The organism is Xenorhabdus anantnagensis (assembly GCF_028598555.1).
GTDB classification, from domain to species: domain Bacteria; phylum Pseudomonadota; class Gammaproteobacteria; order Enterobacterales; family Enterobacteriaceae; genus Xenorhabdus; species Xenorhabdus anantnagensis.
The window spans coordinates 57,672-115,342 of the sequence record NZ_JAQRFN010000005.1 but is presented as its reverse complement, the minus strand read 5'-3'; the positions used below and the strand labels follow the sequence as shown (position 1 = coordinate 115,342).

General features: G+C 43.7%; 37 protein-coding genes and 1 pseudogene (2 of these 38 cut by a window edge). 17 read left to right on the top strand and 21 right to left on the bottom strand.

All coding sequences use genetic code 11. From position 1 onward, the window contains the following. The 5 genes from sucA to sdhC all read right to left on the bottom strand — a co-directional run. Positions 1–2,500: the 5' portion of a 2-oxoglutarate dehydrogenase E1 component gene (sucA, locus tag PSI14_RS05855; protein ID WP_273574947.1), read on the bottom strand. Its footprint begins 308 nt before the window's first position; 2,500 of the gene's 2,808 nt are visible here — the first part of the coding sequence; it begins with the start codon at positions 2,498–2,500; the stop codon falls past the left edge of the window. A gap of 345 nt (positions 2,501–2,845) precedes the next feature. Continuing rightward, complete coding sequence (locus tag PSI14_RS05850; RefSeq protein WP_273574945.1) at positions 2,846–3,562, bottom strand: succinate dehydrogenase iron-sulfur subunit; 717 nt, start codon at positions 3,560–3,562, stop codon at positions 2,846–2,848. A gap of 37 nt (positions 3,563–3,599) precedes the next feature. Then, positions 3,600–5,366, bottom strand: coding sequence for a succinate dehydrogenase flavoprotein subunit (gene sdhA, locus PSI14_RS05845; RefSeq protein ID WP_273574943.1), 1,767 nt, complete (start codon positions 5,364–5,366; stop codon positions 3,600–3,602). Continuing rightward, on the bottom strand, positions 5,367–5,714 hold the full coding sequence (gene sdhD, locus PSI14_RS05840) for a succinate dehydrogenase membrane anchor subunit (RefSeq protein ID WP_273574941.1): 348 nt from the start codon (positions 5,712–5,714) through the stop codon (positions 5,367–5,369). Further along, positions 5,708–6,097, bottom strand: coding sequence for a succinate dehydrogenase cytochrome b556 subunit (gene sdhC, locus PSI14_RS05835; protein ID WP_273574939.1), 390 nt, complete (start codon positions 6,095–6,097; stop codon positions 5,708–5,710). Before sdhC ends, sdhD begins: the two co-directional genes overlap by 7 nt. A gap of 621 nt (positions 6,098–6,718) precedes the next feature. Between sdhC and PSI14_RS05830 the strand changes: the two genes are divergently transcribed. Beyond that, positions 6,719–8,002 carry a citrate synthase gene (locus PSI14_RS05830; RefSeq protein ID WP_273574937.1) on the top strand — a complete coding sequence of 428 codons (1,284 nt, stop codon included), beginning with the start codon at positions 6,719–6,721 and terminating at the stop codon, positions 8,000–8,002. A 212-nt stretch (positions 8,003–8,214) separates the two neighbouring features. On the opposite strand, the gene PSI14_RS05825 is transcribed toward PSI14_RS05830, so the two are convergent. Continuing rightward, positions 8,215–9,027 carry an AraC family transcriptional regulator gene (locus tag PSI14_RS05825; protein WP_273574935.1) on the bottom strand — a complete coding sequence of 271 codons (813 nt, stop codon included), beginning with the start codon at positions 9,025–9,027 and terminating at the stop codon, positions 8,215–8,217. Between the two features lie 121 nt (positions 9,028–9,148). Between PSI14_RS05825 and PSI14_RS05820 the strand changes: the two genes are divergently transcribed. Beyond that, positions 9,149–10,288, top strand: coding sequence for an MFS transporter (locus PSI14_RS05820; RefSeq protein WP_273574933.1), 1,140 nt, complete (start codon positions 9,149–9,151; stop codon positions 10,286–10,288). 48 nt (positions 10,289–10,336) lie between these two features. Here the strand turns inward: PSI14_RS05820 and PSI14_RS05815 are convergent, their stop codons facing one another. Both PSI14_RS05815 and PSI14_RS05810 read right to left on the bottom strand, forming a co-directional pair. After that, positions 10,337–11,080 (bottom strand): type 2 GTP cyclohydrolase I, encoded by a 744-nt coding sequence (locus PSI14_RS05815; protein ID WP_273574931.1) that lies wholly within the window; start codon positions 11,078–11,080, stop codon positions 10,337–10,339. A 324-nt stretch (positions 11,081–11,404) separates the two neighbouring features. Next, positions 11,405–11,614, bottom strand: coding sequence for a YbfA family protein (locus tag PSI14_RS05810; RefSeq protein ID WP_273574929.1), 210 nt, complete (start codon positions 11,612–11,614; stop codon positions 11,405–11,407). A gap of 350 nt (positions 11,615–11,964) precedes the next feature. On the opposite strand from PSI14_RS05810, the gene kdpF reads away from it, so the two are divergent. The 5 genes from kdpF to kdpD are packed head-to-tail and all read left to right on the top strand — an operon-like array spanning position 11,965 to position 19,220. Continuing rightward, complete coding sequence (gene kdpF, locus PSI14_RS05805) at positions 11,965–12,054, top strand: K(+)-transporting ATPase subunit F (protein ID WP_092518039.1); 90 nt, start codon at positions 11,965–11,967, stop codon at positions 12,052–12,054. Further along, positions 12,055–13,752, top strand: a complete 1,698-nt coding sequence (kdpA, locus tag PSI14_RS05800; RefSeq protein ID WP_273574928.1) for a potassium-transporting ATPase subunit KdpA — start codon at positions 12,055–12,057, stop codon at positions 13,750–13,752. It begins immediately after the preceding gene. A 32-nt stretch (positions 13,753–13,784) separates the two neighbouring features. Next, positions 13,785–15,848, top strand: coding sequence for a potassium-transporting ATPase subunit KdpB (gene kdpB, locus PSI14_RS05795; protein ID WP_273574927.1), 2,064 nt, complete (start codon positions 13,785–13,787; stop codon positions 15,846–15,848). Between the two features lie 60 nt (positions 15,849–15,908). Continuing rightward, positions 15,909–16,502, top strand: coding sequence for a potassium-transporting ATPase subunit KdpC (gene kdpC, locus PSI14_RS05790; protein WP_273574926.1), 594 nt, complete (start codon positions 15,909–15,911; stop codon positions 16,500–16,502). Between the two features lie 3 nt (positions 16,503–16,505). Further along, complete coding sequence (gene kdpD / locus PSI14_RS05785; RefSeq protein ID WP_273574925.1) at positions 16,506–19,220, top strand: two-component system sensor histidine kinase KdpD; 2,715 nt, start codon at positions 16,506–16,508, stop codon at positions 19,218–19,220. 158 nt (positions 19,221–19,378) lie between these two features. Here the strand turns inward: kdpD and pulA are convergent, their stop codons facing one another. The 3 genes from pulA to seqA all read right to left on the bottom strand — a co-directional run bounded on the left by pulA (position 19,379) and on the right by seqA (position 24,946). Beyond that, entirely contained in the window at positions 19,379–22,210 is a 2,832-nt protein-coding gene (pulA, locus tag PSI14_RS05780) for a pullulanase-type alpha-1,6-glucosidase (RefSeq protein WP_273574924.1), read from the bottom strand. A 415-nt stretch (positions 22,211–22,625) separates the two neighbouring features. Beyond that, a complete protein-coding gene (gene pgm / locus PSI14_RS05775; RefSeq protein WP_273574923.1) occupies positions 22,626–24,266 on the bottom strand; it encodes a phosphoglucomutase (alpha-D-glucose-1,6-bisphosphate-dependent) in 1,641 nt (546 codons plus the stop codon). 146 nt (positions 24,267–24,412) lie between these two features. Continuing rightward, positions 24,413–24,946 (bottom strand): replication initiation negative regulator SeqA, encoded by a 534-nt coding sequence (gene seqA / locus PSI14_RS05770; protein ID WP_273574922.1) that lies wholly within the window; start codon positions 24,944–24,946, stop codon positions 24,413–24,415. A gap of 269 nt (positions 24,947–25,215) precedes the next feature. Between seqA and ybfF the strand changes: the two genes are divergently transcribed. Both ybfF and PSI14_RS05760 read left to right on the top strand, forming a co-directional pair. After that, positions 25,216–25,995, top strand: coding sequence for an esterase (gene ybfF / locus PSI14_RS05765; RefSeq protein WP_273574921.1), 780 nt, complete (start codon positions 25,216–25,218; stop codon positions 25,993–25,995). 270 nt (positions 25,996–26,265) lie between these two features. Further along, positions 26,266–27,000 carry a class I SAM-dependent DNA methyltransferase gene (locus PSI14_RS05760; RefSeq protein ID WP_273574920.1) on the top strand — a complete coding sequence of 245 codons (735 nt, stop codon included), beginning with the start codon at positions 26,266–26,268 and terminating at the stop codon, positions 26,998–27,000. Between the two features lie 46 nt (positions 27,001–27,046). Here PSI14_RS05760 and PSI14_RS05755 read toward each other — a convergent pair whose 3' ends face one another. Together PSI14_RS05755 and PSI14_RS05750 are read right to left on the bottom strand one after the other, a co-directional pair. Next, positions 27,047–27,358, bottom strand: a complete 312-nt coding sequence (locus PSI14_RS05755) for a hypothetical protein (protein WP_273574919.1) — start codon at positions 27,356–27,358, stop codon at positions 27,047–27,049. A gap of 97 nt (positions 27,359–27,455) precedes the next feature. Further along, positions 27,456–27,740, bottom strand: coding sequence for a hypothetical protein (locus PSI14_RS05750; protein WP_273574918.1), 285 nt, complete (start codon positions 27,738–27,740; stop codon positions 27,456–27,458). Between the two features lie 542 nt (positions 27,741–28,282). Between PSI14_RS05750 and PSI14_RS05745 the strand changes: the two genes are divergently transcribed. After that, entirely contained in the window at positions 28,283–29,437 is a 1,155-nt protein-coding gene (locus tag PSI14_RS05745; protein ID WP_273574917.1) for an alpha/beta fold hydrolase, read from the top strand. A gap of 297 nt (positions 29,438–29,734) precedes the next feature. Here PSI14_RS05745 and PSI14_RS05740 read toward each other — a convergent pair whose 3' ends face one another. From PSI14_RS05740 to rtxH, 5 genes are all read right to left on the bottom strand, one after another. Next, a complete protein-coding gene (locus PSI14_RS05740; protein ID WP_273574916.1) occupies positions 29,735–30,901 on the bottom strand; it encodes a hypothetical protein in 1,167 nt (388 codons plus the stop codon). 490 nt (positions 30,902–31,391) lie between these two features. Continuing rightward, complete coding sequence (locus PSI14_RS05735) at positions 31,392–32,198, bottom strand: inositol monophosphatase family protein (RefSeq protein ID WP_273574915.1); 807 nt, start codon at positions 32,196–32,198, stop codon at positions 31,392–31,394. Positions 32,199–32,320: 122 nt separating this feature from the next. Further along, positions 32,321–46,711: an MARTX multifunctional-autoprocessing repeats-in-toxin holotoxin RtxA gene (rtxA, locus tag PSI14_RS05730; RefSeq protein ID WP_273574914.1), complete on the bottom strand. Its 14,391-nt coding sequence runs from the start codon at positions 46,709–46,711 to the stop codon at positions 32,321–32,323. A 26-nt stretch (positions 46,712–46,737) separates the two neighbouring features. Next, positions 46,738–47,199: an RTX toxin-activating lysine-acyltransferase RtxC gene (gene rtxC, locus PSI14_RS05725; RefSeq protein ID WP_273574913.1), complete on the bottom strand. Its 462-nt coding sequence runs from the start codon at positions 47,197–47,199 to the stop codon at positions 46,738–46,740. 34 nt (positions 47,200–47,233) lie between these two features. Then, on the bottom strand, positions 47,234–47,611 hold the full coding sequence (gene rtxH / locus PSI14_RS05720; protein WP_273574912.1) for a protein RtxH: 378 nt from the start codon (positions 47,609–47,611) through the stop codon (positions 47,234–47,236). A gap of 542 nt (positions 47,612–48,153) precedes the next feature. Between rtxH and PSI14_RS05715 the strand changes: the two genes are divergently transcribed. The 4 genes from PSI14_RS05715 (at position 48,154) to PSI14_RS05700 (ending at position 54,963) form a co-directional block, all read left to right on the top strand. Next, complete coding sequence (locus PSI14_RS05715; RefSeq protein WP_273574911.1) at positions 48,154–50,286, top strand: peptidase domain-containing ABC transporter; 2,133 nt, start codon at positions 48,154–48,156, stop codon at positions 50,284–50,286. Beyond that, positions 50,279–51,634, top strand: a complete 1,356-nt coding sequence (locus PSI14_RS05710) for an HlyD family type I secretion periplasmic adaptor subunit (RefSeq protein ID WP_273574910.1) — start codon at positions 50,279–50,281, stop codon at positions 51,632–51,634. Before PSI14_RS05715 ends, PSI14_RS05710 begins: the two co-directional genes overlap by 8 nt. A 2-nt stretch (positions 51,635–51,636) precedes the next feature. Continuing rightward, entirely contained in the window at positions 51,637–53,817 is a 2,181-nt protein-coding gene (locus tag PSI14_RS05705; RefSeq protein WP_273574909.1) for a type I secretion system permease/ATPase, read from the top strand. 150 nt (positions 53,818–53,967) lie between these two features. Then, on the top strand, positions 53,968–54,963 hold the full coding sequence (locus PSI14_RS05700; RefSeq protein ID WP_273574908.1) for a GlxA family transcriptional regulator: 996 nt from the start codon (positions 53,968–53,970) through the stop codon (positions 54,961–54,963). Positions 54,964–55,009: 46 nt separating this feature from the next. On the opposite strand, the pseudogene PSI14_RS20135 reads toward PSI14_RS05700, so the two are convergent. Further along, a pseudogene (locus PSI14_RS20135) lies at positions 55,010–55,213 on the bottom strand (IS3 family transposase); the annotation flags it as partial. Between the two features lie 77 nt (positions 55,214–55,290). Next, entirely contained in the window at positions 55,291–55,401 is a 111-nt protein-coding gene (locus tag PSI14_RS05695; RefSeq protein ID WP_273574907.1) for a transposase, read from the bottom strand. A gap of 310 nt (positions 55,402–55,711) precedes the next feature. Between PSI14_RS05695 and ybfE the strand changes: the two genes are divergently transcribed. The 3 genes from ybfE to fur all read left to right on the top strand — a co-directional run bounded on the left by ybfE (position 55,712) and on the right by fur (position 57,343). Next, entirely contained in the window at positions 55,712–56,002 is a 291-nt protein-coding gene (gene ybfE / locus PSI14_RS05690) for a LexA regulated protein (RefSeq protein WP_273555510.1), read from the top strand. A gap of 175 nt (positions 56,003–56,177) precedes the next feature. Then, positions 56,178–56,711 carry a flavodoxin FldA gene (gene fldA / locus PSI14_RS05685; protein ID WP_273574906.1) on the top strand — a complete coding sequence of 178 codons (534 nt, stop codon included), beginning with the start codon at positions 56,178–56,180 and terminating at the stop codon, positions 56,709–56,711. Positions 56,712–56,893: 182 nt separating this feature from the next. Beyond that, positions 56,894–57,343 (top strand): ferric iron uptake transcriptional regulator, encoded by a 450-nt coding sequence (gene fur / locus PSI14_RS05680; protein WP_273574905.1) that lies wholly within the window; start codon positions 56,894–56,896, stop codon positions 57,341–57,343. 102 nt (positions 57,344–57,445) lie between these two features. Here fur and PSI14_RS05675 read toward each other — a convergent pair whose 3' ends face one another. After that, positions 57,446–57,671 carry the 3' end of a beta-N-acetylhexosaminidase gene (locus PSI14_RS05675; RefSeq protein WP_273574904.1) on the bottom strand. Its footprint extends 2,480 nt past the window's final position, so only the last 226 of its 2,706 coding nucleotides appear in the window; its start codon lies off the right edge, out of view; it ends in the stop codon at positions 57,446–57,448.

Sequence of the window (57,671 nt, the reverse complement as noted above, 5' to 3'; positions counted from 1 at the left end):
GCTGTTCCAGCAGATCGTAATAAACTTTACCGGAACAAAGTACAACGCGCTTAACACCTTTTGGATCCAAGGCGTCAATCTCACCAATCACAGGCTCGAATTTGCCGTTCGCCAATTCATCCAGATTAGATACTGCCAATGGATGACGCAGCAATGATTTAGGAGACATAACGATAAGCGGACGACGCATACCACGCAGAGCCTGACGACGCAGCATGTGATAAACCTGAGCCGGAGTCGATGGCACACAAACCTGCATGTTTTGTTCAGCACACAGTTGCAGATAACGTTCCAGACGTGCTGATGAGTGCTCAGGGCCTTGCCCTTCATAACCATGTGGCAACAACATAACCAAGCCACACATACGGCCCCATTTCTGTTCGCCAGAGCTGATGAATTGGTCAATCACAACCTGGGCCACGTTGGCGAAGTCACCAAATTGCGCTTCCCAAATCGTCAGGGAACGAGGCTCGGTTGTTGCATAACCGTATTCAAATGCCAGTACAGCTTCTTCTGAAAGTACAGAGTCCCATACTTTGAATACGCCTTGACCATTGTGAACATTTGCCAAAGGTACATAAACAGAAGCGTTGGTTTGATTATGAATAACCGCATGGCGATGGAAGAAAGTACCACGACCCGCATCTTCACCAGAGAGACGCACAGGAATACCTTCGTCAACCAGTGTCGCGTAAGCCAATGTTTCTGCACCACCCCAGTCAAACAATTTATTGCCATTAGCCATTTCTGCGCGGTCGCCGTAGATTTTCGCAACACGTGAGTGCATTTCTACTTCGGCAGGAATAGTACTGATGCGTTTGCCCAGATCTTGCAGACGTTTCATATCCACTTGATGCGGATACTCTTCATCCCATTCGTGATTCAGGTAAGGTTCCCATGTGAATGAATGCAGCCCCATTGGACGCCATTCATCAACAACACACTCACCGTGATCCAATGCGTCACGATACAGATTTACTATCTCAGTAACATCATTGGCGGCCAGCAAACCTTCTGCTATCAGTTTATCTGCATAGATTTTACGTGCAGTTGGTTGTTTCTTGATTTGCTGGTACATCAGAGGCTGAGTTGCACTTGGTTCATCAGCTTCGTTATGACCATGGCGACGGTAACAAACCAGATCGATCATGACATCACGTTTAAAGGTATTACGGAAGTCAAGTGCCAGACGAGTGACGAATGCAACAGCTTCCGGATCATCCGCGTTAACGTGGAAAATCGGTGCCTGAACCATTTTCACAATATCAGTACAATATTGTGTTGAACGAGAATCTTTCGGATTAGAAGTGGTGAAACCAATCTGGTTGTTAACTACGATACGAACAGTACCACCGACTTCATAACCGCGAGCCTGAGACATGTTCAGCGTTTCCTGAACAATCCCTTGCCCTATTACTGCCGCATCACCGTGGATGGTGACAGGCAGAACCATGTTACTGCGACCTTCATCAAGGCGATCACGGCGAGCACGTACAGAACCGATAACAACAGGGCTGACAATCTCAAGGTGAGACGGGTTAAAGGCCAGTGCCAAATGCACCAAACCACCTTCGGTCTCAAAATCAGAAGAAAAACCTTGATGGTATTTTACGTCACCTGTACCCAGATGCTCTTTATGTTTACCTGCAAATTCGTCGAACAGATCTACAGGTTTTTTACCCAAGAGATTGACCAGAACGTTGAGGCGGCCACGGTGAGCCATTCCTAACACAACTTCGCGGGTATCTTGTTTACCTGCGTGGCGGATCAGTTCTTTTAACATAAGGATAAGTGCGTCGCCGCCTTCGAGGGAGAAACGTTTCGCCCCCGGGAACTTAGCACCTAAATAGCGTTCCAAACCTTCCGCTGATGTTAATTCTTTCAGGAAACGACGCTTTTCTTCTGCATTAAATTGGGAACCAACTATCACAGACTCCAGACGTTGCTGAATCCAACGTTTTTCTTCTGTATTGGTGATATGCATATATTCCGCACCAATTGAACCGCAATAAATGCTTTTCAGTGCGTCATACAGATCCGCCAATTTCATTGTCTCTTTACCAATGGCAAAAGAGCCTACATTAAACGTTTCTTCAAAATCCGCTTTTGTTAAATTATGGAAAGCAGGATCGAGATCCGGTACAGGTTCCTGTTTCCATAATCCCAATGGATCAAGGTTTGCATCTTGGTGTCCGCGGAAGCGGAATGCATTGATGAGCTGCAAAACTTTGACTTGTTTTGCATCCATTGCTGGATCGCTGACTGAAGTGTGGTAACGCGTAGCATCTTTTGCCAGACGACGGAAGTAATCGCGTGTCTGTGAGTGAAGTTGTTCCCCGCTAAATCCTAATTCCGGTAATTGTTGGAAAATTTCTCTCCAACTTGCATCAACGGAATTAGGATCGGTTATATAGTCTTCATAGATTTGCTCTATGTAAGACTGGTTTGCACCAGCCAGGAAGCTTGAGTCCAGCCAGTCCTTCATTGCGCCGTTCTGCATTGTGATCCCTTAAGCTTTAAAAGCTTTAGTTTTCGCCGTGGTTAACAAATACCGCTTAATTAGCGGTGTTGATAAAAGGTTCATTTGGACGTGCTTATTGCATGTTCTTTTTTGGGTTTTCCTACCCTTCAAGGAACCTTTAAAAACTGGGATTCAGTTTTTAAAGGTTCCTTTATTTGGAAACATATCGCGTTTTTAGCAGTAGGCAATCTATCATTTTTCATTCTTTATGCCCTCCACCGATTTGATATTTATTTCAAAATTGTGGAGGGCGACATTATATGTACTATATATGTACTATTTACACACTATTTATGTGTTATTTATGTACGAAACTTTTCTTTACTATGCACTATGTTTCAATAACATAGACTTAATATGACCAATCGCTTTTGTCGGATTCAGCCCTTTAGGACATACACTGACGCAATTCATGATCCCATGGCAGCGGAAAACACTGAACGCATCATTCAGGTTATCCAATCGTGACGTTATTTCAGTATCACGGCTGTCAATCAGGAAACGGTATGCTGCCAAAAGACCGGCTGGACCAATAAATTTATCTGGATTCCACCAGAATGATGGACAGGACGTTGAACAACAGGCACATAAGATACATTCATACAATCCGTCCAGTTTTTCTCGCTGTTCCGGTGATTGCAGGTGCTCACGCGCGGGGGGATTTTTATTGTCATTAATCAGATAAGGACGAATTTTCTCATATTGCGCATAGAACTGCCCCATATCGACAACCAGATCACGAATCACTGGCAGGCCAGGCAATGGACGAATAACAATTTTCTTATTGCCACGACGCAACGCAGAAACTGGCATCACGCATGCTAATCCATTTTTACCATTCATATTCACGCCATCAGAGCCACAAACCCCCTCACGACAAGAACGACGGAATGACAAGGTTGGATCTTGCTCTTTTAGCTGGATGAGCGCATCCAGCAACATCATGTCGCGCCCTTCCTGTGCTTCCAGTGTGTAATCCTGCATACGGGGTGCGTCATCTACATCTGGATTATAACGATAAATCGAAAATTCAAGTTTCATAATCTATTTCTCCGCAACTGGAATATCAGCAACGCAATTAGTAAGAACGCACTTTCGGCGGGAAAGCTTCACGCAGCGTTGGCTGCATATTCACTTCACGGCGAGCCATACTCTCAGTTTGCGGTAAATACAGGCTATGGCATAGCCAATTAGCATCATCACGTTCTGGATAATCAAAGCGGCTGTGAGCACCACGACTTTCTGTACGGAAATTCGCAGAAACTGCTGTCGAATAGGCCGTTTCCATCAGATTATCCAACTCCAGGCATTCGATGCGCTGGGTATTGAATTCTGATGAAGTATCATCCAGACGAGCATTTTTCAGACGTTCGCGGATCACTTTCAGCTCTTCCAATCCTTTTGCCATCGCATCACCTTCACGGAATACCGAGAAATTATGCTGCATACAAGATTGCAGGGCTTTGCGGATTTCAACCGGATCTTCACCTGAACGGGTATTATTCCAACGGTTCAGACGTTGAAGTGCTGCATCGACATCAGATTCGCTGGCATCACGGCTAATACCCTGTTCCATCAGGCACTCTTTCAAATGCAGGCCTGCGGAACGACCAAATACCACTAAATCAAGCAGTGAGTTACCGCCCAGACGATTTGCGCCGTGAACAGATACACAAGCAATTTCACCCACAGCAAACAGGCCAGGAATCACTACATCTTCACCTTTTTCATTTAATGTCAATGCCTGACCGGTGATCTTAGTTGGAATTCCCCCCATCATATAATGACAAGTTGGAATAACAGGAATCGGTTCTTTCACAGGATCTGCGTGAGCGAAAGTACGGGATAATTCAAGAATACCCGGTAGGCGGGATTCCAATACATCTTTGCCCAGATGATCCAGTTTCAATTTGACGTGCGGACCCCATGGGCCTTCGCAGCCACGGCCTTCACGGATCTCAATCATCATAGAGCGTGCGACCACATCACGGCCAGCAAGGTCTTTGGCATTTGGTGCATAACGCTCCATGAAGCGCTCACCATCTTTATTCAACAGGTAACCACCTTCACCACGGCAACCTTCTGTGACCAGAACACCCGCTCCGGCAATACCGGTTGGGTGGAATTGCCACATTTCCATATCCTGAACAGGAACACCTGCACGCAATGCCATACCCACACCATCACCAGTATTGATATGCGCATTAGTTGTGGATTGGAAGATTCTGCCAGCACCACCGGTTGCCAGAATAGTCGCCTTAGCTTTGAAATAAACGACTTCACCGGTTTCAATGCAAATAGCAGTACAACCAACAGTTGCGCCATCCTGATTCTTAACCAGATCCAACGAATACCACTCAGAGAAGATAGTCGTGTGGTTTTTTAAATTCTGCTGATACAGAGTATGCAATAGAGCATGACCAGTTCGGTCAGCAGCGGCGGCAGTACGAGCGGCCTGCTCACCACCAAAATTTTTGGACTGCCCACCAAATGGACGTTGATAAATGCGGCCATTATCCAGACGGGAGAATGGCAAACCCATGTGCTCCAATTCTAAAATTGCTTCTGGGCCAGTCTTACACATATATTCGATGGCATCTTGGTCACCGATATAATCGGAGCCTTTCACCGTATCATACATGTGCCATTCCCAGTTATCTTCATGGGTATTACCCAGAGCAACAGTAATGCCACCCTGCGCTGAAACAGTATGGGAACGAGTCGGGAATACCTTGGAAATCAAGGCACAGGATAAACCCATTTGTGAAATTTGCAGTGCAGCACGCATACCTGCACCACCAGCACCAATAACAACAGCGTCAAACTCTCTTACTGGCAGTTTCATTTATGCACCCCACACAACAAATGTTCCGTAAATCAAATAAGTTAACAACGCTACAATAATCACCAGTTGCAGAACCAAACGCAGTGCAAACGGTTTGACATAATCTGTCAGTACCTGCCACATGCCAATCCATGCATGAATCAGGATAGAAAGCAGAGTCAACACAGTGAATACTTTAGTGAGGGATGAAGAGAAGAAACCACGCCAGACTTCATAGGTAATATCCGACGTTGTTGCGACAAAACCGACGAGGTAAAGGACGTACAAAACAATAATAATTGCGGATGCACGTAACAGCAGCCAGTCCTGAATACCCGTACGACCCAATGCGGATGCGTTGCTTACCATAATAATACCCCAGCCAGAATAGACAGAATAACCGCGATGACTATTGCCACTTTGGCAGATGCATTACCGGTAGCGAGATTTTCTTCCAAGAAACCAAAATCCATCAACACATGGCGTATGCCTCCACAGATATGGTAAGCCAGCGCCGTCAATATCCCCCACAGGATAAATTTGGCGAAGAAGCCAGTCATGATTTCAGATGATTGTAGAAAACCCTCCTGCGAAGACAGTGACATACCTAACAACCACAGCAGAATACCGACTGCGATAAAGGTGATGACGCCTGAGATACGGTGCAAGATCGATGCTATCGCGGAGACGGGTTGGTTAATCGTCCGCAGATCAAGGTTGACAGGTCTTTGTTTTTTCACAATTTTGCCCACAAAGCTTTTTTTTATTTTCCATCCTCCGGTCCTGGGCGGGAATCAGACAGCGCTAAGAGGATACAAAGACACAACATAATTAACTCAACAATCCTTACTGTTCATCAAAAGTTGTGATTTGGTTACGCTGGGTGCTCCTACATCAGGGTAATCCGGAGACCTCACGGAAGTATAAGTACTTCACATTGTTATTACAATTCCCACACAATATGATTGTTAACATTTAGCTTGAACAGTGAGAAAGATCACGCTTCAAACATTTATCATAAAAACTATTATGTTGTTTGACAAAGATTAAACATTTATCTTACATATATGCCGCTATATATTATTTGGCGTCATCGTATGATGAAGAATTAATCTTCATGAAAAATAAAAGTTATGTGGGAGTATCATATAAACACAAAATGATAACATTTTATGTGGATAATACTTCAAACATAATTCCCAAAAACTTTTTAACAACCTGAAAACCATTGTCATCCGTAATGAGATTTCAGCGTTAAATGTGATACCAGCCTGATTTTAAATTCTCTCCGGTAGCACAATGCCTTCGGCACAGTATAAATTGCGCCCATCTGGTTGTTAGGGGTTATAAAAATAAGCGCTAAGGAGATGTAAATGGCTGATAAAAAGGCTACGTTGAACATAAATGGTTCAGCTGCTATCGAACTAGACGTACTAACGCCGACCCTAGGTTCTGAAGTGATTGACGTTCGTACCCTCGGCTCAAAAGGCTTCTATACCTACGATCCTGGCTTTACTTCCACAGCTTCCTGTGAGTCGAAAATCACCTATATTGATGGCGATGAAGGCATTTTGCTACACCGTGGTTTTCCCATCGATCAGCTTGCAACGGAATCAACCTATCTGGAAGTCTGTTACATTCTGCTATACAGCGAACCACCAACATCCCAAGAATATGAAAAATTCAAAACAACGGTGACTCGCCATACTATGATCCACGAACAGATCACGCGTCTGTTCCACGGTTTCCGCCGTGATTCCCATCCAATGGCTGTACTTTGTGGTGTTACGGGCGCATTGGCTGCCTTCTATCATGATGCTCTGGATGTCCATAATCCCCGCCACCGTGAAATCACTGCTTATCGCCTGCTGTCCAAAATGCCGACTGTTGCGGCAATGTGTTACAAATATTCCCTTGGGCAGCCTTTTGTTTATCCACGCAATGATCTGTCTTATGCAGCCAACTTCCTGCACATGATGTTCTCAACACCGTGTGAGGAATATAAGGTTAATCCAGTATTAGAACGCGCCATGGATCGCATTTTCATTCTGCATGCGGATCACGAACAAAATGCTTCAACCTCAACGGTACGCACTGCGGGTTCTTCTGGTGCCAACCCATTCGCCTGTATTGCTGCGGGTATTGCATCCCTGTGGGGACCAGCACATGGTGGAGCAAATGAAGCCTGCTTGCGGATGCTGGAAGAGATCCAAACTGTCGAACACATTCCCGAATTCATCGCCCGCGCCAAAGACAAAAATGATTCTTTCCGCCTGATGGGCTTTGGTCACCGCGTTTACAAAAACTACGATCCGCGCGCAACAGTGATGCGTGAAACCTGCCATGAAGTTCTGAATGAACTTGGTCTGAATGACAGTCTGCTGGAAGTGGCGATGGAATTAGAACGCATTGCCCTGAACGACCCATACTTCATTGAGAAAAAACTGTATCCAAACGTCGATTTCTATTCTGGCATTATCCTGAAAGCCATGGGTATTCCATCGTCCATGTTCACCGTGATTTTCGCCATTGCCCGTACTATTGGCTGGATTGCACACTGGAATGAAATGCACGATGAGGGCTTGAAGATCGCACGTCCGCGTCAACTTTACACTGGCCACAGTAAACGTGACTTCAAGAGCCAGTTAAAAAAATAATTTAGTCACTCCAATCGCACTATTCATATTCTGAATATGTGTATTTCTGCACCTCTCATATCAGTTTTACCCTGATATTAGGGGTGTAGTTTTTTATGGTTCGATATCAACCAGTTGTTTTGAAACTCGTTTTAATAACGAAAAGGATATATGAGCAGTAGAAGTTCAAGCGATAGCGGTGTATTTATCTGGTAGAGTACGCACAAATGCCTTTATCTCTCTGAACCCGCCATATATTCCCGTGGCGGTCTCCCCATAGCTTTGCGGAAAAACGTCACAAACGCACTATCATTGGCAAAACCGAGTTCTTGTGCAACATAGGACAGGGTTTTGTTCTGTGCCAGCAACTCTATTGCCTTTACCAATCGCCATTGCTGCCGCCATTGTTGGTAATTCATTCCTGTTTCACGCTGAAATATCCGAGTAATCGTTTTCTCGCTGGCGCCGATATAAGTCGCTAATATATTCAACGATGGCGGCAATTGCTCAAATGATAAACGCGCTAAACGCCGATCAGACGGCAACTGCAATAAAGTCGGTTCCCTACGCGCCTCACGGATTTCATCAAAAAAGACTGCCAACAAATTTGTCCCCTTTCCCTGATACCAATCAGAATCGAAAGAAGATATAGCTATTCGCTCCAAAAGCGCCTGTAGCAGTGGCGTGGCTTCCAACACTTCACTTTGTGTCGAAATTAACACTATTCCAGAAACATTCGAATAGTGGGTGTTCAAATAATGAGTATCAAAATAAATAGAGCGGTAGCCTACCGAGCCACGCATTTCTGCCCGATGCAGTGTTTTCGGAGGTATCCATGCCACTCTGGTTGGCGGCAGAATAGAGATTTGATTTGCCAATGTGATCTTGATACAGCCCCGTTGGGTAAATAGCAATTGCCCCATATCATGCTGATGAAAACCTGAATCGTGTTGTCCCATCTCTGCTGCGATCCCTACCACTGGCACATTCAAACTATCATTCAAACCATCAGGATCAAAATGATCACTTTGTTGTAGCCACGCCATGTTACTCCCCCTGATTCAATGTCTGATTAAATAAATAATCTGTCTTTATTATCATAAAAAGACAGCAATCAGAATGCTAACCTTTCGAGTTATTACTTACTTATCATCAGAAGAAAAAATCATGCAAACTAAACCATCACTTTGGCTTGCCATTGCCTTGATGATGTTTCCGCAGATCGTAGAAACTATCTATAGTCCTGCATTAACCAATATTGCCAATGGGTTTTCGGTTAGCTCAGAGCAAGCCGCTCAAACATTATCACTCTACTTCTTTGCTTTTGCCCTCGGGGTTGTCGTCTGGGGGCGCATGTGTGATGTGATTGGCAGACGCTCGACCATCATTGCTGGCCTGTCACTCTATGGCTTCGCTTCCCTGCTGGCATTGTTGACTCAACAATTTTGGTTACTACTCGTTGCCAGAATACTGTCTGCTTTCGGCGCAGCAGTTGGCTCTGTCGGTACACAAACTATTATGCGTGATACTTATCGTGGAGAAGAATTGACGCGCGTCTTTTCCATCATGGGTATTGCCTTAGCTGTCAGCCCTGCCATTGGTATGCTTAGCGGCTCAACATTGAACTATTTTGCTGGTTATAAAGCAGTCTTTTCTGGGCTAACCATTTTGGCGATTATCCTGACTAGCTGGTCTATCGCTCGGCTGCCCGAAACTCGGCCAAATAACGTGGCAAAAGTGTCTTTATTCAGCACTGCAATCATGATGCTCAAAGATATTTCAATTTGGCGAAGTGCGTTTTTGATCGCATTTTTCAATATTTGTTTGTTCAGTTACTACCAATTAGCACCATTCCGTTTTGAACAACTGGGAGTGTCACAGGAAACATTTGGTTATACTGGCTTGTTAATGACTTTTGGGGCTGGGCTAGGCTCTTTATTAAACAAGTATCTATTAAAACAACAATGGATACCTGCCAAATTAGTCACACTCGCTTCATTGATTAGCCTACTGAGTGGGGGCGGTGTATACCTACTCGAAAATAGCTGGCTCTTTATTTTTCCAATGTTGGGGATTGTCATCGCTTATGGACTGGCTATTCCGAATATTCTGGCTTCTGCATTAACCCACTATTCAGAGCGATTGGGTACTGCTGGTGCTTTACTGGGATTGTTTTACTATTTACTACTGGGCCTTGGTTTGGCATTGGCAGGCTGGAGTCAAGCATTGGGCTGTGTACTGATATTTTGTGGGATAAGCACGATTGTTTTGTCCCTTGTTCAAGCATCCCTTTTTAAACAAAAATAAAAAGCCCCCAGCTCCCAAAATGGAAATAAAATCTGGGGGCTATATAGATTAAGCCGGATTAGGGATATCGATAAAAGTCACATCCAACCCATAATTATTCACCAGCCATTCGCCGAGCGCTTTGATACCATAGCGCTCGGTTGCATGATGCCCTGCCGCAAAAAAATGCAGTCCCATTTCACGGGCAACATGGATAGTCTTTTCTGATACTTCTCCCGTCACAAAGGCATCAACACCAAATTCAGCCGCCTGTTCAATAAAACTTTGGCCGCCACCTGTACACCATGCCAGTGTGCGGATTTCTTCTGGCGCATTATCGCCACAATACAGTACTTTTCTCTCCAGATTTTTTTCAAGGCGTTCAGTCAATTCTGCTGGCGTAATAGGTTGATCAAAAGCACCATGAGGAAGAAAAGAATCAATCTCACCTATAACCTTCACCCCCATCTGACGTGCCAATTGGACATTGTTGCCCAAAGCCGGATGGGCATCTAACGGAAGATGATAGCCATACAGGTTGATATCATTGCAGAGTAGTGTTTGCAAACGACGGCGTTTCATGCCACGGATAACGGGAGATTCATTCTTCCAAAAGTATCCATGATGAACGATGACAGCATCCGCTTCAAGACGAACGGCTTCATCCAATAATGCCTGACAAGCTGTCACGCCAGTAATCACCCGTTGAACATGGGAACGGCCTTCCACCTGTAATCCATTGGGGGCATAGTCTTGAAATTCACGGACTCTCAATTCCGTATTGAGCACATGCTCCAATTCAACATTGTTCATCGCATTCCCCTTGTCACTTAGCCTTTTATTCATCATAAAATACATACCTGCCATGAATTAAGTCAATTCACTCGCCAAATTGCCTATGCCCGCCATCTTCCAAGCCAGGCTCGAAATAGATTGGATATCAAAATCTTGGGTTATAAATGTATGCCTTAATTACATACAAAACACCTTGCCAGCATAAACCAGCAAGGTGTCAAAAACTATATTCAAGGTGTTATATTCAAGATGCTATATTCAAAATACTCGCTCAGGCAGAAAAAACCAAGAATGGAAACCTGAGGGACGGGAAAGGTCATTAGACTCCATCATAATGCTGTGCTAGCGATTTCGAGTACCTGAAGCTATTTCTAAACATTCCAGCCACACTGGCTTATCACTGGTTTTAACCCATACTTTATGCAGATAGCTATAAAAACGGGCCCGATCGCGACGAAACAGCATGACAGGAAGCGCAATGACGCCCAATGATACAGCGCCAATACGCCGCAAGAGAATCTGGAGCAAAGAGTATTCACGATATATAGACATTGATATCCTCCTCATGGGCATAACCTGTAAGATGCATAAAATTTTATCTGATAAAGTGAAAATTTACTACTCATCCGACCACTTTTTTAGTGGTACAAATCACCTTTTTTTTCTAGCTGTGTAACTTAATTACAAAACCATACTTAAACAGAAACAAAACCAACAATTTCAAAACAAAAAATTAACCATAAATTGTTTGCTACACTTGCCTTAATGATACTTTGTCGATGAATTCCGCAGGTTATTTATACTTTTTTACGCTTTCAGGAACTCTTTCAATAACTTCTTTGTATGGTCATTCCTATGCGGTAACCGGCTATTTCTTAAAGAAATAAGCAAGGAGATAAACCATGAATATATACCTCATCCTTGGCATTTTTCTGGTGACGCTATTACTGGGCTATCTAATTTATGCGTTGATGAATGCGGAGGATTTCTAAATGGCAGCATCCGCTTTTTTACTGATTGCCAGCTTCTTGCTCATACTGGTTCTATTGAGCAAGCCTCTTGGCAATCTGATCGCCAGACTCGTCGAAGGAGAATTGCCTCGCTGGCTGACAAAAACAGAAATCATTCTATGGCGTTGTTGTGGCTTGCAAAAACCCGGCCACAATGTCAAAGAAATGAACTGGTGGCAGTATGCACTTACGATCTTCATATTCAATATAGCGGGGCTATTGCTACTGTTTACCCTGCTGATTAGCCAAGGTCACTTACCACTGAATCCACAACATTTTGCTGGTATGAAATGGGATCTGGCACTGAATACCGCAATCAGTTTTATTACTAATACTAATTGGCAGGCTTATAGCGGAGAAAATACCCTCAGTTACCTGAGCCAAATGGCCGGATTGACTGTTCAGAATTTTTTGTCTGCGGCAACCGGCATTTCTGTGGCTTTTGCCTTGATGCGGGCGTTTTCCCGTCAAAGCACGAAAACCGTGGGAAATGCATGGATCGACATCACACGTATTACTTTATATCTTTTACTTCCGCTTGCGATCATCCTTGCTTTTTTCTTTGTCAGTCAAGGTGTTATCCAAAATTTCTCTTCCTATGTACTCACCCACTCGCTTGAAGGACAACAACAATTAATTCCTATGGGACCCGTTGCTTCTCAAGAAGCCATAAAACTTTTGGGCACCAATGGCGGAGGATTTTTTGGGGCAAACTCAGCTCACCCATTTGAGAATCCAACTTCACTCAGTAACTTTGTCCAAGTTCTGGCTATTTTTTTGATCCCCTGTGCATTATGTTTCGCATTCGGTCTGGTTGTCGGAGACAACCGCCAGGGATATGCTCTGCTCTGGGCAATGAGCATTGTTTTCATTATTGCCGCCAGTATCGTGATGTATGCCGAAACCGCCGATAACCCTCATCTTATACAGTCCAATATCAGTAACCACGTTAATATGGAAGGAAAGGAGTCCCGCTTTGGTATCCTTGCCTCTTCCCTTTATGGTGTTGTGACGACAGCCGCTTCCTGTGGTGCCGTAAATGCAATGCATGATTCCTTTACTCCACTGGGAGGCATGATACCGCTTTGGTTGATGCAGATTGGTGAAGTCATATTCGGTGGGGCAGGTTCTGGTCTTTATGGCATATTGCTGTTCGTCCTGCTTGCCGTATTTATTGCAGGTTTGATGATTGGCCGGGCACCAGAATACTTAGGTAAAAAAATTGATATCCATGATATGAAAATGGTCGCACTGGCGATTTTAGTTACCCCGTCGCTTGTTTTATTAGGAACCTCTCTGGCTATTTCAATCGATGCAGGTCGCAGCGCTATTGCAAATCCCGGCGCTCACGGCTTCACTGAAGTGCTTTATGCTTTTTCATCCGCAGCCAATAACAACGGGAGTGCCTTTGCCGGACTCAATGCCAACAGCGTCTTTTATAACCTGCTGTTGGGGGTAACCATGTTTCTTGGACGTTTTGGTATCATTCTGCCTGTTCTGGCCATCGCTGGTTCCATGGTTAACAAAAAACGCCAGCCTATTAGCAGTGGCACTTTACCGACCCACGGTTCCCTCTTTATTGGATTATTAATTCTGGTCATTTTACTGATTGGTGCTCTCACATTTATCCCTGCTTTGGCGCTTGGCCCTATTGCAGAACACCTACAACTTTGGCCGTGAAAGCATGAGATAAAAAGAGCATGAGGTAAAATATGAAAAATAAACCACAAGTATTATTTGAACCTACTCTGATTCGTCAAGCACTTATCGACTCGTTAAAAAAATGCCATCCGGCTCAACAATGGCGCAATCCGATCATGTTCGTTGTTTATGTAGGGAGTTGTCTGACCACCGCATTATGGATTGGCATATTAATGGGACAACTAACGGGCAATATGTTATTTACCGGAGCCATTGCTCTCTGGTTATGGATTACCGTGCTGTTTGCCAACTTTGCAGAAGCACTGGCGGAAGGACGTAGCAAAGCCCAAGCATCCAGCCTGAAAAGCGTAAAAAAAACCAGTTGGGCGATCAAACTGACATCATCCAGCCGTGAAGCCGTAAAAGAAAAAGTCACTTCTGACACTTTGCGTAAAGGGGACATCGTGCTGGTGGAAGCAGGAGAAACTATTCCTTGTGATGGTGAAATCTTTGAAGGAGGAGCTTCCGTTGATGAAAGCGCCATTACAGGGGAATCTGCACCAGTTATCCGCGAATCAGGGGGCGATTTTTCCTCTGTTACTGGAGGTACGCGAGTTTTATCAGATTGGCTAATCGTCGAATGTACTGCCAATCCGGGCGAAACCTTTTTAGACAGAATGATTTCAATGGTTGAAGGGGCTAAGCGACGTAAAACACCAAATGAAATAGCCCTCACTATTTTGCTTACTGCACTAACCATTATTTTCTTACTGGTCTGTGTAAGCCTACTGCCTTTTTCCTTGTTCAGCGTCCAAGCCAACCAATCTGGCGCGCCCATTACACTCACTGTATTGATTGCCTTACTGGTTTGCCTGATCCCCACTACCATTGGCGGTTTACTGTCAGCCATTGGTGTTGCCGGTATGAGCCGCATGTTGGGAGCCAATGTCATCGCCACCAGCGGGCGTGCTATTGAAGCGGCTGGAGATGTAGATGTTCTGCTACTCGATAAAACTGGCACGATCACACTCGGAAATCGCGAGGCGTCTCAATTTTTACCTGCTCCGGGCGTAACAGAGCGACAGTTAGCTGATGCTGCCCAACTCTCTTCTTTTGCAGATGAAACACCGGAAGGGCGCAGCATCGTCATCTTGGCAAAACAACGTTTCAATATGCGTGAACGAGATCTTCGAGAATTAAAAGCCACATTCGTTCCTTTCTCTGCCATGACACGCATGAGCGGAGTCAATATTGATAATCGCATGATCCGCAAAGGCGCTGTCGATGCCATTCGTCGCTATATTGAAGCCAACCACAGTCATTTCCCTGATGTGGTTGATCATTTGGTACAACAAGTCGCGTATAAAGGAGGAACACCATTGGTTGTTGCTGAAAATCAGCAGGTCTTGGGAGTCGTCGCCTTAAAAGATATTGTGAAAGGCGGGATTAAAGAACGCTTCACTGAAATGCGTAAAATGGGCATCAAGACCGTCATGATTACAGGTGACAATCACCTAACTGCCGCGGCCATTGCAGCCGAAGCTGGCGTTGATGATTTTCTGGCAGAAGCCACTCCCGAAGCGAAACTCGCCCTGATCCGCCAATATCAGTCCGAAGGGCGTCTGGTTGCCATGACTGGCGATGGTACAAACGATGCGCCAGCGCTGGCACAAGCAGATGTTGCCGTTGCCATGAATTCAGGTACACAGGCAGCAAAAGAAGCAGGCAATATGGTTGACTTGGATTCCAACCCTACCAAGTTGATTGAAGTTGTACATATTGGCAAACAGATGTTAATGACCCGCGGTGCTTTGACAACATTCAGCATTGCCAATGATATTGCTAAATATTTCGCCATCATTCCCGCCGCTTTTTCAGTTACATATCCACAACTTAATGCATTGAACATCATGCACCTTCATTCTCCGGAATCTGCGGTACTGTCTGCTGTTATCTTCAATGCGATAATTATAATCCTTCTGCTGCCATTGGCGCTAAAAGGCGTCAGCTACCGCCCAATGAACGCATTGTCACTCTTGCGCCGAAACCTATGGATATATGGCCTTGGCGGTTTGCTTGTGCCTTTTATCGGTATTAAGCTCATTGATATATTGCTCACTGCCTTAATTTTTTAACTGACGATCTTTAATTAATCTGTATTTAAATAATCAGGCCTTCAAATAAGGTGATGAAAAATGATCTGGTTACGTTCTTCCATTGTTCTGCTGACATTTCTTAGCTTAATCACTGGCATAGCCTATCCATTACTGGTGACGGGAATATCAGAATTTTTATTTCCTCATCAAGCCAAAGGATCGCTAATAGAGCAGAATGGCAAACTCGTTGGTTCTGAATTAATTGGTCAAAATTTTACTAAATCCACCTATTTTCATGGCCGGCCTTCCATGACGGCAGGGAAACCGTACAACACCCTATCATCAGGGGGTAGTAATCTCGCTATGACCAATCCTGAACTGAAAAACAAGATAGACCAAAACATTATCCGGGTAAGTTTATTCAATCATCCGCAAAAATATCCGATCCCCGTTGATTTAATCATGGCATCCGGTAGCGGACTCGATCCGCATATATCCCCAGAAGCCGCTGAATTTCAGGCACCACGTGTAGCGATAGCCCGTCACATACCGCTCGAAGTCATTCATAAACTCATCGAGCAGCATATTCAACATCCCCTGCTGGAATATATGGGGCGGCCGATAGTCAATGTACTGGAGCTGAATCTGGCATTGGATAACCTAGACTCACAAGGCAAACCACAAGGCAAATAAGATATGGTGCAAAACGAGCCAAAACGCCCCGATCCTGATGACTTACTGATACTGGCAAATGAAAAACCACGTGGCAAACTAAAAATATTTTTCGGGGCTTGTGCAGGTGTCGGTAAAACTTACGCCATGCTGCAAGAAGCTCAACGGTTGCTGGCACAAGGGTTAGATGTCATTGTCGGTGTTGTTGAAACCCATGATCGACAAGAAACCGCTGCCCTACTGAAAGGCTTGCCTCAATTACCACCAAAATATTTCCGCTACCATCAACGCAGAACAGCGGGATTTGATATTGATGCTGCCCTTGCCCGCCATCCGGCCATTATTCTGATGGACGAACTGGCATTCAGTAACCCTGAAGGTTGCCGCCATCCGAAACGCTGGCAAGATGTAGAAGAATTACTGGAAGCTGGCATTGATGTACTGACTACTATCAATGTGCAGCATTTGGAAAGTTTGAATGATGTTGTCGGTGGTATTACCGGTATTCGTGTTCGGGAAACCATTCCCGACCATATATTTGATCAGGCCAATGATGTTGTTCTGGTTGATCTGCCTCCTGATGATCTGCGTCAGCGGCTCAATGATGGCAAAGTTTATATTTCAAGTCAGGCCGAGCGTGCCATTGAACATTTTTTTCGCAAAGGAAATCTGATTGCCCTGCGTGAATTGGCACTACGTTGCACGGCAGATCGCGTAGATGAGCAAATGCGCGCTTTTCGTGATACCCGAGGAAAAGAACCCGTATGGCATACGCGAGAAAATTTGTTGCTGTGTATTGGCTATAATGCGGGCAATGAAAAACTGATTCGGAAAGCTGCTCGCTTGGCAGCAAAACTCAATTGCATCTGGCATGCTGTTTATGTTGAAACGCCCAAACTACACCAATTGCCAGAAAGCAAACGACGTACTATTTTACAAGCCTTGAAACTGGCCCAAGATTTGGGGGCTGAAACCGCAACACTCTCCGACTCCTATGAAGAAAATGCAATCCTGCACTACGCCAGAGAACATAATTTAGGGAAAATCCTTATTGGCCGCTATTACAACGCCCATTCAAATTTCTTTGGCTTTAAATGGCGCAGTGACTTTTCAGAACGACTGGGAAAACTCGGCCCTGATTTAGATCTGATTATTGTTGCGTTGGAAGATAAAAAACGCGGGGACAAAGAGCCAAAAGATAGCCGAACATTCTATGACAAATGGCGAATCCCGATTCAGGGTTTTTTGATGGCAATTGTACTCTGTGCCCTCATTACTCTTTTTTCCCGGGCTTTTTTACTAACTCTTGATAAAGCCAACTTAGTGACACTCTACATGCTCGGCGTTGTCATCATCGCCCTGTTTTATGGTCGTTGGCCATCCGTCTTTGCTGCTTTCATCAATGTCATCAGTTTCGACATTTTCTTTGTCCAGCCACACTGGTCATTGGCAGTCAAAGATATGCAATATTTGCTCACACTGACTGTAATGCTGATTGTCGGGGCTGTTGTCGGAAACCTCACCGCAGGCATACGCTATCAGGCCAGAGTCGCCCGTTATCGCGAACAGCGAACACGACACTTATATGAAATAACACGCGAATTGAGCAAGGCCCTGAACGAAGAAGATGTAGCTTGTATCAGCTATCACTTTCTATCCAATAGTTTTCAGGCAAAAACGGGGTTACTGCTGCCAGATAGCGACCATCATTTATATCAAGTGAAATCCAGCAATGGTGGTCAAATGCAAATTGACGAAGCGATTGCCAAATGGTGTTTTGATAAAAAACAATCGGCTGGGGCAGGCACTGACACATTACCGGGAGTACCTTACCAATTATTGCCGATCGCCACACCCTCGCAGGTCTTTGCCGTTCTTGCCATTGAATCCCCCAACCTGCGCCAATTATTGATACCGGAGCAACAACGGCTATTACAAACTTTCACAGGACTCATCGCCAACGCACTGGAGCGGTTATACCTTGCCCGCAGCGCAGAATCCGCCAAACTGGAAACTGAGCGGGAGCAATTACGTAATTCATTATTGGCAGCTCTATCCCGCGATTTACGCACTCCGTTAACCGTACTATTCGGGCAGTCAGAAATACTGATGTTGGATTTATCCGCAGAAAATTCGCCGCATATACAAAAAGTTAACCAAATTCGCCAGCAAATTCTCAGCACTTCACGACTGGTCAATAATCTGCTTGATATGGCACGGCTCCAATCAGGTGGTATTCAGCTCAATCTTGAATGGTATTCACTGGAAGAAATTGTCGGCAATGCCTTGCGTTCTCTGGAATATACCCTCAATCGCTACACAGTAGATATTTCCTTGCCCAACAATTTATTGCTACATTGTGATGCCGCCTTACTGGAACGTGTTTTTCTCAATCTGCTGGAAAACGCCATTAAATACACCAATGAACAGACTTCCTTGGGCATACAAGCCACTATTGAGAAAAAAACCGATCAAAAACAGGTGCATATTGAAGTCTGGGATGCGGGAGCAGGAATACCATCAGGGCAAGAAAAACTTATTTTTGATAAATTCTCCCGCGCCAGCAAAGAATCAGCCATACCCGGTGTCGGGCTAGGATTGGCGATCTGCCGCTCCATTATTGAAATCCACGGTGGAAAGATATGGGCGGCTAACAATAAAAAAGGTGGAGCTAGTTTTCATTTTCTTCTACCGTTGGAAGATCCACCAAAAATTGAAAATGCTCTCGAGGATATGTGAGTATCGCTAACGTGAATACAACTAATATCAGTATGGTCAAACCGATCCCGCTCGTCCTAAGCATTTGCTGACAGAAACAGGAATCGGTTATCGGTTTATGCCTGACGAGTAAATAAAATATTCAGGCTCAAAATGATCAAGTAATTTGCCTGATTGCGTTATTTCCTGCGAACAGGCAAACCTGTTCCACGAATTCCTTCTTGTGGCAGAACCAATACGGCTGCCGTCCATGCTGGCATTATTACCTCACCATTTTCTGTTATTCTCACCCCCGCGGCCAAAGATGCCTTACCCAATTCACGTTGAATATCATTTAATTTCAACCCGTTGATATTAAGATCTTTGACAGTCACAGACCAAGGTGCGGCATTAATAGCGACGACCAAGCCATCAAACCGCCAATCACGATCACTCTGGGTCATATTGCCATCATCAATCGTCATTATCAGTAAACCTATTTGCTGGTGAGGGCCAACATTAACAAAATCGACACGTTGCCTGATAGCAGCACCATTACCAAGAGTCATCAATGGTGAAAGTTGACGTAATCGCAATAGCTCCTGATAAAACGCCATCATCTGTAATAATTCATTTTGGCCTGGTTTTTTCACCTGATTCTTCACCCGATAGATCAATGGATAATTCTTACCATCATTGCTGTATTCGGGTAGCCCTACATCATAATTATTGTCTTTATAGCCATAGCTAACACGATTAAACCAATCGCCAGCGTCATAGGAATCGCGGGTAAAGGATTTTGAACGCAATAATTCTGAACCCTGTTGATCGAAAGCCAAGCCTTGTCCAAGAAATACCGTAGCAAGGGAGATTGCCTGCATACGAACCCTCGTCATCAGACTCGCTTCATGGGCAGCTTTATAGCTGATAATGTCCCACAATGTTTGATTATCGTGCTTGGATACATAATTCAGCACCTCAATCGGATCTGACGCATAACCCGCAGCAGTCCCCTTGTAATCAATTTCGCGGCCTGTTTTCACTGCCCCATCTTTATCGATCATGACAAAATCAGCCAAATTGCCAGCCATGCCAATACGTACCAAATCCCATAAATGACGAACGTTATCCGCATCTAACCGGGAAATTTCATTAGGCAATATTTCAGCACCGTTGCCTACTCCCTGATTACTGCGAAGACTATCGGCTACATCAAATGGCCCGCCGCCACGTACCGCATCCCGCAACCTGTCAGAGAACGTGCCAATGCCTGTTCCCTTAAGGTTGAGCTGAGAAGCGGTTTCGAATCGATCATCCTGCCCGGAATTCCATCCCTCTCCGAAAAAGTAGATCGATGGGTTAATAGTTCGCACTTTTTCCAGTGCCGATAGAATTTGTGCTTTGGGGTGATAACCCATTAAATCGAACCGAAACGCATCTATCTTATAATCTTTAACCCACGTCACTAGTGAATCTTCGATCAATTTGGCAAACATGCGACGCTCCGGAGCAGTGTCAGAACAACAAGTATTATTTTCAACCTTGCCTGTTATTTCATCCAAACGGTGATAATACCAAGGCACAATCTTATCCAATATCGACGTCCGGGAAGTAGGGCCTGCCGCATCAGTATGATTATAGGCAACATCCATGATCACATTCATGCCCAATTGCTGCTTAATAGCCTGTACCATGGAACGAAATTCTTTTATGCGGCCGGAACCTTCCGGATTAGTGGCATAAGAGCCTTCCGGCACTGAATAGTGAAATGGATCGTAACCCCAGTTATAGGAATCCGTTTTTGCTACTATTGTATTCAGTTCTTGCACCTGCGGGTTATTGATATTGTCATCGCGTTGCAATTGCTGCAAAACCTCCCGCACGGTCAATGAACTATGGCAATAATCGGCAAAACGACCATTTTTCACCATCGGATTGATTTGACACAGACGACTAAAAGGGTGTTCAAGATCAGCCACTTGCTGGCTGAATTCATTAACAGAAGCAATATCAAACACAGGCAGCAACTCCATATGAGTCATTCCCGCCTGACTCAACGCCTCAAGATGCTTGAACATATCACTGTTATTATCAGTCAGCGCCAGATACTTACCCCGCCAGGCTTCTGGTATCGTACTGTCTGCAACGGAAAGATCACGGATATGCGCTTCATAGATAGCCATACGTGCAATATCCGTCGGTGTACTTTGTGAATATGGGGCCGACAGGTGATCCCAGTTTTGAGGCTTGAGGGATTCATCATCCAGATTGACGACCTGACTATATTCCGAATTAGTAGACAGGCTATAAGAATAGGGATCGGTAACCTCATAGCGTTCTACATTGCGAGATTGCGGGTGGTAAACCTGTAAATCATAGCGGTAATAAGCGCCGATCAACTCCTTACCGCCTTGCCATGACCAAGAACCACTCGCTGCATCACGTTGCATTGTGTGATTGGCGATAGCCTGTTTATTTTGATTATAAATAATCAGACTAACCTTTTGTGCCGTGGGTGCCCACAATCTGAAAATCACCTCCTTATTATCTATCCGCGCCCCATATTCCAATTTATCAGCCGCATCAGAGAAACGATCATCCAGTACACCAGCCGTTTGTACTTGGGTCGCCGATAGGGATAAACCTTGCTCATTGGCCGACAAAACCACCAAATCCCCGGCCAGCAATCGATCAATATCCGTATTTTCAGGCAAACGGAAGGCGGGCCACTTCGCCAGATGAGGGAACTCCTTTGCTGTTTTTTGACTTAATATCGTCGGAATGAGTGTCAGATAATTATCAGTGAAATAGCCTTGGTCATTGGCCTCCACCTTATTATTGTGATTGTAATATAGGCGAACAATAGGTTTACCTGCCCCACCTGACCATGTTTTATTATCTGACCACAATAACGTCTGCTTATCGACCCAGTGAGCGGAAGCTTGAGAAATTACGGGTTCAAAATTAGCAGTTCCTGTACGGCTGAGATAGATGTGTTGACTATCTGATACCTGATCCAAGCTATGTACCATCACTTTCTCCTGATTTTTCAACAAGTCAGTTTTATTTGGAACGCAATGTGTAAGTAGTGAAATCAATAACCCGCAGCCTAAAATAAGGTAAATCTTTCTCCAAAAGTCAGATTTCATAGCCAAACCCTTTTAATGAAAGATAACAGTAATTCTTTAATTTTTAATAAAAATAAAAATAAAAATAAAAATAAAAACAGTGATTAAATAGGGGAATAGGCATTCTTACCTCATCCTTTTATTAATAAAAATGGGGAGGAGAATAAAGGATGAATTATTTTTTGATGTATACCCAATAGATTTCAGGTTGTAGTACCGACAACAAACTTCATCACTAGAATCATTATCAGAACCATAAAACAAAAGTCGCAGCAATCGCTGCGACTTTTGTTTTTCTAATCAGAAACAGAGGACTCAATCAACCAGCAGAAAATACCTGATTAACGATTTCCTGTGCTTCTTGCTCAATTTTTTCCCGATGCTCCGCACCGAGAAAACTTTCGCAATAGATTTTATAGGCCTCTTCCGTGCCAGAAGGGCGGGCAGCAAACCAGCCATTGTCACTCATTACTTTCAAGCCACCGATGGAAGCGCCATTACCTGATGCGGTTGTCAGGCGAGCAGTAATCGGATCGCCCGCCAATACATCCGCCTTGACCATTTCTGGTGACAGTTTGGACAGCAATGCTTTTTGCTGATGAGTAGCCGGAGCCTGAATACGACTATAGCTTGGCGTGCCAAATCTGGCTGCCAGTTTGTCGTAACGTTGCTGTGGGTTCTCACCGGTAATTGCAGTCATTTCAGCCGCCAACAAGCAAAGGATGATGCCATCTTTATCGGTTGACCACGGGGTGCCATCAAAACGCAGGAAAGATGCACCAGCACTTTCTTCTCCACCAAAGCCCAACTCGCCTTTATATAATCCATCCACGAACCATTTAAAACCGACGGGAACTTCTACTAATTCACGCCCCAGATCAGCTACAACACGGTCAATCATGGCACTGGAAACCAGTGTCTTACCTACGGCGATATTTTCAGGCCATTGAGGACGGTGACGGAATAGATAATCCACAGCCGTTGCCAAATAATGGTTAGGATTCATCAAACCCGTTGGTGTAATAATCCCATGACGGTCATAATCAGGATCATTGGCAAAGGCCAGATCAAATTTACCGCGCAGCTCCAACAACCCTGCCATTGCCCAACGAGACGAGCAATCCATGCGGATCACACCGTCATGATCCAGTGTCATAAAACGGAATGTCTGATCGATCTTATCATTAACCAGTGTCAGATCGAGCTTGTAATACTCCCCAATCCGCTGCCAGTAAGCAATCCCAGAACCGCCCAACGGATCGATACCAATTTTCAAACCGGCGTTCTGGATCGCGTCCATATCCACAACTTCACCCAGCGCAGTAACATAAGGATCAATCAAATCTTGAGGATGCAGGCATTCACTTTTTAATGCCAGTTCATAAGGTTGTCGCTTGAGCCCGTTGAGATCGTTCGCCAGTAATTCATTGGCGCGCTGTTCAATAATTGCAGTCAGATCGGTATCGGCAGGCCCGCCGTTGGGGGGATTATATTTAATGCCGCCATCTTCCGGCGGATTGTGGGATGGCGTGATCACGATCCCATCTGCCAGACTTTTTCCCTGACAGTTGTGGCATAAGATGGCATGAGAAATGGCAGGAGTCGGTGTGAATCCATTATTTTCCTGCACAATTACATCCACACCATTCGCCGTTAATACCTCCAATACAGAGATAAATGCCGCTTCTGAAAGCGCATGGGTATCTTTACCCACATAGCACGGTCCGGTAATCCCGTGTTGCGAACGAACTTCGACAATGGCCTGAGAAATAGCCAAGATATGTAATTCGTTGAAACTATTGCGTCCAGAACTGCCACGATGACCAGAAGTGCCAAATTTGACTTTATGTGCTGGATTTTCAGGATGTGGTTGTAAGGTGTAATACTGTGAAGTGAGTTGGGCAACATTAATTAAATCATGCTGCTGGGCGAGCTGCCCTGCTCTTGGATGAATTGCCACTTTAGTATTTCTCCTGAGAGACTGCACTGGCGATAAGCCAGTACAGTATAAATAAGTTAAACGATTAGATTAGTAGGGTAACTAGCTGAATTTCGCTAACTTAAGAATTTCACTAAATTAAGAATCTCATTAAATGAATAATCACATTAAATAGTGCCACACACTTTCTCAACCAAATTTGCTGGAAACTTCATATCCTGCATAACATGTTCAATCATGCTACGTTTACGGTCAGTATTAGTATTAGTGATCACCCAAAAAGGCGTACCGGGGATATGACGAGGCTTAGTTTGCTTGCCACTGGCTAATAAAGTGTGTTCATCACCCGCGAAATAGGTGCGGGTACGACCATGCATCGCTTCCGTTGTTTTGGAAAAACTCTCGCTGTTCAGGCTATACAGTGTAGACAGGATCAGCATAAAGCGCTCAACAGATTTTTTCTTTTCAGCGTACTCATCAGAAAGCAATAATTCACGAATAACGCGGACAGCATCACGGGAACGGGCAACCGGGACTTTAACAACAGGTGCAGGATCGTTGGCAGACTCTGTAATTTGTACTGGCTGCCCGGCGTCCAATTTCAATATGCGCCGTAAAATATCAGATGCACTTTCACCGATATGCAGAGTTTGGCTTGCAATAAAGCGGTAAAGGTCTTCATCAACTTCTATCGTTTTCATTTCTATCCAGTACTGTTCTTAATGAAAAATTATTTTGGGATTATAAGATATAATACCAAAAAACAAAACAATTAAACTTTCAATAACTTAAAGTGATTCTTTTTTAAATTGAGAATCATTAGGAAAGCGACTTCCCTCTAAAATAAATCAATCAGTTACAACTATTTTATCCCATTTTCGTCCCATTGAGTTTGTCACTGTTCACATGTCATGATATTAAACATATCAATATTAAACATTATATAAATGGTATTAAATTCAGGCAAATTATGAAGGCAAATAGTCAATTAAATTATCATTTTCACACTTCGGAAAATCCACAATCTTCAACTCCTATTGTCTTGATTCATGGGCTTTTTGGAGATTTAAACAATCTGGGAGTATTGGGGCGTGATTTACAACAACATTATCCGGTGATTCAAATTGATGTACGTAACCACGGTATTTCACCACGCATGGAAAACATGGATTACCGCGATATGGCGCAGGATGTCCTGACGCTCCTTGATGAGCTGAATGTATCCAACGCCACTATTATCGGGCATTCCATGGGAGGCAAAATCGCTATGACCATGACAGCCGTTGCACCAGAACGCATCGAAAAAATCGTGGTGATTGACATGGCTCCCGTTGCTTACCCAGTTCGCCGCCATGACAGCATCTTTGCAGCACTGAATAAAGTTACAGCAGCCGGTGTACAAACCCGACAAGCAGCAACAGAGATTATGCACCAAGATATTCGGGAAGAAGGTGTTATTCAATTTTTACTGAAATCGTTCCGCCAAGGGGAATGGAAATTCAATCTACCCGTTTTGCAAAGTGAATACGAAAAGATTATCGGTTGGGAAACTATTCCTGCATGGCATAAACCTGCCCTGTTTATTCGTGGAGGAAATTCAGATTATATTACCGAGGAATATAGAGAAGATATTATCAGCCAATTTCCACAAGCAACAGCCTGGGTTGTCGCAGGTTGTGGGCATTGGGTTCACGCAGAAAAACCTGAAGCTGTACTCAGGGCAATTCATCGCTTTTTAGAAAAAGAATAATTCTGCTATCAACCCACATTTAGTGGGTTGATAAAAACAAGACATACTTAATATTATTATCAATAAATTAATTCCTCTTGAAGATAATCCCACCTTTATTTCTTATACTTAACCAAAAAGCAGAACTAATATAAAAATAATTATATCTAATTCATTACTGACATCTTAATATATGTAAGAAAAAAATAATCAGTAAACATTACACTAATATTAAATAATATATTCCATCGACAAATAGAACATATTAACTTTAATTAAGGACAAAAAATAATGAACGATAATATCTTATATAATCCTATTGCACATCTTTACGAGAGTTTTTCAGACTCAACTCCTCATATCGAGGTAGAAATTAGAACAATCCTCAATCTAGCCGGCGATATACAAGGAAAATCAGTATTAGATTTAGCATGTGGATATGGTCTTTTTAGTCGGAAATTTAAGAATCTTGGTGCTTCAAAAGTTGTTGGTGTCGATATCTCAGACAAAATGATAGAAATTGCCAGAAATAAATCACAACAATACAATGATGATATAGAGTTTCATATAAGAAATGTCTGTGAGATGGAATCATTTGGGAAATTTGATCTAATAGTCGCGGCCTGGTTATTTTGCCATGCGGAATCACTTGAAGATCTTACAACAATGTTTCGTGTAATTGCAGATCACCTTAAGCCTTCCGGTAAACTCGTAGCTTATACCTTTGAACCTGATTATCGATTAGCAAAAGGGAACTATGAAAATTATAAAATAAAGGTTCTGAGTGAAGAACCAGTAAAAGACACAACCCTCTTAAAGGCTGAATTTATTACGACTCCTCTCAGTCCTTTTACGATGTATCGTTGGAGCCGTGAACAATATGCAGATGCAATCAATAAAGCAGGTTTACAATTTGAATGGCATAAACCAATGTTGTTAGAGAGTGATATTAAAAGCCATCCTTCAGGTTTTTGGGATGATTATCAACGCAACTGTCTTGATACAGCTCTTGTTTGTCACTTCTAACAAAAATAATCCCCCATAATTCAGGGGGATTATTTCATTAAATATTTTATTCTCCGATCAATCCTACACTGTCTATATAAGTTGTACCTTCATGTACATGTATTATTAACTTCACTTGTTTGTTATTTACCAATGCTAATTCTAAGGCCGTCAACATCTGGTTACCAGGACTTGAACTTATCCCATAAGTTAACAGTGCATTCTCAAGTCGTTTATTACCATAATCATCACTTATTTCAACAGATACATTACTGGAAACAGGAGATGCTATATGAAGATTAGAAACATATCCTGAGACTGTAAGTTGGTTTTGTTGTATTTCAGTATCATTATTAGAATTCGGTTTATTTTTTTGCATAATTAATCTCACTTAATATCATATTTTATTAATAATATTAAAATCATTTAAATCACATAAAATAAAATTGTGAAAACAATAAAATATCGCTCTATTATTACTTATATATAGCTACAGATTTTATAGCATTGTCTTCCCCAAACACCCTCACTTTTTTCTTATAGATAACGGCTAATTCTAAAACCGTTAGTAGTTGCTCACCAAGACTTTCAGTTAGATTATAATACAAATTAGCATCATGAATTGCTGACCTATCACCTATTACTGTAACAAATATATTATTTACATTATGTGGGATAACTAAAAAACTAACATAACCCTCTACTGTAAATGAATCATTTTCTGTCCCAACATCATTAGAATCCACTGTGTTTTTACGCATATTAAACCTCGCTAAATATCACACATATTAACGGAATAAAACGGGATTTATCATAAATAAAATGATATCAGCATTAATATATAGAAAAATCATTCGGGCAACATGAAATTACCGCCTCAATATTCATTATATAACAATATAAATTACTGCCCTTATTTGTTCTTGTATTTATATTTTTCATGCATCCCAATTATGTTGTTTAAATATTAATAAATATTAACTTCAAACGAAATCAATAACATATTATTAATATATTTTAATAATATAAATTATCCTAATTATTCAAGTGGTTATTTATTTAATGCATCATTCAAAACTAGCTCAAACATCCTTGTAGTTAACATTAAAACTTACTGCGATCATTTTATTTTTCAACAGATATCGGTGTCTAACCGAGATTAGCGGCTATCTCCGCCATCCCATTGATAACAATAGTGATAGTTGCAATTAGTTATTTTTTGATCAAAAATGGTTTGTACTAAACTTTCAGGAGCTAATAAAGGCTTACCAATTAAAAGTAAACTCAATAATAGGAAACAAATATGACAATGTCATCACTACAAAGTCAAAATCGCAAATCAAATAACACTGAAAATGAGGTATTGAAAATATGTAAAGAAGTTTTACTCGTAGAATCGATGGGCATTAAAGATGACTTCTTTAGTCTTGGTGCTGATTCTATTTCCTTAGTTGAAATACAAATTTTTATTGAGCAATATTTAGGAAAAAAAATAGATTGGAGTGACGTGCTCAGATTCAGAAATGTTGAATCTCTTGCGGCTTTTATTGACTCAACTCACCGCCTTCCACCTCAAGACAAGAGAGAAATTGAATGGCGTGGAGTAAAATATGCTTTCCGTGTTATTGGTGATATTGATACTACAGCCCAGAAAGCAAAAACCGCAGTACCAAAGCTGATTATAGCTGGCGGTTTTCAAGATATGTATTCTTTACCGCATCTTGAATATCTCCTTAAAGATGATGGCCCTCTAATCATGGTTGACTTACCGGGAACCGGGGCTTCGGACAATATACCAGACAATAAGAGTTTTGGATTTCTTGCCGAATGTGCCCGACATATTTTAGATGAGCTATCTTTGCAAACGATAAACCTTATTGGTATTTCTTACGGCGGCTCCACTGCTCTGGAATTTTCTTATCGATGGCCTGAGAGACTCAATAAAGCTGTATTAATTGGCGTAGCATTAACTCAGCCACCTCGTATTCAAGACCGATTAAATACTGCGTTGAAATTACTCAGTGAAGGAAAATATGATGAATCTATCGAGAAAATTATTTCAAGCATTCTTTGCCTTGAACCTGGTACTGATATACTAGGAAAAGATACTACATATAGACTACTAAAAACGACACTACAGGAATCAACGCGACAACAAGGAGAACGATATGAGGGTCTCCAAACGCGTATTTTGAACCAAAAGAAATACGAGAGAGCTGACAACTTCAACAAACCCATTTTATTTACAACTGGTGAATACGATATCATTACACCACCTGAAAATGTCAGATATTGCGCTTCTATTTTCCCAAACTCAACATTCACCACCATCAAAAAATCGGATCACCTCGTGATGGTAGAGCGCCCAGATGTGCTGGCTGATCTTCTTATTCGTTTTTTCAATGGGAAAGGCTTTACCAATACTAATTACTTGAATGAAATTGAATTAGTTAATTAACAGTTCAGTAAAAATCCATCTATAAACAATAAATTAGGTTAATATACTCTGTTACATTAAAACTAATCGGGTGATATGTTGAATTTTTCCATATGTTACCCGGTATTCGGCAAAAGTATAGTTTAGCCCTACTATAGTACGAGCGATACTTCCCTGTACACCTCAGCAAATTCCTCGATCTACCGTTGTCACCTGAGTTTTCTGTTAGAATTAAAAATGGAATGTATATACAAACAACAACACTTTGCATTCATAACCTAAAAATGCCCCTTCACTGAATCAAATCAGATACAATAATTAGATACAATAATTAGATAATTTTGGAAAATATTGCCAGTAAGCTATCTTATCTAAAATCATCTTTGGTAATTCACAATTATCATATACATTACAGATTGGATCATTACAGATTACATCTAATACTTCCTCAATAAAGTATTGAAGAGATTCAAGATGTTTAAAAGTCAGATCACAAACATTCATAAAAACCTCCAATGATAAATAATATTCTTCTTCTGGAAGTTCATTATGACCTTTCTCATTAAAAATAATATCATAATAAACGACATCTTCATAGATAAAATCATCCAGATAATCTAAAGATAAAAAATCAGTTATATAAAAAGCACGCTTGATACTTTCAATTTCATCCATTAAGTCTGCAAAACATTCCCAGCATTGACTATCATTTTTACTCATAATAGATTCAATACATTTATTTACGCTTATAACATTAAAAGCAGAAAAACCTAAAGATTTTAAAATAGAATTTATTTTATTTACACTACAATGCACTCCATCAAAAAAAGAAACATTTAATTTAGGTTGTAAATCATTTTTAAAATTATAGCTTTTCTCATAAATATCCGAAAATAATTTTCTATTATTTTGAATAACTATAAATTCATCAACACTATATTTATTAGACATTGTTTCATTAATCGTTTCTTTTAGAAACTTCTCCTTTTCTATTTCTAGAGAGAAGAAGTTATGGACTTTTATACTTCCCAAATCTTCAATCATATATTTATTATGAGCATAAAAAGAATCTATTTTATTTTTATAAAAATTTAATTTTATTTGCTCCTCAACCTTACTAATATGCGCATTTGTTTGTATTGTTCTATGAATCGATGTAACAAAAAAAGTTAGTGAAGAAGACAATGCTAAAATAGCTACTGGTATTTGTAATAACTCTAAATTATCTTTGTCTTTATCTGTTACCTTTAATGTACTTTCTGATAAGATGGTTTTTTGTAAATCCTTAGCAACAGGCTCCCAAATTATAATACTAGCTATTGATGCAAGTACAATAGGGAGAGCTATAGCTAGCCAAAAAAGACTTTGTTTATGTAAACCTCTTTCATCTAAACGAAGTTTCCCTTTTATTAACAAAATAAAAAAAATAATTAAAAAAGAAAAAATTAAAAAACATATAGAATAAACCTCAATTTCTTTATCCATATCAACCTAAGCATTTACTTTAACTTTAAAAAATGACAGCTATTTCTACCGTAGAGTTATGATTAATGCAAGTTGTATTATAGAAATTATTCTTTCATAAATGAACCTCCTGGCATAAGCATGGGTGCACTTGCATATACATAAAAGAAACAAATAATCGAGGCGGCAAGAGCAACTATTTCCTCATTTATCTTCTTTTGAAAGAATCGGGTCACTATTTATTTTTGCAAAAAATCAAATGAAGATATGACTTATGAAGCATAAGGCACCGGAATATAATTACCCTTATAATATGAGTTAACTAAAGTATCATACTAATTTTTAATCATGCACTTAAAGAACGTATCTCCCAAAAGAAAAGAATATCTATTCCTTCAAAACATAAAAATAAAATATTAATAAAAAAATTTAATCATTAAAAATAAAACAACCTACCTTATGGATTAATAGATTGTTTTATTGATTAAGTTAAAATTAAATATAAAATTCCTTAATCATTAATGGAGGAACTCATTAACTCCACCACATTATCAAGTAGTTTTGACGTACATGCCGATATCAGGCTACCACCAAACATCACTTTTTCCCGATCGCCATTCAAAGCACAGAAATCCCCACCAGCTTCTTTGATACAAGGCAAAATCGCAGCGCTATCCCACGGTTTCATCAAGGTATCAATGGCGCAATGCAGACGTCCGGCTGCGACCATGGCATGTTGGTAAGCATCATTCACAAAAGTAAAATCACGAGCTGATTTTACTAACGCATCCAAATTATAAGCGACCGTCCCCTCAGCGGAATTATAGCTCGTACTGTGTATTCCTGAGGCTGTGATCACAGCTTGTTCGACAATTTCCGGTGAGTTTTCTGCAATTTTAAGTTGACGCAATGGCTTCCCTTCCACATTCATCCAACAACCCTGACCTTTTGATGCATACACCATGGTTGAAATTGCCGGAAAACTCATCACCCCAACAATAGGTTCACCTTTTTCAACAAAAGCAATCAAGGTACTGAATAAGGGAATGCCATATATAAATGCCCTTGTGCCATCAATAGGATCAATGATCCAGCCTGATTCAAACTCTTCTGCTCCATTCAGCCCGAACTCCTCGCCCCAAATAGGGATACCCGGACTACGTTTTGCAAAAATGTCTCGAATTTCTGCTTCCAGCATTAAATCAGTTTGAGTGACAACAGAGCGATCGGGCTTGTAATCAAACTGCCCTGCTCCATCAAAAGCATCCTGCGTTCGTTTTCTAATGGTATTTACTGCTTCAAGGGCTATCTTCAACATTAGTTTGTGCCTCCTTTATTAGTGCAGGGTAAGGATCTAAATATTACGGTTAAAAAAAATGGCCCACCATAGTGAGCCATTTTTCATTAATGAAAAGACCTAACTAAAAATCCTTCCAGCTATCAAACCAGTTTGGATTTCCCATTCGTTGTATCCGACCAGGCGGTCACAATGGCTGATTTCGTTTGGCTATTAAGCGAATCAATAAAGCCACTGTCTCCCATATTAGGTGCGAATCCACTCATGGCCTGTACCAAAGAGTCTACCGCATTGGCAGAGAGTGCCGTATACTCACGCTCGCCTTGCGTATCTTTATCTCCCCTTTGGGTAATGATATCCGCACGATTACCATTGAAGTAATTGTTGAAGGTCACCGATCCCAGGGCTTCAAACTGTCCTTGTGCCGAAGTATCTTTGATGTTGCGGTGAGTCAACAGCACCAAATCGTAACCACTGCGTTGGAGCCACAGGTTTTTCCAGCTGATGTCGTTGAAAATAATCTTGTCGCCTTGCTTGATATCTTCGACCACGTTATCGATAGCATCACCGCTGACTACAAAACTATTCACACCCGTGCCGCCCTTGAAGCGGTTTTGATATCCACCCAGTACCAGCAGATCATCACCATCACCGCCGTTAATCTGGCTGAACTTCGATACCACATCCGCAATCAGGTGATCATCACCTGTACCACCATTGATTACAGCGTGATAACCCATCAGTTTGATGGAATTTTTGCCCGCATTGCCATCGATCCGGTTATAGTTGCCGAATACCGTGGCAAAATCGTTGCCTTCTCCCAAATCCACCTGATTGTTATTGCCGATGGTCACGACGTAATCCTGATCTTCTCCGGCATCAATATGATTGAAATTGCCGGAAGCCACGATATAGTCACGTCCCTTACCACCATCGATCACCCCGCCTTCACCAAAGGCAAAGACCTGATCATCACCGTCTCCCATGTAGGCGTAGTTAATGCGTCCGGCCAGTACACCAACGTCGTTGCCTGCACCGCCAAACATCATATTTTCACGCCCCATCATAACGCCCGTATCACTACCTTCACCGCCTGTGAAGATATTCGAGGTGCCTACAGAGTAGAAAACATCATCACCACGACCACCCCAGAAGTTGTTGTTATCTCCCAGATAAGCGCCGAGATCTTTACCGTCACCACCCCAGTTAAAGTTGTAGTTACCGAGGGAGATATTGATATCACCATCGCCTTGCAGATGACCGCTGTTACGCAGGAAATCAAAGGTTTTATCCTGCATGTTCAGCAAATCAGCCGTCAGGTTCTTTTTCAGATTAGTGACCAGCGATTTCATTTCGGCCTGTTTGTCCTGATTGAACAGGGTTGCAAACAGGTTTGGCAGATTCAGGGAAGTCAACCCAAAATCACGATCTGCCTGAGAATCTACAGTTTCCGGTGCTGGCTTACCTTCTTGTGCTGGTTCGCCTTCTTTAGTAATGGTTACATGCTCTTCTTGCTTTTCATCCGGTGCTTTTACTTTCAGGCCGTGGCTTTCAACAAAAGATTTCACCCCCTCTTTCCCCATACTCAAGCTGGCTTTCAAACCGTCGAGCAACTTATTTGGATCAGTGAAGGCTTTCAGTTGATCACCACTGAATTCACCAATGATTTCCAGCATGTCACGCAGAATGGCAACGCCATCAACAGATTGACCTGAGCGGGAAACAATACCGCCGTTCGGGGTATAATCCACGCCAAAGATATCCGCCAACGTGGTATCGGCACCAATACCGGCAAGATTACCCAATAGTTTATTCTTGATCTGACGTGGCAAATCCGTCGGGCTAAAGGTAAACGTGTTTTTCGCCATGCCCGTTGGGGTATATCCCTGCGTCATCAAACCAAACAGCGATCCCAAGTTGGTATCCAGAATCGACTGGATATTGTCACCGAACATGAAGTTCCAGTTACCCGTCGTTACCTGAATATCAGCACCCTGCCCACCAACTGCAAAGTTGAAGGCCAGTTTTTCATTCGCTTGACGGAATTTATCCGCCCGACTGACTTTACCCATTTCAGGGGTATTGCCATTTCCACCCAACCATTGGTTGTATTGCTTGTTCAGCGTGCTTTCGAGATCACTTTTCAGGCCACGGCTGCTACGTTCATTTTGAGAATCCAGATCAGTCAGAGTCTTATAGTCCACACTGCTGGTCAAATCGAGACCGGACAGATCACTGACATATTTCTTCGCACTTTCCAATGTCCATTGCTGATCCTGTTTAGTCAGCCAATCCTGTGAATTAAACGAACCAGAAATGTTTTGCAATACACCAGAAATACGGGCTGCACCACCAAATGGGTTAACCAATGGTGGTGTTGGAATGGATTTATCCAACATGACGAGCAGATCGTTACTGCGCCCCGCGTTAAAACTGATGTTACGGTTGCCCACGAACAGTTGTGCGCCTTCCAGTGCCTGATAGCCAGCAATATCAACGCTGTGCTTGCTGTCACCATCGCCAATGTGAACCATCACGTTGTTATCACCAAAGGCCAGAGACTTAAAGCCGCCTGTACCTACCTTGATGCCCACATTAGTGGTTCCCCAGTTAATGGCGGTAAATTCCCCATTACCAAGTTGTAACTGAATATTGCCGGAATAACTCAGTTGCTTGTTTGATGATGCCGCTGGAACTACAGACTTATTGTCATCTTTTGCATGATCTGGTTTTTCATGATCGACTTTTGGTGCATGGAATGTTTCTGTATTGTCCGCAATAGCGCCTTGCGCTTTTGCATCAACATCTGTCTGCCCCACATGGGATAAGTTGATGTCTTGTTCAGAAATACCGCGACGGATTCGATCCGTATGGCTTTCCACTTCACCTTTATCATTCCACTCCAATACGATCTTGTTATCCGTGAGCTTGTGAACCCACTGTTCCTGCGCATCTTTCGTGTACTTGCGGCCAAAGTTATCTACCGCAACCTCACTGCTGCGCGCTGATACTGTGGTACGGATACCCTGCTTATCCAGTGCCGAAATAAAGCTGTGGGCAAAACCTTTTCGGTTGTCTTCGCTGATCAAAGAACAACCCACGAGGCTGATATGGTCTGGTGTGCCGGCCTGTTTGAAATCAATACGGAATTGTTGCAATCTCAGGGCCAGTTCATCCGCACTGTAACCGCTCATGCGCGTATGATTCTGCGTAGACTCTTCACGTCCATGCCCAACAATCTGCCAGCGTAATTTGCCGGACTGCGATTGATCAGACTGTAACTTATCGGACAAGACAGCCGGATCGCCATATACCACGCGATATTGACCGTTGGCATCAAGCTGAACAATCACACTGGAATCAGGATGCTTACTTGCCAGACTCGCGGCTGCTTTCGCAGCAACAGGGTCATTTTCCGTCTGGATAATGATCTGACCGCTAAAGCGGCTGGCGCTATTTTCAGGCTGTGGTTTGACATCAACATTGACCCAAGAGTCAACATCCTGGTTATTCACGCGAATATGACTTTCCGGCAAATTATCACCTGATGGTTCGCCCAATGGTTTTTTAACCACGTCAGTATCATCAAATACCGGCAGATCCAGCATGTCTCGCATGGTGGTCTTATCAGCCCATCTTGGGCGATAGGTTGCCAAAACGTCACCGTCGATCACTACCACACGCTCGAAGACGCTTTCCCCAGCCGCATTTTTCGGTAATTTGTAGCTTTGTGCCATGTTCAGATCAGATTCACCGAAGAAGCGAGTCACATAAGCGCCAAATTTTTCCGCTGACGAAAATTCGACAATTCCCGCATTTGGATCATAGAAGCCATAAACGCGATTCTCACCGTTGCCTTTCGCCCATGCTGCCATCGCATGGTTTGGGCCATCCAACTCAAGCAACACCGGTTTACCTTCCGTATTTCCGGCAGTGACTTTCTGAATCACACCATCCACTGTCAGTGCTTTCGCATCTTCCAGTTTCTCTTTCCACACTTTGATGAACGTATCCGCCATTGGATTCTTGGCATGGAGTGCCGACAAAGATCCCAATAATTTATTCGCGTTGGCATGTTCAGTTTCAGAATACAAATCTGGATTGTTGAGCACGGCGGCTGCGGAATACATTTTTTCCAGCAATTGACGGGCAACACCATCCTGACCATCGTTTTCTAGTTGTTTTGCAACCAGAACCAGTTTTGACAGTGGATCACAACGTCCGCCAAAGCCATCGTTTGACAGGTTCAACAATAACAATTGTGGTGCCAGTTGTTCATTTGCCTTGGTATCAGAAATACCTGTTGAAGCGACATCACGGAACAAACGATTGAATTTCTCAGCTCTCGGCTGGAAAGTGATTTTCAAGGCTCTGCTTTCAATTTCCCAAGCCAAAGCACCTTTCTGTTCTGCACTCCAGCTACCTTTAGCCAGCAGATCCACCAGTTGCTTGATATCCATGCCCGGGCGGAAACCGTCCACCACCTGCTCTGCATAGCCCTGCTTATAACCCGTCAGGAAATCTTCCGTTGTGCGGATATCCGTTGGTTTCTTACCTGGACGGTCTGCCTGCGGTTCCAGCATTTTACCGTAACGTTTCAGATCACTTTCTATACCTTTAAGTATCTCTAATTCATTAGGCTGAGTTTTCACATCAAACGCAACAGATGAATTATCCAGTGCAGATACTGCACTATTATCCTCTGCCGAAGCTTTGAGTATGAATTTGCCATTTTCCGAGCCAGCAACGACTTTATTGATATCTTTAAAGGTATTTTCCAACAAGCCCGCTTTTACGCCACCATTTTCACGCCGAGGTTCGGAAAGCGCTGAGACAATCTGATCGGCATACTGGTTCATTAACCGACCGCTGGCTTCATGACCGTAGAAGGTTTGTTCACCCGACACCTGATAACCCGCAACGACAAGTTTGGCACGCAGTTTTTCTCCTTCTTTGCCCAACCCTTCGTTATCGGTCAACAGCATGATTGGTGTCTGCTTCGAAATACCTTGCAGGTTTTTCTCCACGGAGAACTGACCATTGACCGTTTTCGCCAGAACACCGGTGATGCCCGCTGGATTCGGTACTTCATGGGCGGTAATTGCTTTAGTCATGCTTGGCATTGGCCTGTCAAGCAATAAACCGGAAACGGCCTGTCCGTTGCGTTCTGCATAACGGGCAAGATCTGCCGCCACTGCTCCCCCCATGGAATAGCCATGAATAATGATATTCTCTGGCTTAATACCACGGTCATTAACCAGATAGTTGAACATGGTACGGGCATCCTGATACAGCCCTTTTTCGTTTGGATGACCATCGCTGGCGCCATAGCCACGCATGTTCACCGCCAGCATATCAATACCCTGTTTTTGGTAGTGGCTTTGGATGGTACTGGCCTGTTCTTCCGCCGATGAGCCGGAATTATGAATGAAAAGCACAACTTTTTTCGCCGGACTATTTTCCGCCGAATTATGATCTTTCTGATCACCGTTATGGTAATAACCCGTCAGACGTCCGACTTTCCCCTGTAGCGTGATTTTATCCGCTGTACCTTTGGTGACAGCATCATCCAATATTATCTGAGTGCCATCATCTACGTTACGGCGATTTTCTCTGGCACCGTAAAGCTCATCGTTAAGGAAGCGAGTTACTGGATTGAATGGCTCTCTGTCACGCGGTGGTGTACCGTCGTTGTCAATGGCAATTTTTTCCAGCACCTCATCTTTTTTATCAGAGTGACCCAGATCTTCGCCTACAACCCGCTTCGGCTTATGAAGGTTTGTTTCAACCTGTGCTTCCTGTAGTGCCTGCGCAAAATTGAAGAGTTCGGTTGGTGTCCAGACACCCAATTTTGGCCGCCACGTATGACCAATTACCTTATCGGCACCGCCTGCTTTGAGCACTCTGGCAACAATGCTTGAGCAATTGTCGGTCAGGAGTTGATAACGGGCATCAGGGTTTTGGTTGATTTTCTGCCATTCCGCCTGCATTGCTGCCGCGTCCAATCCTGCCAGATTGATACGGAATACCCGCCCTTGATCACCCTCACTGGCCTTGAAGTCCTGAATATCGCTCAACTCTCGTTCAGCAAACTGACGAATAACATTGGTGATACGTTTTTCTGTCAGCTCAGGCGATTGGCTGGCAGCCCTGCGCAGAGCCTTAGCAAAATCTTTGCCCACTTCAAAAAGATCAACGCCGCCCTCTTCCACCTGTTTGACAAACGGTCGGGAAATCGCTTCCGGTACGCCTGCGGATTGCAATAGTTCAGGCCTTTCCAGTGCAAATATGGCAAAGCTTTCGCTGATATCCTTGAATTTTGCATCAATGCCTTTGGCTATCTGAAGTTTTTCAATAAATTTCTCCAGCTTGCGTGTACCATCAGTCAAGCCAAAGTTATCATGTTCCTCAGAAGCGACATCGTGTTCCAGCGTTTTATTCTGGGACGCGGGTTGACTGAAATCACGCCAGCGTCTCCGCAAATCAGGGTCGCCCTCAGAATCAACATCAAAAATATGCCCAAGATCAGAGGACTTACCGCCTTTCGGCCACCAACTGACGTAATTTTTTTCGTTGAATTCTTCGGCGTTCTCAGCATTAATCTGGGTACGCCCTTGCCCAATTTGCAGGGCAGCGTGTCCCAGTCGGCTGTGATCGCTGGGTTTCCAGACAAACAGGGTCGCGCTGACCGGAGACAGGTGTTGTTCTATTGCCTGATGTATTTTTCTTAAACCGGAGACATCAATACCTTTGCCGTCTTTCGACAACTCAGAGGCAGGCAAAGTTGCAAAGACCGTATCAGCCACTGATTGACCATATTCTTTGGTTATAGCAGCCTTGACCTGTTCAACAGCTTTTTTTGCACTTTCTGCTTTCGCCACTATCTGAATATTGGATTTACCACGGGTAACAAAATCTCCCTGCTCATCAATGTAAAGATGCTTAGAATCTTTCAGGTTGGCATTGCTCAGTTTGTTATATAACTCACTGAAGCTATCCTTTCCTGTGTTTACAGTCAGCTCAGTAAGGACCAGCGATTCCTCCATGCGCACATTGACTTGCGACAGCAGATTTTTTAGTGCAGGCACACGTTCTGAGTCTGGATGCCCCAACAAATAACCTTCAACTTGTTGACGCAAATGAGTCAGCTTTTCTACTGCCTCAAGATCGTAATTTTCGCTATTTTGCAGGGTGTTTTCATAACTTTTGAGAGCTTCCAATACATTACGATAACTGTCACCACGGATTTTGCCCTTCACGTAAGCGGCTTCCTGCAACTCACTGACCGACATCAGGTTAATTTCCGGTTTATATTTCCAGCTACCCTCTACTTTTTCAGCGATAATGCGGGTACGCCCATGATCGAGGGTAATAATACGCTCTGCTGACAGATACAATGACTCGGGCAATTGGTCGTAATTTTCGTAGTTGGCAAGGATAAAACGCTCAACAGATTTGATCTGAGCCGAATCATCGGGATCTTCCACAATGATAGTCTTGGAGACATCACTGTTATTGCCCGGCCACGGGCGAACAGCAAAGCTTCCATCATCGGATTTACGCACCAACAAATTACGTTCTGTACGCAATCCATAGAATGGCAGCGCTTGGTTCAGCAGATTGTCAATGGCACTGGTTTTAATATCCAGATCAACCAATGTATCCGGCCTATATTTATCGGGATTCAATGCCAGCAGTCTTTCCTGCTCTGCAAGACCGAGTGAATCAAAACGTGCTTTCACAGAAACACCGGCTTCTGTCAATCTGCGTCCAATGGATTCAGGTGATACACCTTGATAATCTTTGGCCGCTTTATCCAGCAGGCGAATTTCTCCCACCAATCCTTCTCGTTGCAATTGACGCAATACCGGCAATTCAACATTCCAGAAGAAGTTGCCAAGACGCAGTCCCCCTTCCGCAATGACATATACATCATCACGTGATCCGGTTGCATAGAGGGAGCTCCAGAATCCTGTATTGCTGTGTGCAGAAGTGTAAATGGCCGAATGCAGTGCTTTCTGTTCCGCTACGTCAGAATCGAGGTATATATTGCCCCAACGCATCAATGTTTTGTTCAGATCAATGGCAAACAAGTTACCTTTTACATCAGTATCATAAACAATCTTCTTGCCGTCAGGCTGCACTGCATCAAGGACAGTACGGTATTGTTTGAAGTTTTTGCCAGACCAAAATGAAACGATACTCTTATCGCCATGCACAGGTTCAAAGCTATAACCATAGCTTTCCAATTTCGTGACGAACTCAACGCGTTTATCCCAGTCATAGTCGATAGTAGCGTCAACGAACAGTTTTGCCAGCGAAGCTCTCTGCTCTTTCGGCACACTGTTTTTAGGATCATCAAGGTAACCTTCAACAAAAGTCACCATTTTTTGTCTGAGATCTTCGGGAATATCTGCATCTACACGCTCAAATCTTGGCACAGGGATATATTTTTCAGTGGCAAGATCGTTATCGCTATCCAACCAGCGATAAATATCAGCTACTTTCTGTGCTCTGATAGCAACGGAAGATTCGGTTTCAGAAGTATTCACCGAGGCTTGTTGAAGGTGTTCTTCACCCAGTGCTTCCAGTCCACTGAGATCCAGTCCCGAAATTTTCGGCGTGTTCCTGACCCATTCCGTTACGACATTCGCGGGCTGGTTAACAGGTTGATTGACTGGCGTTTCGGTATGCACAGATATCGGAGTAGAACTGCCAGACACGTTTTTATTTCTAGTGCGTATCCCTGCGTTGATCTGTAAGCGATTTAAGGCTTCTTTAGCATTGTCAAGTTCGTTCAGATCTTCATCCAGATATTGCAATTCTTGGCTGAATTCACCATCAGCCTGAACGGTCGATTCAGGATTGATGTGACTCTTGGATTTTTCTGCTTGTTCAATGTTTTCAGCGTCGTTGGATTCATAAACGTTACCTGACAGACCACTACCCGTTACTCCTGTGCGAGTCGGCTTATAATTGTCATCAAGTTTTGAGTCTTTAGCATTATTTTGTACTTGCGCGGTCTTACTGTCTGCCGCAGATACTTCGTGCTGACCATGCTGTTCCGCCTTCTGCGAGGCTGATTTGCCATCACGTTCTGCCTGCTCAGCCCGTTGCTTATAGCTGATGGCTTCTGCTTCCCTGTTTTTGGCTTGGGTACGAGCATCCTCAACATCCTGTTCAGCATGTTGTTGATTCTGTTCAGCCTTGAGTCTTCCCACTTCTGATTTGGCAACTGCATCCTTGATATCACCCAGACGCCCTGCTGCCATTTTTTGTGAATTATTCAATTGGTTGTGTGCAGTTTGACTGGCTTTATCCAAATCGGTCTGAACATGTTCCAACAATCCATCAGCAAACTGATCACGCCATTGCTGACCGGATTCCCCATGATATGCAGCGTGGCTGTCCAGTGCTTCCAGACCCTTGGCTTTTGCCATCAGATCATCTGTCACCTCTTGGGCTTCGTCCTTGATCGCATCGCGTTGTTTCTCTCCATTAGCGTTCAGTGCATTCAGATCCGTGGTTTCCAACTGTTTCTGAGTGCCAGAAACGGCTGCCAGTTGTTTGTCTCTTTCCTGCTCTAAACGCTGACGATCAGCTTCCGCCTTTTCCTTATCCTGCAAGGCATTCTGTGCGGCTTTATCCTTCTGCATATGTTCAGTAATAGCACTGTCTGGCATATAAGATGATGAAGTTGCAGAAACGTTATCCAGAACGTAACCCAAGCCATCATTCAAGCCAATTCCAGAAAAGCCCAGTAGGTTTCCGCCAGCCTTGGCGGTTAAGGTCAGTGTCTTGTTTTGCCACTCACTTTTGCCATTGGCAGCCGCATAAACAACCTCACCATTCCACCACACTTCCAGCCCGTTATCGGCAGAGCTGCCAGCACGCCTTGCAAAATCAAATTTGACGGTAATTTCTTCACCCGCTATCAAATTCTGTATATTCTGACAGATCAGTGTGTTTCCGTTGACATCAAGCTCACTGACACGATCGCCATGCCCTTCAGCACTGAGGCCATATGACTTAGCTGAATAACTGGCTTCAATGCCATTGGTATGTATCCATCCCTTGTCGCCTTGTTCAAAATCACCATTGACGATTAAGTTGCGTGACTGATTTGGATTCAGGCGTTTTTCATTGCCGAGTGTATTCTCGATACTGCCAATATCCGGGGTATCTACGCCTGTTACGGAACCTTTCAGGCTGTCTTTCAAGTCAGAAGTGACTTTATCCATTTCTGTCAGCTTAAAGCCATTCAGAGAGGAAACTTCCGGCAGATCAATAGCTCCGCGTCCTTTATGGGTTCCCGATGTATTGGCCTCATCGCCATTCACCAGATAATTGATGCCCTGACTGCCCGCACTGCCGAGCACTGTCTGCTTGATATTATCGAACAACGCATTCAGTTTATTGCTCTGGGTATTGCTTTCCGCCACGGCAAGGCTATAAAAATCACCGTTGCCCACCTGAATTGCCACGTTGTTGCGAGCATAAGAGGCGTTGATATTCAAGCCATCACCTACACGGATATTGGCATTGCCCTTGCCTTTCATGACCGAAACATTCAGGCCGTCACCCACACGGGTATTAACGTTGAATTTGCCCCAAGCCACATTGACGGAAACACCATCACCCACTTTGGTGTTGATATTCAGGTCTCCATGAGCAGCCGTCACGCTAAGACCATCACCCACGGTAGTTGTGATATTGCCCTTGCCTTTGGCGGCCGTGACCTGCATGCCATCACCCACTTTGGTGACAATATTGCCCTGACTCCATAAGGCATTGAAGCTATCCCCATCACCGATTTGAGTCACAATATTGGCTTCGCCCTTGGCGAGCACGACATTGCGGCCATCACCCACTTTAGTGATGATATTGGCCTTGCCCCAAGCGCCAGTGTAGTCATCACCATCATAGACATGGGTCACGATGTTAGCTTGCCCTTGAACAACGGTAACTTCCTGACCATCGCCGACTTTGGTAATGATATTCGCATCACCTTTGGCAAAGTTATAGCGCTCACCATCACCAACATGGGTCATGATATTGGCTTTGCCCCAAGCCACATTGATGCCCAATCCATCACCGACTTTGGTGATGATGTTGGCTTCACCTTTCGCAAACCCGACTGTAGTACCGTCACCAACATGAGTCATGATATTGCCGATTTTGGAAATCAGCAGACCGACTGTGGTTCCATCACCCGCTTTGGTCAGAATATTGCCTTTGCCAGCCAACAAGGCCGCCGTTGTGCCATTACCGACATGGGTCACCACATTGGCTTCAGAAGCCGCCACAACCCCCATGAAATCATTACCGACTTTCGTCACGATATTGGCTTTGCCTAACGCCAGTACACCTGTCAAGCCATCACCGACATGGGTCATGATGTTGGCTTCGCCGAACATGGCAGCCAGCGTTGTACCATTACCCACTTTTGTCATGACATTGGCAGTACCAGCAAGCAGGCCGATGCTAGTGCTTTCTTCACCCTTACGGACAACGTGAGTATAAATATTGGCTTTACTCACCATCAATGCCGCAGTCAAACCAGTGCCGACTTTAGTCAGTACGCTTGCCCCGCCGATCATGGCGGCAAAGGTTGAACCATCACCAATCTGGGTAAAGATATTGCCTTTGCCAATCATGGCAGACAGCGCATCACCATTACCGACTTTGGTCGCGATATTTCCTTTGGCGATCATCAAGGCAACACTCGTGCCATCACCAATGTGGGTGTATACGTTGCCGAGTGCCAGCATCAATGCCAATGCATCGCCCTTGCCGACTTTGGTAAAGACATTGCCAGCGCCACCCATCAGCGCCCAGGCATTTCCTTCACCAACATGAGTGAAAATATTGCCCACACCAACCATGGCCGCAATCGTTGTGCCATTACCGACTTTGGTGAAAATATTACCTGCCGCAGCCATTACACCCAATGTTTGACCATTGCCTACATGGGTCAAAACGTTGCCGAGGCCCAACATGATGCCAGTGGTATCACCATTGCCGACTTTGGTCAGAATATTCGCACCACCCAGCATAACGCCGGTGGTTTTGCCATCGCCGACATGAGTCAGGACGTTGGCTCCACCGCCCATGACAGACAGAAGGTCGCCTTTGCCTTTTTTCGTCAGGACATTTGTGCCACCCAGTGCAATTGCCGTTGTATTTGAAGAACGAGTATTTGAAGAATCGGCATTAGAAGAATCAGTATCATCGCTGATATGGCTAATGATATTGGCACCACCAAACATGGCTGATTTCAGATCACCTACGCCGATTTTGGTCAGGACGTTTGCACCCCCCACAAGAATGGAAGAAACGTCACCATTCCCCACTTGAGTCAGGATATTGGCGCCACCAACACCAGACCAGAATGCGTCACCGTTGCCAATCTGGGTGTGGGTATTGAAACCGCCGCCCATAGCGATGCGGCTATCACCATTACCTTTATGAATGGAGATATTACCCACGGCCAAAAGATGGGCAAGATAGCGGCCATCGCCAACGCGAACCAGTACGTTTGCCGCTCCGCCAGCATTGACTTCCATATCACCACGTAGCCCCTGATGAAGCAGTACGTTGGCAATACCGGCACCATTGAACTTAAGATTGCCTTCTTTGCCTTTTTTGATAATGACGTTCGCACCACCAGCACCGTCGAATTCGGTGTTACCAAACTCAGAACTATGTTCAATCACATTAGCAATGCCGGCACCTTTAAAGCTGACATTACCACGGGTGACGTTGGATTTGATGATATTGCCACCACCTGCACCTGCATAATGAATATCACCAGAACTGTCACCGCTGACAGTTGCCGATTTGAACAAATCAAGCTCACTGTATTCATGCATATCAGGCACGCGACCGGCAGTTGTGCGCACAGCATTGATGCTGTAATGAATATCACTCAGCGAGTAGCTACCGGTTCCCATATCGTGATAACCGTTAGCATAAGAGATATTTTCGTTCGCCAGATTTGCTGTATGGTTACCTGCTTTATACCAAGGGCGGGCGATATATTGCAGCATTCCTGTTTTTGGATCGTTCCTCAGCTCAACCACTACTATCTTGGTGTGCTCGCCAAGTTGCTTACCATAAACATAGGTGTTTGGCATCCGGTTGGATTTCACCGGCTTCACATCAACGGTGGTTCCATCACGGTAAATGGCATAACCGCCCATTTTAGCATCAGACAAGGTGATATCTGCCGCGCCAATCTGGACACCATTGCCATAATTCACCCATTTGTTTTCTGTCAGTTTTTTCTCAACCGCATAAACCGTTACCTGTTTCCGTTGTTCAACGCACAGGTTTGACAATGTGTAAGCGCCGTCAGTACCGACAGAATTAAAGCCACCTTGAGCAGAGATATCTTGGTTTTCCAGCCCCTTGAGATACTTCCCTTCTTTATACCAAGCGGTCGAGAAGTATCTCAGTTTGCCAGTTGCAGGATCATTGCTGAGTTGAACTTTGTTGATTTTAGTGTGAGTACCATCCTCAAAGGCAAACAGATAAGTGTTTGGCTCCCGCGCCGATTTAAACCCTGTCACCTGATGGGAATCGCCAATCCACGTACCGCTCATAGTTGCATTGGTCAGCACAACCTCTTCGGCTCTGGCATATTCCATCCCTTCGCTGCCGAAGTCATTGGCTGTGCCCTTGCGGGTAATCTCGTTATAGCCACCCGCACCCGTGAAAGAGATATTACCGTGCGCAACATCGGAATAGAGGCTATTGTATCCACCGCCGCCTTCAAACCGGATATCACCCTGAGTTTCAGAATAGACATCATCCGCCTGACGTATACGCTCAATACGGTTATAAGCCCCTGCACCTTTCAGAGTAATATTGCCCACTTTACCTTTACGAGATAGATGGTTATATGCCCCACCTCCCGTAAAATCAATATTTCCCGTCTCGACTCTGGAGCTAATGACGTTCGCAGCACCCGCCCCTTTAAAGGTCACATCTCCCTGAGAACCCTGATACTTGTCAAACCAAGTACGGTCGATCACATTGCCAGCACCTGCACCATGAAAAGACAGGTTACCCCGATTGGTTTCATGCCAGATTTCGTTATACGCCCCGACACCATCAAAGCTAATATCACCCTGCAAGCCTTTGCGGGTAATACTATTATATCCAGCAGCCCCAGAATAAAAGATGCCGCTTTTTTCACCGGTGTGATTGATTTTCACCCCACCGGCAACCCCTTCAAATCTTATCGGCCCACTCTGTGTCTTATTGATTGAAGTGAAACCACTTCCCCCTTTCACCGTCAGATCGCCACCTGTATCATTGACATTCAGATAACCGGTAGCACCTACAATAGTGTCATGACCCCACGTTGTATTGACGGTCGCACTAATAGAACCAACGACGATATAGTCATTTCCACCATAAGCGTTGATGACCCCACCAACACCGATAGCATGTATTGTGTTTCCTTCGTCATCATCTTCGTATCTATTGGTAAAGAAATACTCTGTACTCCGAGTAGATGATTTTCCCATAAAATAATCCTGGAATTGAGCAGAAATTAAACAATAAACCACTGTACCCGACGGATACAGCGGTCATTTTGAACATCCAGAGTTCCCCTGACAGTGCAGGCTTTTTGTCCTTTCCATGCTGCAAAGACACGCCTACGGAGATCGCAGGCAATGTCACGGGCATGTCCGAAAGGCGCAATCATTTCTGGAAAAAAGATATGCTGGCCGGAACGCCAGTCTTCCCGCGAAATTTCCCGCTCACCGGCAAGGATCGCTTTCCGGCTGCTGTCAGACAAAAAAGCCCAATTACAAAAAGCAACTGGGCGTTGGTGTTCATCTTGGTAATAGCAAAACTGATTGAGCTGGAATGAAGGCAAGATGCGCTGTTGCCATTCAGCAACTAAATAACGCCGATGCAAGGGGGAGTGCTGACAAAGCAACATCACCCCACCAATCATTGCCTGTATTTCAGTCGTACTCAGTGTTGCCGATTGATGTTTGATCATCATGGACTAGCAACTACCTGATAGAATTTTGTTGATATTATTTTGATGTATCAGAATGACGTTTTGAGCGCTTTTTTGATTCAGCCGTTTCCGGGGCAATTGTTTCTTGATCAATAGCTTCTTGATCAATGGCTTCTTGACCAATGGCTTCTGGAGCAGGTAAAAAACCAGCGGCGATCAATTTATTGAGTTCAGCTTCCATTCTTGGATCTTCAAGCATACTTTTAACCATAGAAACCATATACATAAAACCAGAAGCTGGCATATGAATAACTTGTTTTAATTGTAATTCCTGGTCATTTTCTGCCAGCGTGCCATTAGCCATTCGATTAGGCTCTTGACCCACAAAATAAAGAGAGAATACGCCTTTGTTATAATTAACACTTGAGATGGTTTGAACAAATTTTTCAGACATAGCATTATCCATTAAATAAATATTTATTTAACATTAAATTAATATTTATTTAATGTTAAATTTGCATTAGATTAAAATTATTAAATCATAAATGAACCCATATTCATCATAGACTCATTTATGATTAAATTTTATTGCAACAGTGACATTGCTACGACTACCTGAGTAAGTTAAAGTAATTCAGCTTATCTTTATTTTTCAAGGCGCTGCTTTCAAGCTCTATCTAAAATGGCAAATACAATATGAACTCATTGAGTATGGAGCGATAAATCAAATGGCTCACCGACTGCGGTTTACCAGTTATGTTAGGATATCAGTTACTTTGAACAAAAATATATCCATTTATATGATAAAATCAATATATAAATAGAAAAATGTCTGTTTAACCTCTACATTTTGTCCCAATTACCGACACTCATATATTCTTTGATAACAGATAATATCCTTTAATAAATTTATTAAAATTAATTAATAGATAAACACCTCACTCGTTTTCAGGTTATTTTCTTAAACAGAGCTTTATTTAAAGTAGATTTAATTTAATGAATGAAATAGAAAAAACAACAATATCATTAATTAATTTAATAATTATGATATCTAATGGAAAGCATGCAGACACATCAAATAAAAACTTAAACGATGTTGATGATTATATTTCCGCTCTAAACAAAATACAAAAAGAATGCAATATTAAAATCAAAAATAAATACTCTATAAATAAGAAGTTAGCCAACATTTCCTTACCTGCCGTTTTGTTCAGCAATGATGGGCAACCTTTCATTTTGGCAAAATATGATGAACAACGGGTATTAATTCAGAAACCAAATCAAGACATCCCAGAGATATTAAATAAAGAAGAATTTATCAATATATGGAGTGGCCGATGGCTAAAAATAAAACAAAAAAACAGCCAGTTTAATGTTCGCTGGTTCATTCCTGAATTTATCAGGCAAAAGAAAAACCTTACAGAGATACTGCTGTTTTCCTTCGTTCTACAGATTCTGGCACTGATCTCTCCTCTGGTCGTGCAAGTTGTCATGGATAAGGTGCTCGTTCACCAAGCATTTTCTACCTTGGATGTGCTGATTTTCGGGCTGGTGGCGGCCGGATTGATCGAAGTCATTCTGCGGGGGTTGCGTGAGTATCAGTATGCCCACACCGCCAACCGGATTGACATAAAACTCGGATTGAAGCTGGTTAAGCACTTGTTTGGCCTACCATTGCTGTTTTTTAAAACCCGTCAAGTGGGCGCGATTGTGACACGCGTGCGGGAACTGGAAACGATTCGGGAGTTTTTAACCAGCTCCATGTTCACACTGTGTATCGACGTTTTGTTCATGTTTGTATTTATTTATGTCATGAGCCTGCTGTCCGGTATGCTGACGCTGATCTTCCTACTTACTATTCCCTGCTATGCCCTGCTTGCCTGGTGGGTCACGCCAAAAATTGAAAAAGCGGTGGAAAAACAATTCACTCATGCGGCAATCAATACTTCTTTCCTGACCGAAACCGTTGCAGGTGCCGAGACATTGAAAAGCCTGGCCGCTGAACCCCGTTTTATTCGCCGCTGGGATAGTCAAACCGAAAAAATGGTCAGCACCAGTTATGATGTACAGCAATGGGATAATCGTTCCGGTCATCTGGTGATGATGCTGCAAAAAGTCACTAGTGCTGTCATTATCTGGCTGGGTGCTTCGGAAGTGCTTTCCCTGCACATGACCATTGGTCAATTGATTGCTTTCAATATGATGGTCAGCCATACCCAACAGCCTCTGGCTAAATTGGTGCAACTCTGGGGGCAATTTATCCGTTCACGCATTGCCATTGATAAGCTGGGAGATATGCTGAACCTGCCAACAGAGCAGCAATCAGGCAACGAACAGGTTGCATTGCAAGGCGCTATCTCATTCTCCGATGTCGTCTTCCGCTATCAACCCGACCTCCCGACAACCATTAACCATTTCGCGCTGGATATTCGGGCGGGTGAAACCGTGGGCGTAGTCGGAACCTCTGGTTCTGGAAAAAGCACTCTGGCACGTTTGCTGCTACGCCTTTATACCCCGGAAAGTGGCACGATCACGCTGGACGGCATTCCCTTGCAAAATTTCAATATTGAATCCATCAGGCAGCAGATTGGTATCGTTCTGCAAGAAAACTTTTTATTTAATAAAACCGTGTATGAGAATTTGTCCCAATCATGCCCTGATACTCCGTTATCCACAGTGATTGAGGCGGCAAAGCTGGCAGGGGCACACGATTTTATTCTCAAATTACCGATGGGATATGACACGGTGATCGCCGAAGGGGGGCAATCTCTATCAGGCGGTCAGCGACAACGGTTAGCCATTGCCAGAACCCTGCTGTCAGATCCCAAGATCCTGATCCTTGATGAAGCCACCAGCGCACTGGATGATGAATCACAAGCCATCATTCAAACCAACATGGCCAATATTGCGCAAGGCAGAACCGTTATCACCATTGCCCATCGGCTCTCCACGGTACGTCAATGTGACCGGATCATTGTATTGCACCAAGGGCAAATCATTGAACAAGGTAGCCATGAACAGCTTCTGCAACAAGGCAGACACTACCGGAAACTCTGGCAGTTGCAGCAAGAGTTAAAACAAGAAGAGCTAAAACCAGAAACAAAACAGGAGGAGCCTACACGTGCTTAAGGCTATCTTACGTAAAGGGATCAAACGGTTACGTACTGCTCCCCACCATTATGATTTTTTACCGACACACTTGGCATTGTCACAGCGCCCACCTTCCCCGTTTGCCCGTTATACGGCAATAACCCTGAGTATTGGCGTTCTGATTGCCTTGCTATGGGCCTGTCTGGGGAAATTGGATGTGCAGGCAACCGCAACCGGACGTTTGATCGCTTCTGGTCGTTCCCAAATCATTCAGGCTTATGAACAGAGCCGCCTGATTGCCATTCATATCACAAATGGTCAGCACGTTGAGAAAGGTATGCCACTGCTTACGCTCAATACGCTTGGCGTCAATCAGGATATTGCCCGCTTGATCGAGCAACGCGAATATCTGATGGAAGAGGAAATCCGTTATCAGGCACTGCTTGGAAAACATGAACCGGAATCCCTGCCGCTTTTCCAGCAGCAATCTACAGAAAAACAGGAAAAAATTCTGGCGCATTATTCGCATGAAAAGCAAGATTTCGATGCAGTTGTCACCACTATCCACGCAGAAATGGAAGTGAACCTGACTTCTCAAAAAGCACGGAGTAGCGATATACGTTCATTGACCAATCTGCGCGAAAATATCAACCAGCGTTTGCAGGCTCGCAAGACATTGAGCCAAAAGCAGGTTATCAGCAAAGTGGAATTTCTGGAGCAAGAAAAGGAATTTCTGGAAACAGAAAGGCTGATTGCTCAGCAAAAATCGGAACTCAATATTCTGATGACTCAATACAAAAGTCTGGAAGAGCGCTTAAAAAGCATCAAAGTACAAAAAGAGCGCGAATGGTTTGAGAAAAGAAAACAGGCAGAGATGCAATTGGCGGTCATAAAGCAGGAAATTTCTAAAATGCAAGAACGGGAAGAACTTGAGGTTGTGCGTTCTCCCGTGACAGGTACAGTTCAACAATTAAGTGTCCACACTCTCGGCGCAGTTCTGCAACCCGCCCAGAATTTGATGGTGATTGTTCCTGATGAACATGTGCAACTTGCCGAAATCCAGATCCTGAACAAAGATGCCGGTTTTGTACATCCTGGTCAGCACGTCACCGTCAAAGTCGATGCTTTCCCTTATACCCGCTATGGCACGATTGAAGGGGAATTACTCAGCGTTTCACGGGATTCCACCAACGATGAACGGCTGGGTCTGGTTTTTCCCGCACAAATCAGTCTCAAACAGAACAATATTATGGTCGATGGGAAACCCGTCGAAATCACGGCGGGGATGTCCATTGTTGCGGAAATCAAGACGGATCAGCGAAGAGTGATTGATTATCTGCTCAGCCCGATTCAGGAATATCAATCTGAAGCATTGAGGGAAAAATAATCATGGCTGACGCTTTTTCCTTTACCAGTAATACAGACAAAAACCACGACAACGAAATCAGTAATTATGCACTGGATTGCATCGCCCATTTAGGGAAACAGTTTCATAAAGTGGCCTCTGTCGAGCAATTGCATCATGCTCTGGGGCTGGATTCCCTTGCGCTGACAGATCCACAACTTCGTGAAGCTGCGGATGCCATCGGGTTGCACAGTAAATTTGAACGCCTGACATCTGATACAGCTGCCACATTGCCTTTACCTGCATTGATTAAATTAGATCAGCGCTGGTGGGTGTTGTCAGAAATCCGTTCTGACGTATTTACGGTGTTCGATCCCACCACCGGAAAATACGAAGTACATACGTTAATGCCTTCTGAACATGATGAGCCAACAAATCCTGACGAATATGTTTTTCAGGGATATAACGTGCTACTGGTGGCTGACAAATCCCTGACCAAGCAGGAAGTCAAATTTGGCCTAAGCTGGTTTTATCCCTCCATTTTCAGGCAAAAAAACCAGTTACGGGACATTTTTCTGTTTGCTATCGTGTTACAACTTTTTGCACTGGCATCTCCCCTGCTATTTGAAAATGTTATCGACAAGGTGCTGGTTGGGCGGAGTATTTCCAGCCTGCATATTCTGGGGATGGCGATGCTGGCGCTGGCATTGGCGGAACCCCTGTATGGCTTTCTGCGTAATACCGTGTTCGGGCATATGGCAAGTCAAATCAATGCTGAGCTTTCCGGCAGGCTGTATCGCCATCTGGTGGGATTGCCCCTGCCCTATTTCAAACAACGGCAAACAGGGCAGATTATCGCCAGAGTCCGGGAAATGGCACAGATCCGCCAATTTTTGACCGGCTCTACCCTCATGCTGTTGCTTGATCTGATTTTCATCATTCTGTTTCTGGGTGTGATGTTCCATTACTCCTCTCTGCTAACATGGATCGTAATCAGTTCACTGGTTCTCTATTTTTTGCTCTGGATTGCTGTCGGGCCAATCATTCGAAGCAAAGTAGAAAAGGAATATGAAGCCGATGCCAATGCCACCACCTTCCTGACAGAAGCGGTTACGGGTATTGAAACCATCAAAACTACCGCAACAGAAAAACGTTTTTTGCACCAATGGCAAAAAGTATTGAGCCAGCAGTTAATTCGACGTTTTACTGCCCAGAAAAGTGGGCTGGCAGCGGGACAAGGGATCGAGCTGATCCAAAAAGTAGTTGCCGCCTTGCTGCTTTGGTGGGGAGTCCGCAGTGTGCTTAATGGCGATTTGTCCCCCGGTGAATTAATTGCTTTTAATATGCTGGCAGGGCACGTTACCCAACCCATCCTGCGATTGGCACAAGTCTGGCAAGACTTTCAGCATACCCTGATCGCCCTGCGTCGGGTGGGGGACATTCTTGATGAACCGATGGAAAACAGTAAACAGGGGCTGGCATCGGCACCTGAGCTGGCGGGCCAGATTGAGTTCAGAAATATACGTTTCCGCTATCATGCCGATACGCCAGAAGTGCTGGCGAATCTGTCACTGGATATTAAGGCCGGGGAATTTATTGGCATTACGGGGCCATCGGGTTCCGGCAAAAGCACACTGACACGATTGTTGCAGCGCCTATATGTACCACAACACGGACAAGTATTGGTGGATGGCATGGATTTAGCCATTGCTGATCCTGTATCACTGCGCCGTAATATGAGCGTTGTCTTGCAGGAAAGCATTCTGTTTTCCGGCAGCATTGCGGACAATATCCGCCTGTGCAAACCCAATGCCAGTGATGAGGAAGTCTATAAGGCCGCGACTCTGGCGGGTGCCACTGATTTCATCAATGCGTTTCCACATAAATTTGCACATCCGGTTGGTGAAAAAGGATGCAGCCTTTCTGGTGGGCAACGGCAGCGCATCGCATTGGCAAGGGCACTGCTGAATGATCCCAAAATTCTGATCCTTGATGAAGCCACTTCCGCACTGGATTATGAATCTGAAGCAGCCATCATGTGCAATATGGATGAAATATGCCGAAACCGAACCGTGATCAGCATCGCTCATCGGCTGAATACCATCCGCCATGCCGATAAGATTTTCGTTTTAGATCTGGGGAAAATTGCTGAATCAGGTTCACACGATGCTCTGGTGCAACAAGATGGTTTATATGCACAACTTTGGCATCAACAAACAAAATAATATAATTAACTTACTATTACTCTAGTTATTATTTTAATTGCTATAAAAAAGAAATTCATTGAAGACATGAGGCTTGTTTCACCTTAAAATTAATTTCATAAAGAAATTAACACAGAATAATAAGATGTTCTTAAGGAAGAGAATATAACTATGAAACAAGTCTCTATTACAGCATTGGTTTTTTCTCACACATCGGTAACATCGGTTGCTATGCCGATTGAAATTCTCACCATCGCCGCCAACGCCATTGGCGGCCCAGTTCCTCATGTCAGCATTATCTCTCCGACCAATCAGGCAATGATCAGTCAAAAAATCAATAATACAGATAGCCTGTTTATGGATTCAGATCCCATCACCCACGGTTCTCTTTACACTTCTCTCGATTACGAGCAACATCCCGATATTATTCTGGTCGGTTCACTGGGTTTCCCTGAGTGGGAACCACGGCATTGCACACCGGAAATCATTGCGTGGCTTAAAGCAATGGATGAAAAGCACATCCCCATCGTTTCAATATGCTCAGGCACATTTATGCTTGCCAAAGCAGAATTATTAAACACCAGCGCCACAATCCACCCTTATTTTTCCCCTGAATTTAAGAAACTTTTTCCTCATATTCCCCTTCATACCGACAAAAAAATCATCAGCGATAACCACCGTTTCTGTATCTCCAGTGCCTATGGCTGCGGGAGCTGTATGTTGAATATCGTTGAGTTGATGTACGGACAATATGCCAGAGAACAATGTGCAAAATTTCTGTTAGACGAAAATGACAATCAAACCTCGTTCGATTCCGCCTGTTTTGCCCCTTATCGCCAACACACCGACTCGCTAATCCATAAACTGCAAGACTGGATGCATACTTTCCCTTCTGAAATTTTATCTGTCGCCGATTTAGCCAATAAAATTCATCTTTGCGAACGACAAATGAAACGTCGCTTTAAGATCGCCACAGGAAAAACACCAATTCAATATATCCAACAGCTTCGTCTGTCACAGGCAAAGCATTGGTTGGAAAAATCCCAGAAATCCATTGAAGAAATCAGTCATGAAGTGGGTTATGAAGATACACGTTATTTCAGGGAATTATTCAAACGTTGCAATGGAGTGACGCCAAAAGAGTACCGACAAAAATATCATCACTGACGGCGCTTTTCTGCACGCAAATTTTGCACTCTGTAAATTGTTCTGCTCAAGAAAAATCGGACATTTTTATGAAGGCCATTTCATATTCCCCGGGGGTTAAACCATTATTGGCCGTGTGCAATCGGGTTAAAGTGTAATAATGCCGATAATCCCGGACATCTTTTTTCATCTCCGCGTGATTTTCATGATGGCTTTTGAAGAGCCAATTGTGTTTCAAACTGCCAAAGAAACGCTCAACAACGGCATTATTCCAACACGCCCCGCCCCAACATCTCCCTGACTTGCTCTCATGTCATGGCGACAGAGCAAGTCCCGATTTGAGATTGCTCAGCAGTGCGTTTCCGCTGCCTGTGGGACGGTATAGCCCTGTTCAACAACCAGATTGACGGCTTCTCTTTTAAAGTTATCGGTAAATTTTTGGGGTGATTTTCGTTTCATAAAGATACCTTAATTAAAGTCATTCTATTCCTTTACCAAAGTGTCCGAATTTATTAAAGCACAACAACTTAGGCTGTTCCGAGTTTGCTTTACAAACAACAAGGAGCAGTCTCTATCTTCAGTACTCATTAAACTTGACTCACCAGCATCAACACGCCCACTACCAAGTAAAACGGTAAAATAATCTTCCTTCTTCCTTACCTCATTAACAATCCCCCGGAAAAACCAGACTAGCCAGTGGCGGCACGCGTCCAGCTAAGGTATTATTGCCCGCTATATTGTTGGTACACGCCCATTATCAATTGAATTTATGGCAAAAGAACAAACTGATCGCACCACACTGGATTTGTTCGCAGATGAACGCAGGCCAGGGCGACCGAAAACAAATCCGCTGTCCAGGGATGAACAGCTCAGGATCAATAAACGCAACCAGTTGCGACGAGATAAAGTCAAAGGACTGCGTCGAGTGGAACTCAAGCTCAATGAAGATGCCGTCGATGCACTGAATCATCTGGCAAAACAGCGCAACATCAGCCGCAGTGAACTGATTGAACAAATGCTGTTGGCCCAACTGGCAGAAGAAAATCACTCTGCCGATTAACGGTTTTTATTCAACTGCAATGAAGCGGCATCACCACACAAATCTGACAGATTTGTCATTGATGTTTGGTCAAAATAACGCTTTTCATGTTACTAAAAATAACATTTTTCTAGCTGATTTCAGCGTGATGTGTATGGATTTAATACACTGATAAAACAAGAGGTTAACCCATTTTATGGCAATAATAGGTATATTCTTCGGCAGCGATACAGGCAACACAGAAAATATCGCCAAAATGATCCAAGAAAAATTGGGCGGTGCTGATGTTGCTGAAGTCCACGATATTGCCAAAAGCAGCAAAGAAGATATTGAAGCCTTCGATATTCTGCTGCTTGGCATCCCAACTTGGTATTACGGCGAAGCTCAATGTGATTGGGATGATTTCTTCCCAACATTGGAAGAGATTAATTTCGAAGGGAAACTGGTTGCTTTGTTCGGCTGTGGTGATCAGGAAGATTATGCAGAGTACTTCTGTGATGCTATGGGCACCATTCGCGATATTATTGAGCCTCATGGCGCGATTATCGTAGGACACTGGCCAACTGAAGGATATCACTTTGAAGCCTCCAAAGGCATGGCCGACGATAACCACTTTATTGGTCTGGCCATTGATGAAGATCGTCAACCAGAATTGACAGATGAGCGCGTTAAAGCCTGGGTACAACAAATTAAGGCTGAAATGAGCCTGTCAGAGATTCTGGGTGAATAAGGGAATTAAGCCCTTTCATGCAGGATTATTCTTGCATAATGTGTCATGATGTCGGGATAGGCATGGTTTTCATTTTGAATATCCATGCCTATAATCAACAACGTGAAACAGAATCATGATTCCCTCACGATACCCCCAAGTATCATAAGTTCACTTAACCCAAGTTACAGGACTGAATCCGCATGACCGACAACAATAAAGCATTGAAAAATGCTGGACTTAAAGTAACACTTCCACGCTTGAAAATTCTGGAAGTGCTACAGGACCCAGAATGCCATCATGTCAGTGCGGAGGATCTCTACAAAAAACTGATTGATATCGGTGAAGAGATTGGCCTCGCCACTGTCTATCGCGTGTTGAACCAGTTCGATGATGCCGGCATTGTCACACGCCACAATTTTGAAGGCGGTAAATCGGTTTTTGAACTCACTCAGCAACATCACCATGACCATCTGATTTGTCTTGATTGCGGTAAAGTCATCGAATTTAGTGATGAGTTCATTGAAGAGCGTCAGAAAAATATCGCTGACCGTTATGGAATTAAGCTCTCAAACCACAGTCTTTATTTATATGGTCACTGTACTGCTGGTGATTGCCGCAAAGATAGCGCATTTCATGATGAAAAAGCATGATAAACAAGCGAAATGAAGTAATTAGTCCACTTCTGGTGTTTGAATTAGTCTGAATAAGCTACTGCCGATTAGCTCAAGCTAATCGGCAGGTTGCTTTAAGCGTTAAAATTTCACTTCATCCATGCGGCTAAAGCGTTTCCCATCAATATTGACTGAGCGAATTTTCACATTACTGCTGACATGAGGTCGCTGTCTGTCATTGTAAACTTGCCATGTCTTTCCATTATCCAATGAGTATTGGATAGCAATCCCCGGTAATGCGATATTTGCTTCAAGTGTCCCAGAAACAATTCTGCCACCCGGCACCGGCAGACGATATGAGGTTTTG

Coding starts and splice junctions, on each gene's coding strand:
- kdpC (WP_273574926.1), top strand. CDS start 15,909: ATGATCTGGTTACGTTCTTCCATTGTTCTGCTGACATTTCTTAGCTTA.
- pulA (WP_273574924.1), bottom strand. CDS start 22,210: ATGGTACATAGCTTGGATCAGGTATCAGATAGTCAACACATCTATCTC.
- PSI14_RS05745 (WP_273574917.1), top strand. CDS start 28,283: ATGACAATGTCATCACTACAAAGTCAAAATCGCAAATCAAATAACACT.
- PSI14_RS05815 (WP_273574931.1), bottom strand. CDS start 11,080: ATGAACAATGTTGAATTGGAGCATGTGCTCAATACGGAATTGAGAGTC.
- sdhA (WP_273574943.1), bottom strand. CDS start 5,366: ATGAAACTGCCAGTAAGAGAGTTTGACGCTGTTGTTATTGGTGCTGGT.
- PSI14_RS05715 (WP_273574911.1), top strand. CDS start 48,154: ATGAATGAAATAGAAAAAACAACAATATCATTAATTAATTTAATAATT.
- kdpF (WP_092518039.1), top strand. CDS start 11,965: ATGAATATATACCTCATCCTTGGCATTTTTCTGGTGACGCTATTACTG.
- ybfE (WP_273555510.1), top strand. CDS start 55,712: ATGGCAAAAGAACAAACTGATCGCACCACACTGGATTTGTTCGCAGAT.
- rtxH (WP_273574912.1), bottom strand. CDS start 47,611: ATGTCTGAAAAATTTGTTCAAACCATCTCAAGTGTTAATTATAACAAA.
- kdpA (WP_273574928.1), top strand. CDS start 12,055: ATGGCAGCATCCGCTTTTTTACTGATTGCCAGCTTCTTGCTCATACTG.
- PSI14_RS05695 (WP_273574907.1), bottom strand. CDS start 55,401: ATGAAACGAAAATCACCCCAAAAATTTACCGATAACTTTAAAAGAGAA.
- PSI14_RS05830 (WP_273574937.1), top strand. CDS start 6,719: ATGGCTGATAAAAAGGCTACGTTGAACATAAATGGTTCAGCTGCTATC.
- PSI14_RS05750 (WP_273574918.1), bottom strand. CDS start 27,740: ATGCGTAAAAACACAGTGGATTCTAATGATGTTGGGACAGAAAATGAT.
- PSI14_RS05700 (WP_273574908.1), top strand. CDS start 53,968: ATGAAACAAGTCTCTATTACAGCATTGGTTTTTTCTCACACATCGGTA.
- fur (WP_273574905.1), top strand. CDS start 56,894: ATGACCGACAACAATAAAGCATTGAAAAATGCTGGACTTAAAGTAACA.
- rtxC (WP_273574913.1), bottom strand. CDS start 47,199: ATGATGATCAAACATCAATCGGCAACACTGAGTACGACTGAAATACAG.
- rtxA (WP_273574914.1), bottom strand. CDS start 46,711: ATGGGAAAATCATCTACTCGGAGTACAGAGTATTTCTTTACCAATAGA.
- PSI14_RS05755 (WP_273574919.1), bottom strand. CDS start 27,358: ATGCAAAAAAATAAACCGAATTCTAATAATGATACTGAAATACAACAA.
- PSI14_RS05705 (WP_273574909.1), top strand. CDS start 51,637: ATGGCTGACGCTTTTTCCTTTACCAGTAATACAGACAAAAACCACGAC.
- PSI14_RS05825 (WP_273574935.1), bottom strand. CDS start 9,027: ATGGCGTGGCTACAACAAAGTGATCATTTTGATCCTGATGGTTTGAAT.
- seqA (WP_273574922.1), bottom strand. CDS start 24,946: ATGAAAACGATAGAAGTTGATGAAGACCTTTACCGCTTTATTGCAAGC.
- fldA (WP_273574906.1), top strand. CDS start 56,178: ATGGCAATAATAGGTATATTCTTCGGCAGCGATACAGGCAACACAGAA.
- PSI14_RS05820 (WP_273574933.1), top strand. CDS start 9,149: ATGCAAACTAAACCATCACTTTGGCTTGCCATTGCCTTGATGATGTTT.
- kdpD (WP_273574925.1), top strand. CDS start 16,506: ATGGTGCAAAACGAGCCAAAACGCCCCGATCCTGATGACTTACTGATA.
- sdhD (WP_273574941.1), bottom strand. CDS start 5,714: ATGGTAAGCAACGCATCCGCATTGGGTCGTACGGGTATTCAGGACTGG.
- ybfF (WP_273574921.1), top strand. CDS start 25,216: ATGAAGGCAAATAGTCAATTAAATTATCATTTTCACACTTCGGAAAAT.
- PSI14_RS05740 (WP_273574916.1), bottom strand. CDS start 30,901: ATGGATAAAGAAATTGAGGTTTATTCTATATGTTTTTTAATTTTTTCT.
- PSI14_RS05760 (WP_273574920.1), top strand. CDS start 26,266: ATGAACGATAATATCTTATATAATCCTATTGCACATCTTTACGAGAGT.
- PSI14_RS05850 (WP_273574945.1), bottom strand. CDS start 3,562: ATGAAACTTGAATTTTCGATTTATCGTTATAATCCAGATGTAGATGAC.
- PSI14_RS05810 (WP_273574929.1), bottom strand. CDS start 11,614: ATGTCTATATATCGTGAATACTCTTTGCTCCAGATTCTCTTGCGGCGT.
- PSI14_RS05735 (WP_273574915.1), bottom strand. CDS start 32,198: ATGTTGAAGATAGCCCTTGAAGCAGTAAATACCATTAGAAAACGAACG.
- kdpB (WP_273574927.1), top strand. CDS start 13,785: ATGAAAAATAAACCACAAGTATTATTTGAACCTACTCTGATTCGTCAA.